The sequence below is a fragment of the Fannyhessea sp. C0108B2 genome (assembly GCF_056583915.1).
This window is the reverse complement of sequence record NZ_JBWPJQ010000004.1, coordinates 1-57671: the sequence shown is the minus strand read 5'-3', so window position 1 is coordinate 57671 and position 57671 is coordinate 1. Positions and strand designations below refer to the sequence as shown.

General features: G+C 42.0%; 48 protein-coding genes, 4 tRNA genes and 1 CRISPR repeat array (1 of these 53 running past the window's edge). Of the genes, 47 read left to right on the top strand and 5 right to left on the bottom strand.

Annotation, left to right across the window (positions count from 1 at the left end):
* Positions 1-354: the 5' portion of a phosphopyruvate hydratase gene (gene eno, locus AC1DBT_RS03050; RefSeq protein ID WP_006303174.1), read on the bottom strand. The gene continues 936 nt to the left of window position 1, outside the view; 354 of the gene's 1290 nt are visible here — the first part of the coding sequence; the start codon lies at positions 352-354; its stop codon lies beyond the left edge, outside the window.
* A gap of 196 nt (positions 355-550) precedes the next feature.
* Entirely contained in the window at positions 551-928 is a 378-nt protein-coding gene (locus tag AC1DBT_RS03045) for a hypothetical protein (RefSeq protein WP_480018523.1), read from the bottom strand.
* Between the two features lie 480 nt (positions 929-1408).
* Here AC1DBT_RS03045 and AC1DBT_RS03040 point away from each other — a divergent pair, with 480 nt between their 5' ends.
* From AC1DBT_RS03040 to AC1DBT_RS02950, 19 genes are all read left to right on the top strand, one after another.
* Positions 1409-3532, top strand: coding sequence for an ABC-F family ATP-binding cassette domain-containing protein (locus AC1DBT_RS03040; RefSeq protein ID WP_480018522.1), 2124 nt, complete (start codon positions 1409-1411; stop codon positions 3530-3532).
* On the top strand, positions 3525-4256 hold the full coding sequence (locus tag AC1DBT_RS03035; RefSeq protein WP_480018521.1) for a hypothetical protein: 732 nt from the start codon (positions 3525-3527) through the stop codon (positions 4254-4256). The genes AC1DBT_RS03040 and AC1DBT_RS03035 overlap by 8 nt, the downstream gene beginning before the upstream one ends.
* Positions 4257-4391: 135 nt before the next feature.
* Positions 4392-5087, top strand: a complete 696-nt coding sequence (locus AC1DBT_RS03030) for a site-2 protease family protein (protein ID WP_480018520.1) — start codon at positions 4392-4394, stop codon at positions 5085-5087.
* 103 nt (positions 5088-5190) lie between these two features.
* Complete coding sequence (locus AC1DBT_RS03025) at positions 5191-5994, top strand: segregation and condensation protein A (protein WP_311439093.1); 804 nt, start codon at positions 5191-5193, stop codon at positions 5992-5994.
* A gap of 16 nt (positions 5995-6010) precedes the next feature.
* Positions 6011-6643 (top strand): SMC-Scp complex subunit ScpB, encoded by a 633-nt coding sequence (gene scpB, locus AC1DBT_RS03020; protein ID WP_311431389.1) that lies wholly within the window; start codon positions 6011-6013, stop codon positions 6641-6643.
* Positions 6644-7501, top strand: coding sequence for a pseudouridine synthase (locus AC1DBT_RS03015; RefSeq protein WP_311431390.1), 858 nt, complete (start codon positions 6644-6646; stop codon positions 7499-7501).
* Positions 7498-9039: a (d)CMP kinase gene (cmk, locus tag AC1DBT_RS03010; RefSeq protein ID WP_480018519.1), complete on the top strand. Its 1542-nt coding sequence runs from the start codon at positions 7498-7500 to the stop codon at positions 9037-9039. Before AC1DBT_RS03015 ends, cmk begins: the two co-directional genes overlap by 4 nt.
* Positions 9040-9076: 37 nt before the next feature.
* Positions 9077-9925 (top strand): 4-hydroxy-3-methylbut-2-enyl diphosphate reductase, encoded by an 849-nt coding sequence (locus AC1DBT_RS03005; RefSeq protein ID WP_480018518.1) that lies wholly within the window; start codon positions 9077-9079, stop codon positions 9923-9925.
* A gap of 112 nt (positions 9926-10037) precedes the next feature.
* On the top strand, positions 10038-11354 hold the full coding sequence (gene der, locus AC1DBT_RS03000; RefSeq protein ID WP_480018517.1) for a ribosome biogenesis GTPase Der: 1317 nt from the start codon (positions 10038-10040) through the stop codon (positions 11352-11354).
* 56 nt (positions 11355-11410) lie between these two features.
* Positions 11411-12094, top strand: a complete 684-nt coding sequence (plsY, locus tag AC1DBT_RS02995) for a glycerol-3-phosphate 1-O-acyltransferase PlsY (protein WP_480018516.1) — start codon at positions 11411-11413, stop codon at positions 12092-12094.
* A 137-nt stretch (positions 12095-12231) separates the two neighbouring features.
* Positions 12232-13254, top strand: a complete 1023-nt coding sequence (locus AC1DBT_RS02990; RefSeq protein WP_276799492.1) for an NAD(P)H-dependent glycerol-3-phosphate dehydrogenase — start codon at positions 12232-12234, stop codon at positions 13252-13254.
* Between the two features lie 12 nt (positions 13255-13266).
* Entirely contained in the window at positions 13267-13953 is a 687-nt protein-coding gene (rpe, locus tag AC1DBT_RS02985) for a ribulose-phosphate 3-epimerase (RefSeq protein WP_480018515.1), read from the top strand.
* 1 nt (position 13954) lies between these two features.
* Positions 13955-15130, top strand: a complete 1176-nt coding sequence (locus AC1DBT_RS02980) for a cysteine desulfurase family protein (RefSeq protein WP_480018514.1) — start codon at positions 13955-13957, stop codon at positions 15128-15130.
* A 26-nt stretch (positions 15131-15156) separates the two neighbouring features.
* Positions 15157-15879, top strand: a complete 723-nt coding sequence (locus AC1DBT_RS02975; protein ID WP_480018513.1) for a zinc ribbon domain-containing protein — start codon at positions 15157-15159, stop codon at positions 15877-15879.
* 23 nt (positions 15880-15902) lie between these two features.
* On the top strand, positions 15903-17192 hold the full coding sequence (gene coaBC / locus AC1DBT_RS02970; protein ID WP_480018512.1) for a bifunctional phosphopantothenoylcysteine decarboxylase/phosphopantothenate--cysteine ligase CoaBC: 1290 nt from the start codon (positions 15903-15905) through the stop codon (positions 17190-17192).
* Between the two features lie 41 nt (positions 17193-17233).
* Positions 17234-19051, top strand: coding sequence for an ABC-F family ATP-binding cassette domain-containing protein (locus tag AC1DBT_RS02965; protein ID WP_480018511.1), 1818 nt, complete (start codon positions 17234-17236; stop codon positions 19049-19051).
* 48 nt (positions 19052-19099) lie between these two features.
* Positions 19100-20944 carry an ABC transporter ATP-binding protein gene (locus AC1DBT_RS02960; RefSeq protein ID WP_480018510.1) on the top strand — a complete coding sequence of 615 codons (1845 nt, stop codon included), beginning with the start codon at positions 19100-19102 and terminating at the stop codon, positions 20942-20944.
* An 80-nt stretch (positions 20945-21024) separates the two neighbouring features.
* Positions 21025-23028 carry an ABC transporter ATP-binding protein gene (locus tag AC1DBT_RS02955; RefSeq protein WP_480018509.1) on the top strand — a complete coding sequence of 668 codons (2004 nt, stop codon included), beginning with the start codon at positions 21025-21027 and terminating at the stop codon, positions 23026-23028.
* 160 nt (positions 23029-23188) lie between these two features.
* Positions 23189-23265 (top strand) — tRNA-Pro (locus AC1DBT_RS02950).
* Positions 23266-23523: 258 nt separating this feature from the next.
* Here AC1DBT_RS02950 and ftsH read toward each other — a convergent pair.
* Positions 23524-25431 carry an ATP-dependent zinc metalloprotease FtsH gene (gene ftsH / locus AC1DBT_RS02945; RefSeq protein ID WP_311431401.1) on the bottom strand — a complete coding sequence of 636 codons (1908 nt, stop codon included), beginning with the start codon at positions 25429-25431 and terminating at the stop codon, positions 23524-23526.
* Between the two features lie 517 nt (positions 25432-25948).
* On the opposite strand from ftsH, the gene AC1DBT_RS02940 reads away from it, so the two are divergent.
* The 8 genes from AC1DBT_RS02940 to secG all read left to right on the top strand — a co-directional run bounded on the left by AC1DBT_RS02940 (position 25949) and on the right by secG (position 36087).
* Positions 25949-27199, top strand: coding sequence for an arginine deiminase (locus AC1DBT_RS02940; protein WP_006303198.1), 1251 nt, complete (start codon positions 25949-25951; stop codon positions 27197-27199).
* Between the two features lie 65 nt (positions 27200-27264).
* Positions 27265-28257, top strand: coding sequence for an ornithine carbamoyltransferase (gene argF / locus AC1DBT_RS02935; protein ID WP_480018508.1), 993 nt, complete (start codon positions 27265-27267; stop codon positions 28255-28257).
* Between the two features lie 568 nt (positions 28258-28825).
* Complete coding sequence (locus tag AC1DBT_RS02930) at positions 28826-30403, top strand: YfcC family protein (protein ID WP_480018507.1); 1578 nt, start codon at positions 28826-28828, stop codon at positions 30401-30403.
* Positions 30404-30765: 362 nt separating this feature from the next.
* On the top strand, positions 30766-31959 hold the full coding sequence (gene rpsA, locus AC1DBT_RS02925) for a 30S ribosomal protein S1 (RefSeq protein ID WP_480018506.1): 1194 nt from the start codon (positions 30766-30768) through the stop codon (positions 31957-31959).
* A 471-nt stretch (positions 31960-32430) separates the two neighbouring features.
* Positions 32431-33456, top strand: a complete 1026-nt coding sequence (gene gap / locus AC1DBT_RS02920; RefSeq protein ID WP_061102645.1) for a type I glyceraldehyde-3-phosphate dehydrogenase — start codon at positions 32431-32433, stop codon at positions 33454-33456.
* 149 nt (positions 33457-33605) lie between these two features.
* A complete protein-coding gene (locus AC1DBT_RS02915; RefSeq protein WP_480018505.1) occupies positions 33606-34796 on the top strand; it encodes a phosphoglycerate kinase in 1191 nt (396 codons plus the stop codon).
* Complete coding sequence (gene tpiA, locus AC1DBT_RS02910) at positions 34789-35553, top strand: triose-phosphate isomerase (protein WP_480018504.1); 765 nt, start codon at positions 34789-34791, stop codon at positions 35551-35553. The genes AC1DBT_RS02915 and tpiA overlap by 8 nt, the downstream gene beginning before the upstream one ends.
* Positions 35554-35838: 285 nt before the next feature.
* Positions 35839-36087, top strand: coding sequence for a preprotein translocase subunit SecG (secG, locus tag AC1DBT_RS02905; RefSeq protein WP_006303213.1), 249 nt, complete (start codon positions 35839-35841; stop codon positions 36085-36087).
* Positions 36088-36248: 161 nt separating this feature from the next.
* Here the strand turns inward: secG and AC1DBT_RS02900 are convergent, their stop codons facing one another.
* Positions 36249-36950, bottom strand: a complete 702-nt coding sequence (locus AC1DBT_RS02900; RefSeq protein ID WP_480018503.1) for a DNA alkylation repair protein — start codon at positions 36948-36950, stop codon at positions 36249-36251.
* A 361-nt stretch (positions 36951-37311) separates the two neighbouring features.
* On the opposite strand from AC1DBT_RS02900, the gene AC1DBT_RS02895 reads away from it, so the two are divergent.
* The 12 genes from AC1DBT_RS02895 (at position 37312) to AC1DBT_RS02840 (ending at position 49704) form a co-directional block, all read left to right on the top strand.
* The gene (locus AC1DBT_RS02895; protein ID WP_480018502.1) at positions 37312-38961 is read left to right on the top strand and encodes a peptide ABC transporter substrate-binding protein; all 1650 of its coding nucleotides are present in this window, start codon (positions 37312-37314) and stop codon (positions 38959-38961) included.
* Between the two features lie 359 nt (positions 38962-39320).
* Positions 39321-40358, top strand: a complete 1038-nt coding sequence (locus AC1DBT_RS02890) for an ABC transporter permease (protein WP_480018501.1) — start codon at positions 39321-39323, stop codon at positions 40356-40358.
* Positions 40359-40369: 11 nt separating this feature from the next.
* On the top strand, positions 40370-41359 hold the full coding sequence (locus AC1DBT_RS02885) for an ABC transporter permease (protein WP_480018500.1): 990 nt from the start codon (positions 40370-40372) through the stop codon (positions 41357-41359).
* A 3-nt stretch (positions 41360-41362) separates the two neighbouring features.
* The gene (locus tag AC1DBT_RS02880) at positions 41363-42493 is read left to right on the top strand and encodes an ABC transporter ATP-binding protein (RefSeq protein ID WP_276769899.1); all 1131 of its coding nucleotides are present in this window, start codon (positions 41363-41365) and stop codon (positions 42491-42493) included.
* A complete protein-coding gene (locus tag AC1DBT_RS02875) occupies positions 42493-43608 on the top strand; it encodes an ABC transporter ATP-binding protein (RefSeq protein WP_480018499.1) in 1116 nt (371 codons plus the stop codon). The genes AC1DBT_RS02880 and AC1DBT_RS02875 overlap by 1 nt, the downstream gene beginning before the upstream one ends.
* Positions 43609-43995: 387 nt before the next feature.
* Positions 43996-44928 carry a cysteine synthase A gene (cysK, locus tag AC1DBT_RS02870; protein WP_480018498.1) on the top strand — a complete coding sequence of 311 codons (933 nt, stop codon included), beginning with the start codon at positions 43996-43998 and terminating at the stop codon, positions 44926-44928.
* 143 nt (positions 44929-45071) lie between these two features.
* Positions 45072-45938: a serine O-acetyltransferase EpsC gene (epsC, locus tag AC1DBT_RS02865; protein WP_480018497.1), complete on the top strand. Its 867-nt coding sequence runs from the start codon at positions 45072-45074 to the stop codon at positions 45936-45938.
* A 338-nt stretch (positions 45939-46276) separates the two neighbouring features.
* Positions 46277-46367: transfer RNA gene (locus AC1DBT_RS02860), tRNA-Leu, on the top strand.
* Positions 46368-46502: 135 nt separating this feature from the next.
* Entirely contained in the window at positions 46503-48506 is a 2004-nt protein-coding gene (locus AC1DBT_RS02855) for a GAF domain-containing SpoIIE family protein phosphatase (protein WP_480018496.1), read from the top strand.
* A gap of 73 nt (positions 48507-48579) precedes the next feature.
* Complete coding sequence (locus AC1DBT_RS02850) at positions 48580-49323, top strand: anti-sigma factor antagonist (protein ID WP_276777284.1); 744 nt, start codon at positions 48580-48582, stop codon at positions 49321-49323.
* Positions 49324-49487: 164 nt separating this feature from the next.
* Positions 49488-49563 (top strand) — tRNA-Gly (locus tag AC1DBT_RS02845).
* Positions 49564-49630: 67 nt separating this feature from the next.
* Positions 49631-49704: transfer RNA gene (locus AC1DBT_RS02840), tRNA-Cys, on the top strand.
* Between the two features lie 84 nt (positions 49705-49788).
* Here the strand turns inward: AC1DBT_RS02840 and AC1DBT_RS02835 are convergent.
* Positions 49789-50550, bottom strand: a complete 762-nt coding sequence (locus AC1DBT_RS02835) for a DeoR/GlpR family DNA-binding transcription regulator (RefSeq protein WP_061102961.1) — start codon at positions 50548-50550, stop codon at positions 49789-49791.
* A gap of 204 nt (positions 50551-50754) precedes the next feature.
* Between AC1DBT_RS02835 and AC1DBT_RS02830 the strand changes: the two genes are divergently transcribed.
* The 8 genes from AC1DBT_RS02830 (at position 50755) to AC1DBT_RS02795 (ending at position 56150) form a co-directional block, all read left to right on the top strand.
* Entirely contained in the window at positions 50755-51234 is a 480-nt protein-coding gene (locus tag AC1DBT_RS02830; RefSeq protein ID WP_480018495.1) for a PTS sugar transporter subunit IIA, read from the top strand.
* A gap of 34 nt (positions 51235-51268) precedes the next feature.
* The gene (locus AC1DBT_RS02825) at positions 51269-51571 is read left to right on the top strand and encodes a PTS sugar transporter subunit IIB (RefSeq protein ID WP_480018494.1); all 303 of its coding nucleotides are present in this window, start codon (positions 51269-51271) and stop codon (positions 51569-51571) included.
* Positions 51572-51595: 24 nt separating this feature from the next.
* Positions 51596-53014 (top strand): PTS transporter subunit IIC, encoded by a 1419-nt coding sequence (locus tag AC1DBT_RS02820; protein WP_048597150.1) that lies wholly within the window; start codon positions 51596-51598, stop codon positions 53012-53014.
* Between the two features lie 30 nt (positions 53015-53044).
* Positions 53045-53707 (top strand): class II aldolase/adducin family protein, encoded by a 663-nt coding sequence (locus AC1DBT_RS02815; RefSeq protein ID WP_480018493.1) that lies wholly within the window; start codon positions 53045-53047, stop codon positions 53705-53707.
* 25 nt (positions 53708-53732) lie between these two features.
* A complete protein-coding gene (locus tag AC1DBT_RS02810; protein ID WP_480018492.1) occupies positions 53733-54254 on the top strand; it encodes a YcxB family protein in 522 nt (173 codons plus the stop codon).
* 514 nt (positions 54255-54768) lie between these two features.
* On the top strand, positions 54769-55023 hold the full coding sequence (locus AC1DBT_RS02805) for a hypothetical protein (protein WP_480018491.1): 255 nt from the start codon (positions 54769-54771) through the stop codon (positions 55021-55023).
* 58 nt (positions 55024-55081) lie between these two features.
* A complete protein-coding gene (locus AC1DBT_RS02800; protein ID WP_276776750.1) occupies positions 55082-55306 on the top strand; it encodes a hypothetical protein in 225 nt (74 codons plus the stop codon).
* 388 nt (positions 55307-55694) lie between these two features.
* On the top strand, positions 55695-56150 hold the full coding sequence (locus AC1DBT_RS02795) for a hypothetical protein (RefSeq protein WP_480018490.1): 456 nt from the start codon (positions 55695-55697) through the stop codon (positions 56148-56150).
* Positions 56151-56475: 325 nt separating this feature from the next.
* Positions 56476-57630: direct repeats of the CRISPR family, unit length 36 nt; unit sequence GTTTGATTCCCAGTCAAAATGACACTGCTCCAAAAC.
* Between the last annotated feature and the right edge of the window lie 41 nt (positions 57631-57671).

Sequence of the window (57671 nt, the reverse complement as noted above, 5' to 3'; positions counted from 1 at the left end):
TACAGCCAAGCTTGCGCCCAAAATAGCATTAGCACCAAAGTTGCCTTTGTTGGGTGTACCGTCTGCTTGAATCATAGCAAGATCGCAGCCACGTTGATCATTTGCGTCACGACCAACCAAGAGCTCTCTAATCTCGTTGTTTACATGACCAACAGCAGTTAAAACACCTTTTCCTTGATAACGATCTTTGTCGTTGTCGCGAAGCTCAACAGCTTCAAACTCACCTGTAGAAGCTCCAGAAGGAACAATAGCGCGACCAAACGAGCCGTCCTCAAGTTCTACCTCAACCTCTACTGTTGGGTTTGCGCGAGAGTCGAGAACCTCACGGCCATACACGCTTTTAATGTTGCTCATGTGCAACTCCTTTCATAAATGCTTATGTATGAAAAATATTTACATAACCTTATACAGTATAAGCTAAGTTTGAAGTCTTGACACGTATTTATAATTTTATGCACAACTCGCATATTTGCCCAGTGTTCTCTAGACATTTTAGAAGGATCTGAGCTTATACGTTTCAAAATGACTTGTATACCTGCTTTTATGCCTACTATTTTCTTCTTTGGAATACAACCATTTTTCGTGCGGATGCATAAACGCCTAGACAAAGAATAAGACCGAGCGCATTGATAATAAATTCGAGGAGTGTTTTGTCTCGTGCCATCATTCCAAATGCGGCACAAATAAAGCATACAAGTACGGCTAGTGATGCGCGATTCATAACCGTTACAGCACGTGATGGTACATTAATAAGACGCGCAGAAACAAAGCCTACATATATCATGGTTAAACTTTCTATGACGCATAAGTACACATGGAATTTCATGGGGTCTGTCGCAATAAGTAAACATGTTGCAATAATTGAGATAATTCCCAACAAGAGCGATGCAAGTGCGGCAAATTTTACTGTTTTAGCAAGCGTATTCAAGGCTTCTCCTATCTGCCCTTAAGCTATAAATTAGCGCGAAATCATAGGTGCATACAAGCTTGTACAAGTACCTGTATGTCACGGGTTTGCCATGGTAAGCATGTTACAGTTTGCTTGTGACATACACAACACGCACGTGACTTGATTTCGAGCGTTACTGGTAAGTATAGCAAAATTGAGCAACGTGGCGTAGCGTCTGTGCGCGTAGTACATTTCATGTAGTATGATATAGTTCATTCGTTTGATGGACTTATTTTGCCCGAAGGACAAACAAGCGCGCAGTCGCACCTTCTTAGAGAGCTTCAGTTGTTTGAGTCGCTTTGGAACCATATTAAACAAGGCGTGCGTTTGTGTGAGGCGGTTGTTTGTGTGAGGCAGTTATATATGTTGTGGACAAAGTTTATGGGTATGCAACATGGTATATTCATGTAGTAGGATAGTAAGTCATTTTATGAGTGGTAACGATAAGGAGTATCTTTTGTGATAGCTCTTGCCGAAAAATTATCTAAATCATTTGGTCCGCAACTGTTATGGTCTGATGTTGTCTTACAACTTAACGCTGGCGAACGCTGGGGGCTTGTTGGTCCTAACGGAGCTGGTAAAACAACCTTTTTAAAGATTCTGATGGGACTTGAAACCCCTGATGAGGGCCGTGTAAGCTTTGCGCGCGATATACGTGTTGGCTACCTTGAGCAAGAAACAAAGCTTTCAAAAGATACAACCGCTTTAGAAGAAGTTGTGCAATCGGCTCACGAAGTTGTGCGTTTACAATCTCTGCTAAGCGATCAAGAACATAAAATTGCGCAGCTCAGTAGCTCTTCCTTAAATACAGCTCAACAAAAAGAATTGGACGAATTGCTTGCAAATTACAGCAAGAATCAAGAAAATTTTGAGCGTTTGGGCGGCTATGAGTTGCAGGCACGCGCTCAGCAGATTTTAGGTGGATTGGGATTTCCGGTAGAGGATTTTCACAAGCTTGCTTGCGAATTTTCGGGTGGATGGCAAATGCGTATTTCGCTTGCCAAGTTGCTGCTCAAGCATCCAGATTTATTACTGTTAGACGAGCCAACTAACCATCTTGACCTTGAAAGTGTTGCATGGCTTGAATCGTTTTTGTCAAGTTATGATGGTGCGGTGCTTATGGTATCTCATGACCGTGCATTTATGGATGCTTGTGTTTCGCACATTGCGTCAATCGAAAATAAGCGCGTTATGACGTACGTGGGAAATTATACGCGCTATCTTAAACAGCGTGAAGATAATCTTATACAGCTGCGCGCAAAACGTGAAGCTCAATTGCGCGATATTGCCCATATGCAGGTGTTTATTGATCGTTTTAGGTATAAACCAACCAAAGCAAAACAGGTTCAAGAACGCGTGCGCCGTCTTGAGCAAATTAAGTCGGAGCTTGTAGTATTGCCACAAGCGTCAAAGAAAGTGCATTTTAATTTTCCTGCGCCACCACGAACAGCAGATACGGTAGTGTCAGTTGAACATGTGTCAAAACAGTTTGAAGATTCAGTTGTTTATAACGATGTGAATGTTGTTTTGTATCGAGGGGATCATGTTGCACTCGTAGGGCCTAATGGTGCAGGTAAATCAACACTTATGAAGTTGATTTGTGGCATCGAAAAACCAACGGCAGGAAACATTGCGCTTGGGAAAAATGTTGAGTTTTCTTATTATGCTCAGCATCAACTTGAAACGCTCAATGAGCGCAATACCGTATTGCAAGAAATGGGTGAAGCCTCAAATACATGGACTACCTCTGAACAACGTAGGCTTTTAGGTGCGTTTTTGTTTCACGGAGAAGATGTTGATAAACGTGTTAGCGTGCTTTCGGGTGGAGAGCGTGCTCGTTTGGCTTTGGCAAAAATGCTGGTCTTTCCCGATCCTCTTTTGTGTTTGGATGAGCCTACCAATCATTTGGATATCGACTCGGTTGAAGTGCTTGAACATGCATTAACTACCTTTAAGGGAACTGTTTTGTTGGTAAGCCATGATGAACATTTGGTACGAAATGTAGCAAATAAAATTATTGAAGTGCGCAATCATCAGGTTCGTGTCTTTGATGGTGATTACGATTATTATTTGTATAAGCGAGAAGAGCTGGACGCGCACGAAGAAAAAGATGCTGCTGGAGCGCACACACAAGCGCGTGTAGACAATACTGGGTTGTTGCATGCACCGCGCGAACAGGGAAGTGTGTCTTTAGATGCAGCTTCACAGGGCAAGAAAGCTGAGGCTGTTGTTTCTCAGAACTCCACGCGCACAGATTCCTCTTTGGATTCACATGCGCATTTGGCAAAACGTAATGTTAAAACCAAAGAGCAGCGCCGTCTTGAGGCCGAAGCGCGCAATAGCGCACATAGACGTGTTGCACGTGAGAGAAAACGCTTGTCAGAAGTTGAGGCTGTTTTGCAGGCGTCTACTTCGCGCAAACATGAGCTTGAAACTCGTATGTCGGATCAAGAAATTTATCAGCATAAAGATGAATTTAATGAATGCATGAACGAATATAATGCGCTTTCGCAAAAAATTGACGCTTTAGAACAAGAATGGCTCGAATTAACTCGTATTGTGGAAGAGGGGACAAATGAGTAATCCCGATAGTATGCATAATCCTTATGGCGTGCCTGATGACGCGCGCGATGCGTACGCCGCACGCGATGCGTATGATGTACGTGGCGCTTATGATGGACGTTCCGCCTATGGTGAAGGTGCCAATCGCTGTGATAAAACAACTGTTATGCCTGCGCCTTTTGCGAACAAGGGATATGCAGCTCCTACGGTACGTCGTCAGCGGATAGCACAATCGCCTCAGCCTTATGATCCAAGCTCCGATTCTGAATATGCGTCATATGCATCACCGCAGGATAGGTATGAGCCGCGCCCCATGCCGCGTACAACACCTGCGCCTTCACCGCGCATCATGCGCGAATCAGCACCTGAAGCTTTGCGCCAACCGCGCGCAAATTATCATGCTTCAGCGGTAGAGCACGCAGTCTCAGGCCTGTTTCACGGCGTTACAGGTTCGCTTGTATCTGTATTTTGCCAGTTCATTGCAGTTTTGTGTCGCGTGTTCGCATGGATGCTTTCGCTCATTATTGTAGGAAGTGCGCTTCCGTTTGCTCCTTTGCGGTTTGCTTTTCTTATGCTTTACCATACGGTTTCACGTATTTTACCGCCAGTTTTGGTGGGGTCGTTTATTATCGAAAGTCCATTTGGTGGCATTTTGCGTGGCGATTACGTGATAGTAACTCTTGTTTTGTTTATGCTTGACTACCTGTTCTGTCGTCTTGCGTTTACTTTACGAAACAGCAGGTAAAGTGCATATATACGCCTTGTGTATTTCTTGTATATAGTTGACCTTATGCCCTCTTACCGTTATGATAAATGAGTACATATGTTCTATATTGGCATATGCATGATGTAGGTAACGTTCGCGTAAAAAGTAGGTGTTATGCTCAAAGATCCCATTTCCAGCGTAGTCTCTGTTGCGATAAGTGTGGCTATTTTAGTTGTGTCGTGTATGCTCCACGAGATTGCTCATGGTTTTGTTGCATATTTGTTGGGCGATGACACTGCCAAGCGCGCGCATCGTTTAACGCTCAATCCACTTGCGCATATCGATCCTTTTGGTTCGGTCATTTTACCGTGTCTTATGAGTTTGGCGCATGGTCCTATTTTTGGTTTTGCTAAACCTGTTCCATATAATCCGCGCCGTCTTAAAGGCGGTAGACTGTCAGAGGTTTTAGTAGCCCTTGCCGGGCCTTTGTCAAACGTATTACAAGTATGTGTGGCTCTTGGAATAGTGCGTGTATTGTTTGCAACAAACGCCTTTAAAAGCATGCTCTTTCAGCAAGATATAACAACAACTATGTTTGTATATAAGATTTTAATGCAGTATATGGTTGTCAATATTTCGCTTGCAGCTTTTAATCTCATACCGTTGCCACCGTTAGATGGATCTTCTTTGCTGGGTCTTTTTCTTTCGGGCGAACTTCGTCGAACATACGAGTATATACAGCACTATTCTTTGCCTATTCTTATGATGGTGTTATATGTACTGCCTTCTATCTTGCATTTTGATATTATAAGTTGGTATGTTACGTCTGTTATTCATTTTGCGATGGAGTTTATGCTTCAGGGTTTATAGTATCTGCTTGCAAAAATTTTGCCTTACAAGATAGTACAAGCCAAAGTATATAAATACAAACAGAGCATGAGCATGCCAGAGAAGAATATAAGGAGGATAGATCATGTCGTTTAGTGTGCAAACGCCTACATACAGCGGACCTTTTGATCTGTTGCTCCGTTTAGTGTATCAACAAAAAGTTGCTATTGACACCATTTCTGTAAGCAATGTTATTGATCAGTATCTAGAAGAAATTAAGCATCTTAAGCAGCTCGATTTAGAGGTTGCAAGCGATTTTGTTCTAGTTGCTTCAACGTTGCTTATGATTAAGGCCTCAAGTGTTGCTCCCTTAGATACCAATGAGCTCAATCAAACGCAAGAACTAGATTCAGAAGAGTTTGATGATTTAACACCGCAGCAGGCACAAGATTTACTTGTTACAAGGCTTTTAGCGTATAAGCAATTTAGAGAAGTTGCTCGTATGTTGCAAGCACGAAGTGAGCAACATGCACGTATGTTTGCAGCTCGTGTGTTGCCTCTGCCAGATCAGCTCAACTACACGCCTAACTTTTTAGAGGGTATTACGCTCAGAACATTAGCTGTTATCTGCGCAGATATCGACAGCCGCCATCAAGACTTTCTTTTGGAGGCATCTCATATTGCAAAAAAACGCAGGCCTATTGCAGTAAGTATTGCCAAGCTCGATCAACTCACGCGCGAAAAATCCTGTGTTCAATTTGCACAAGTTGTAGGTAAAGATCCAACGCCTGTGATTGTTGTCGAAAATTTTCTTGCCATGCTTGAGCTTGTGCATATTGGCTTTGTAGATGTACAACAAGCACAAACATTTGGAAGCATTGTGCTCAAACGAGTTCAAGGCACGCAAACTACAGTATTTGATACAGCGCGTTATGCGGGCGAGAACTAGGATAGGAAAGGCGCATATGGATACCTTGCAATCAAAATTAGAAGCGCTTCTTATTGTTTCTCAAGAGGCTGTAAGTGCACAAACACTCAGTACGTTTTTAGACGTCTCTGCTGATACGGTACAAGATGCACTTGTCCGTTTGCAGCATGAGTATACGAGCGAAAACCGTGGATTCCAATTATGTGAAGTTGTCGGTGGATGGCGTCTGTATACGCATCCTGCATATCAGGATTTAATACAGGCATATATTCAAACATGGGATTATAAGCGTCTTTCTCAGGCTGCATTAGAAACACTTGCGGTTATTGCATATCATCAGCCGGTAAGCCGTGAAGGTATTAGGGCTATCAGAGGAGTTGCAAGCGATGGGCCGCTTGCGTCGCTTAAAGAAAAAGGCTACATTCGCGAAGCAGGCCACGATAAGAAAAATCCCCATGCGGTGCTTTTCGCCACTACCAAAGCATTTCTAGAAGCGTTTGACCTAAGAAGCCTATCTGATTTGCCGCCTCTTGAGCAATTTGCAGCAAACGATGCTTCAAAAGAGTTTATTCGCCAACGTCTTCAAGCCACATCTCAGCAGACAGATCTGTTATCCGAGGATATTGCCCAAGAAGTAGAAGCTCAAAATTCGCAGATTGGTAATGAATAAATGGCACGTGATTCTTCTCATTATAACGAACAAGATATTATAGCTGGGAAGTATCCAAGCGATCACTTTACGATGCGTTTGCAGCGGTTTTTAGCGCGCGCAGGTGTTGCGTCGCGCCGTGGTTCGGAAAAGCTTATATCAGCAGGTAGAGTATGTGTTAATGGTAAACAAGTTAGGGTTCTTGGTACTAAAGTTATGCCTCAATACGATCATGTAACAGTTGATGGCAAAGAGTATGTGCTTGGAAATGACCATGTTTATTTGCTGCTTAATAAACCATCGCATGTCCTTACTACGATGAGTGATCCTTTTGGTTTTCCTTGCGTTGCCTCTTTGGTGCCTTGCGATGATTATCCAGGTCTTTTTCCAGTGGGTAGGTTGGATAGCGATACTACAGGAGTTTTGCTGTTTACTACCAATGGCAATATGGGCAATCGTTTGCTTCATCCGTCACATCATGTGTGGAAGACCTATGTTGCGCTTATCGAAGGCAAACTTACCTCATCTCAAATGCAAAAGCTTTCTCAAGGTATAATGCTTGAAGATGGCATGACGAGTCCTTGTTTTATACGCACTATCACGCAAGATGAGCCATGCACTCACCTTGATAAAAATCATTCACTCTTTGATGATATGCGCCTCAATGGTGCAAGCTCACTGTGTGAACTTAAAATACATGAAGGAAGAAATCATCAGGTAAAACGCATGTTGCAAGAAATTGGGCATCCAGTTATAAAGTTGCATCGCTTTCAGTTTGGCCCTTTGTGCCTTAATGCTCAAATTCCATTAGGATCGTGGCGCATGTGTACACAACAAGAAATACACGATCTCGAAACAGTTTGTGAGGATAATACATGATCATTGCAATAGACGGGCCTTCAGGTTCGGGCAAATCTACCGTTGCAAAGGCTCTTGCTCATAAAGCACATCTTACCTATCTTGATACAGGTGCTATGTATCGAGCAATAACATGGCGTTGTCTCAAACATCAGGTGTCTTTTGATGACACACGTGCTATCATCGCGTGCGCTCAAGCTATGAAGCTTGTTATGAAATCGGATGAACGTGGACTGCGTGTAGAAGTTGATGGGGAAGACGTTAGCCACGAGATTAGAAGTGCACAGGTAGATGAGCACGTGTCCCAAGTTGCTGCAGTACCTGAGGTTCGACTTCTTATGCTCGAAAAACAGCGCGCATTTGGACAAGAAAGCGATGTTGTTGCAGAGGGAAGAGATATTGGTACAGCTGTGTTTCCTCATGCGCAAGTTAAGATTTTTCTTACCTGCGATGCTGCAGCTCGTGCACATAGACGCGCAGTCCAGCGTGCTGGCGGAGATCTGGCCACCGCTACAGAAGCACACGTTTCTCCCGATGAAGAGGCAGCAATTTTAGCCAATCTTCTTAAGCGTGATGATATTGATTCTCACCGTAAGACAACGCCTTTAAAAGCTGCAGAAGATGCACATCATATAGACAGCTCGCATATGAGTGTTGATGAGATTGTTGCTCAGATTATGCAGTATATGAATGAGTCTGTTTCCCATGATGGATCTGCTCTTAATGCTAAGGATCAACGCTGTGATAAAGCTTCTTTTGATACAAAGCCCACAGATGTTTCTTCTTCAAAAGATGCAGATTCATCTGCATGCATGCCGCATGCTACGTGTCAGCGTAATTCGTTTGACAGCTACTACGATGCACCAATGAAAGAGCATCCATGGTATGCGCGTCTGCTTTTTGCGCTTGTTATGGTGCTTTGTTGGATTGGTACCAAAATTTTATGGCCATGGAAATTTTACAACATGCCATCTGAGCTGCTTCGCTCTAAAAAGCCGCACATCATTGTGATGAATCATGTCTCTGCGTTAGAGCCGCTTATGTGCGTGATGTATTTTTACTTCCACGGCATACATGTACGTTCGATGTATAAAAGCGAATTCAATACGCATAAGCTTAATGCTTTTGCATTTGCGGTTGCAGGGGGTATTCCCGTACAGCGTCATACTGCCGATATTACGTGCATCCATCGCTGCGAAAATGCACTTAAACGGGGGGAATGGTTGCTTATTTATCCAGAAGGCACGCGTATACAAGATCTTTCTGTTAAGCCAAAAATTTATGGTGGCTTTGCGCTTTTAGCGGCTCGTGCTCATGTGGATGTGTTGCCTATTTGCGTTTTAGGTGCGTATTCAATAGCACATGCACCTCGTTTGTGGAAAAAAGTTGGACGCATCTACTTTAAAGTAGGAGAAATACTTTCGCTTGACCAGCTAAAACAGCAGGTAGAAAAGCCTATATCTAAAAAACAACTGATGCAGCTGCTAGAAACGTCTGCAATGGATAGGGTATATACCTTGCGCGAAGAACTTATGCAGCGCTATCCGCATAAGCTGTAGTAAAACTGTTGTGTCACTCTAAGATAAAGTAGGTCGTATGCATATTCGTATAGCTACAGAAGCTGGAGCTTGCTACGGTGTGAATCGTGCGTTAGATATGGTAGAAGCTCTTTCTCATAAAATACATGGACGTATTCATACGCTTGGCCCTTTAATTCATAACCCCCAGGTTGTTTCAAAGCTTGCCGCCAAAGGCGTTGAGGTTATTCACAGTGCTGATGAGGTATCGGGCAAAGCAATTTTGCTGCGTACGCATGGCGTTACCCCCGAGGAAGAAAAGAAAGCTTATCAAAGCCACGACATTGTAGTAGACGCAACATGTCCTTTTGTAATTCGTGCACATAGAGCGGCCGAAAAGCTCACCCAAGAGGGTTATCAGGTGCTTGTGTTTGGAGAAAAAGGTCATGCTGAAGTTGAAGGCACCTTAGGTCATGCACCAGGTGCTGTGTGCGTTGAAACGCCCGAAGATATCGAAGCTCTTTCAATCAAACGAAGAGTGGGGATTGTTGTCCAGACAACGCAAAGTCGTCGACGTCTTAAAGAGATTGTAGCGGCTCTTGTAGGTAAAGCTGAGGAAATACGTCTGTTTGATACGATTTGCGAGGCAACGTCGCTGCGTCAGGATGCAGCGACAGATTTGGCAAAGTCGGTTGATTGCATGATTGTGATTGGCGGTAAAATTTCTGCTAATACCACGCGTTTAGCTGAGATATGCAGAACGTATTGTGATCATGTATATCATATCGAGACTGCCGAAGAGCTCGATCCTGCGTGGTTTTCTCCTACTAGTGAAGTGGGTATTACCGCAGGCGCATCTACGCCTCAGTATCAAATTGATGAAGTGTATAACCGGCTCATGTCTTTGTATCCTTCATCAGACAAATAAGCAAGAAGATCACATGTATAAGCAATATGATTTACATGTACGTGCATGAAAGCATATATACTAGGTGTAACAGTTTAGCTTGTACTTGTACGTTTTTTTAGAATGGAATGATATGTCAAAACCACTGGTAGCCATAGTTGGTCGTCCGAATGTAGGAAAATCAACACTTGTTAATCGACTTGCAACTACCAAGTCGGCAATTGTGCACGAGTCGCGCGGTGTTACGCGTGACCGCTCCTATCATGCTTGTGATTGGAACGGGCGTGAGTTTACACTTATCGACACGGGCGGCATAGAATCGCTTAAAAGCAAAGATCGTTTTGCTCTAGGCATTCGTGAACAGGCACTTTTAGGCTGCGACGAAGCAGACGTTATTGTTATGGTTGTTGATGGAAGCATTGGTCTTACCGATGAAGATGAGACCGTTGCGCAAATTGTACGTCGTATGCATAAGCCTGTTTTTTTGGTTGTAAATAAAATTGATAATCCTGATGAGGTTTTAGATTCATGGAACTATCTAAAACTTGGTTTAGGAGAGCCGCGCGCTATTTCGGCTACACATGGTACAGCAACAGGTGATTTGCTTGATGATATTGTTAACGCTTTGCCTGTTCATGAAGAAGCACCCCAGCCAAATGACTCATCAGTGGCAATTGCGGTTATTGGTCGTCCAAATGTTGGTAAATCATCGCTTGTTAATAAACTTTCTCGCTCACAGCGCAGCTTAGTTGCCGATTATGCAGGTACAACGCGTGATGCTATTGATATCACCTTTGATTATAAGGGTCAAACTATTCGCTTGGTTGATACTGCTGGTATGAGAAAAAAGACGCAAGTTCATGAGGATGTTGAATATTACAGCATGGTTCGCGGCTTGCAGGCAATGGATAAAGCCGATGTGTGCCTGCTTGTTATAGATGCACATGAAGGCATGACCGAACAGGATCAAAAACTTGCTGGTATGGCAATTGATCGTGGATGCGCGTTGGTTTTGGTTCTTAACAAAACCGATTTGTTACGTGACGAGCAGGATCGCCAAAAACTCCTGGATTCATTTGCTATCCGTCTTACCTTCGCAACTTGGGCAGAGCAAATAAGCATTTGTGCACTTACGGGTAAATCTGTCAATAAGGCGCTTGATGCAGCACTTCGTGCGTATCGCGCACACGCCAGTTCCATTAAGACGTCTCAGCTCAATAATCTTGTTACTAAAATTCGTGAGGCGGGTCACACGATTGTGCATAAAAACCGTCGTTTTAAGATTCATTATGTAACACAAACAGGGTATCGTCCTCCCGAATTTACCTTTTTCTGCAATGCAAAGGATTTACTCGATGATGCGTACATGCGTTTCTTAGAAAATCGTTTGCGTGAAACGTTTGATTTGCAAGGTACGCCTATTCGGCTTAAGTTTAGGAATAAAGATTAAGTGTTTACTTTTTAAGTCTGTAAGCTGGTAAACCTTAACCCTTTAAGGAGAGCTTTATGCAAGGGTATTGCATTTCGGTAGTAGTGGCGCTTGTGTTTGTGTATGCAGTATGCGGCATACCGTTTGGCGTGGTTCTAACAAAAAGGTTTTGTCACGTTGATGTGAGAGCTGCAGGCAGCGGTAATATAGGCATGACCAATGTAGCGCGCGTAGCTGGAAAACTACCAGCGGCGCTTACACTTTTATGTGATGCAGGAAAAGGCGCTTTAAGTTTAGGCATAGCTATCTATGTACTGAATATGGTTGTCGCTATCCACGTACAAGAACTTATCCAATTTTGTGCAACTTCGCAGATTTTTTCTGATGTTTATAAACTTTGTATGTTTGTTAATAGCGTTGTTTATGCAGCATGCGTGTGTGGTCATATTTTTTCTCCGTACCTGCATTTTAAGGGCGGCAAAGGAATCTCGGTAGGATTTGGAGCGGCATTAGTGCTCAGCTGGCAAACGGCTTTGCTTGCACTTTTGGCGTTTTTTGTTTTTACGATACCTTCAAAACGCGTTTCGTTAGGGTCGTTAGCGGCTGCGATTGCACTTCCGTGCTGGGCATATGTATTTGGTTATACCTCGTTTGAACTCATACCTATTATCGTGGTTGCTTGTTTGGTTATTTGGGCGCATCGTAACAATATTGCACGTCTTATAAAAGGAGAGGAAAAACCCTTAAAGGCAAAATCTTAAAAGTTGTGGAGATACACCGTGTTGCAACGTTTCTTTGTTGTAATAACCTCTATGATATAAGCATACTCTGTGTGCATCACAATAGAATATCGTATAAAAGGTAAGTTGAAGCTAAGAGAATAGAGTAAGGAAAGCCGATGTCGATTTCAAAAGTTGCCGTTATAGGATCAGGCAGTTGGGGTACAGCTGTTTCGGGCTTGCTTGGACTTCATGCGGATCAAGTTATGATTTGGTCCCACGATCAAGAAATAGCCGATTATATCAATGAACATCATCGTAATCCTGTTCAACTTAATACCTATACGATGCTCCCCTGTGTTAGTGCATCAACTGATTATCAAAGCGTTTTGAAGGATGCACAAGCAATAGTTATGGTTGTGCCATCACAATTTATTAGAGCTTGTGCACAAGCTGCCCAGCCCTATGTAGACTCACAAACGCCTGTTCTTATTCTTACAAAAGGTATCGAAAATCATACTAACTATACTATGAGCGAAGTTTTGTCCGAAGTTTGGGGCAATCCTGCCCGTATTGCGGTGTTGAGCGGCCCTAATCACGCCGAGGAAATTTGTAAAGGTAAAATTTCGGCGGCTGTTATTGCCGCGACTCATGCATCGGTTGCTCAATTTTTCCAACGTTTGATAATGAATGAAAATTTTAGAATCTATTTGTCTGACGATGTAGTTGGGGTTGAGCTATGCGCTGCTATTAAAAATGTGGTGGCGATTGCCTGTGGAATTTGTACCGGCTTGGGATACGGAGACAACGCATTAGCAGTTTTAATGACACGCGGTCTTGCAGAAATTAGTCGAATTGTTATTGCAAAAGGTGGTAAATCACTTACCTGTATGGGTCTTGCAGGTATGGGGGATCTTATTGCAACTTGTACGTCGGTGCACTCGCGCAATCGCTCGTTTGGCTGTGCTTTTTCGCAAGGAGAAAGTTTGCAGGAATATGAACAGCGTACGTCAATGGTTGTTGAGGGGGCTCGTGCTGCTTTGAGCACACAAGAGTTATGCAAAAAGCTTTCTATTGAAAGTCCGCTTACCAACTCGGTCTACTCAGTTTTATATGAACATGCCAAGCTCGAAGACGTCATTGCGCTTTTGCTTGAAAGAATTCCGCACGAAGAATTTTATGGTATGTCAACAAACAATTAGAAGGGTTCACTCATGGATACGCATCCCATTTGCATTGCACCGTCAATGTTGTCCGCCAATTTTATGAAGCTTTCAGAAGAACTTTCATCTATTGCAACAGCCGATTATCTGCATTTTGATGTAATGGATGGACACTTTGTTCCAAATTTAAGTTTTGGATGTCCAATCTTGCACGCGGTTAAGACCTCTAGTGATTTACCCGTTGACGTTCATCTGATGGTTGATAATCCCGAGGCAACGCTCGAGTGGTATCTTGATGCAGGCGCCGATTCCTTCACCATTCATATGGAAGCTCAAACTCACTTAAAACGACTTATTGATACTATTCATTCAGCTCATAAGCGTGCTTGTGTTGCACTTAATCCTGCAACAGCAGTCATGAATTTAGACGACGTTATCGAAGATGTAGACATGGTCTTGGTTATGAGCGTAAATCCTGGTTTTGGTGGTCAATCATTTATTGAGTCTACCTGCAAAAAGATTGCAAAGGTCAAAGCGTTATGCGACGAACACGGTGTTAATCCTGTGATTGAAGTAGACGGTGGCATCAATGCTCATAATGCATACGATGTGGCGCGCGCTGGTGCAACAATGCTGGTTGCGGGTTCATCGGTCTTTAACGCGCACGATAGATCTGCTGCTATCGAAGCATTACGTAGCTCTGCTCAGCGCGGAGCTTTGGAAGCAAAGCGTGCATAATATGAAATCTTCATCATACGTATACCTTGATTATGCGGCTTCAGCTCCGCAGCGCCGTATTTCTCTTCAGGCGCAAGAAGCTTATGAGGAGTCTGCCTATGCAGGAGCCAATCCAAATTCGCTGCATACACCAGGACGTTTAGCTTATGCGGCACTTGAGCGTAGTCGTCGCGAGATTGCCTCATGTTTCACAACAGCTCTAGATCCTTATGAGGTGCACTTTACCTCTGGTGGTACCGAATCTAATAATATGGCGCTCTGCGGTATTGCAGCGGCATATCGGCTTAGACAGCCACATCGTACTAAGATTGTTGTTTCTGCAATTGAGCACGATTCGTGTCTTGAACCACTTCCTCGTCTTAAAGAACAAGGATTTGAGGTTGTATACGTACGCCCTTCGTCAACGGGCGAAATTACCTGTGAGCAATTACGAGCTGTCTTAGACGAGCACGTTGCGCTTACCTGCATTATGTATGCTAATAACGAAACGGGTGTTATCCAGCCAATTCGTGAACTTGCGCGCTGCGCTCATGAGGTAGGTTCCTATGTTATGAGCGATGCTGTGCAAGCGTTTGGCCGTATTCCTTGTGATTTAGAACAGATAGATGCATGTTCTATTGCGGCGCATAAAATTGGTGGGCCAGTGGGTATTGGTGCTTTAATTCTTAAACGGAATACGCCTTTTATGCCCCTTACCTTTGGAGGTGGTCAAGAAGGTGGCACCCGTCCTGGTACTCAAGCAGTGTGTTTGTGCGAAGCATTTGCACAAACAGCGTGTGAATGCATAGAACATATAAAACAAAGACGGTCTACAGTTGCTGCACGTGCACATATGCTTGAGCAAATGTTGTGTGCGTCAGATCGCATAACTCCAACAACTCCGCTTTCGTTTGCTGACAAACGCCTTCCAGGAATTGTAAGTGTACTGGCAAAAGACTGTGATGCTCAGGCAATTTTGTTGCAGCTAGATAGTAAAGGCTTTGGCATATCTTCTGGATCTGCATGTGCCTCGGATTCGGCCCGCGCATCTCATGTTTTGCGCGCACAAGGAATCTGCGAGCGTGACGCGCTTGGTGCATTACGCATTTCGTTTGATGAGCGCGTAGACGAAGATACGCTTAAACGTTTTGCAAATACGCTTTTATCAATTGTTACTACATCTCAAGTTGCCCTCTAAGCTGTTCGTATCATGAAAGGAACCCTATGAAAGAGTATCAAGCACTTCTTAAACTTCAAGAGGTTGACATACAGCTTATGCGGTATAACCAACAACTTCATGCCCTTCTTGAAGGCAAACGCATACCTGCTTGCACTACTGCACTTAAAAAGTTAAAACAACAACAAACTCAACTGTTGGCACAACGAAAAGACATTGAAACCGAGCTTCAAGATAATCACGATATGCAAACACATTTGCAAGAAATTACCCAAAACGTAAAGCTTGAGGCACAATCTGCAGGCAGCGATTATCGTCGTATTAGTGATTTGGAACTTCAGCTTTCTAGTCTTGCAAAGAAGTTTGAAAAGTTGCAATTTGACGAAAAAAAGCTTAAAGCAGATTTAGAAAAATTTAAAAAAGCCGAGCACAATGCCCATCTTTTACAGGAAAAATTGCGTGGGGAGTTAACCTCGCTTAAAGACGGACAAGCACAAAACATTGAAGACATCAAGCGTCAAGCTGCTTCGTTATTGCATGCTCGTGACGAGGTAAAATGTGGTCTTACCCATGAGCATATGGCATTATATACCAGCCTCAAAAGCAGATTTAACGGTATTTGTGTTGAAGAACTTAAGGGAAATATGCCATCGGTTTGCTGTGTTAAGCTGCAACCCAGTTTGTATAACAAGATCAAAGCAGATCAAACTATTGCAGAATGTCCGTATTGTCATCGTTTGCTTATCATTGCTTCTCATGACAGATCGTAGAGATAGACCGTAGAGGAATAACTATGAAGACATCGGATAAACCTTTACAGGTACTTTTAGTGGTATGCGGAGGAATTGCCGCATATAAAGCTGTACTTACGCTTCGAGAGTTACAAAAACACGGATGCGATGTTCGCGTTGCAATGACAAAAGCAGCTTGCGAATTTGTGGGCCCACAAACATTTGCGGCAATATCGGGACACGATGTATATACCGAGCTTTTTACTCACAACAGCACGATTGCCCATATCGAGCTTGCTGATTGGGCAGAGGTAAGTGTGGTTGTTCCAGCAACGGCAAATATCATGGCAAAACTAGCAGCAGGAATTGCTGATGATTTGGTAAGTTCAACGCTTTTAGCAGTTCATACTCCTGTTGTAATTGCCCCTGCTATGAATGTGCATATGTGGCAGGCGCGCTCAACTCAGGCTAATGTTAATACCCTTAGATCTTGGGGTTATTACGTTGTTGATCCGGCTTGTGGTCATCTTGCTTGTGGTTATAATGCCACGGGAAAGCTTGTTGATCCTATTGAACTTGCTTGGTATGTTATGTGCATTGCGCGTTGTGCTTCTGCTGACTTAGCTGGCAAAACTGTGGTGATTACGGCAGGCCCTACCAGAGAGGCGCTTGATCCTATACGCTTTATTTCAAATCATGCCACAGGAAAGCTTGGTTATATGCTGGCTCGTGCTGCTTGCGCTCAAAAAGCGCGTGTGGTACTGATTAGTGGTCCTTCTGTTTTGCCTAGACCGTTTGTTGATTCGTTTATTTCTGTAGTAGATGGTAAACAAATGTATGAGGCAACGCTTGAAGCTGCTAAGAGTGCTGATGTCATAATCTGCACGGCTGCAGTAGGGGATTGGCGTGCAGAAACAGTTGCTCCGCAAAAAATCAAAAAGCCTCATGGTGAGTTCATATCTCATGCAGAAAACTCAAGTCCTGTGTCGCTTGATTGTGCTGGCAGTACTCATACGCAAAACCCAAAGTCATATACGCTTCGTCTTGTTGAAAATCCCGATATTTTGCAAACTGTTGCGCGTCTGTATCCTCAAAAAATTGTTATTGGTTTTGCTGCCGAAACCGAGGATGTGGAGCACAATGCTGCTGAAAAATTAAAGTTTAAGCAATGTACGTGCATTATTGCCAATGATGTGTCAAAAGCAGAGTCTACCTTTGGTGCACAAACCGACAAAATTACCATCGTATATCCCGATCGTCTTATACACCACGATACACAAGAGTTGCCCGAAGTTGCACGCGTTATTCTTAACGAAGTAAAGTCTTTATTGCATATACAAACAAGTGCATAACACAAGGCTCGTGGTACAGAAACATTAGTTAAAGGAACGCAATGTCAGTTGTTATAAGTGCAGATAAAATATGCGTTGAACGCTCTGCAAAGGTTTTACTTTCGAACGTGTCGCTTGGAGTGAGCGCAGGCGATACCATAGGCGTGGTTGGTCAAAACGGCGGAGGAAAATCAACGCTTCTTCAGGTGCTTGCGCATATTATGGAGCCCGATAGTGGATGTGTTATAACTCGTAATGCCTCTTCCATTGGTTATCTTGCGCAGCGTGATGCATTTAAGGATACCGATCTTGTTCGCGATGTTGTATTTCAGTCTCTTGAAACTTACGAATGGGCACAAGATCCTCTTAAGCGCTCTCTTATTAATCGTTTGCTGCAAGATGTTTCATTTGATACCACTATTTCCAAACTTTCTGGTGGCCAGCGCCATCGCTGTGATTTGGCGCGTGTACTCCTTGGATCATGGGACGTGTTGCTTTTAGATGAGCCTACCAACCATCTGGATATGACAACCATTGCATGGCTTGCTTCTTATCTCAAAGATCGTAAGCGTCTTCATGGATTAAGCTCGGTTATCGTTACGCATGATCGTTGGTTTTTAGACGAGGTATGCGATCACATGTGGGAAGTCCACGACGGCTGCGTTGACCCATTTGAAGGTGGATATAGCGCCTATATTCAACAACGTGTTGAACGTGAGCGGCTTAGCGAAGTTGCGGAAACTAAACGTCAAAATATGTTACGAAAAGAGCTTAATTGGCTTGCTCATGGTGCTAAGGCTCGCAGTTCAAAGCCTAAATTTAGGGTTGAAGCTGCTTTAGAGATGGTTGCGCTGGATCCGCCACTAAGAAATTCGATTGAGCTTAAGGCTCTAGCTGCAACGCGCTTAGGAAAACAAGTTATAACACTTGAGCATGTTGCGTGTGCATATGGCTCTCATCAGGTAATTAAACCGCTCGATTGGATTATCGGACCTGGTGAGCGCATTGGCATTGTGGGAGAAAACGGAAGCGGTAAATCCTCTCTTTTACGAATCATGACGCTTAAGCAAGTGCCTTCGCAAGGCGTTGTAAAAGTGGGAAAATCCGTTGTATTTGGCATCGTTGACCAGCACTTGTCATGTTTTGCCCATAAGGAAAACCAAACGGTTGAGCACGTGTTAGCTCAATCAAAATCAAGTGTGTATATTGATGGCAAGAGTTATACGCCCATGCAGCTTTTTGAACGGCTAGGCTTTAGAAATCTTGATCAAAAAAGTCGTTTGTGTGATCTTTCGGGCGGACAATTGCGTCGTTTAGCTCTTATGATTACACTTTTGGAACAGCCTAATGTTTTAGTGCTCGACGAGCCCGGAAATGACTTAGATACCGATATGCTTGCTGCGCTTGAGGATGTTCTGGATTCGTGGGCTGCAACACTTCTTTTAGTTACACACGATCGTCATCTTATGGAACGTGTTTGTGACGATATATATGCTTTGCTCAATGGAGAACTTATTCATATGCCTCGTGGCATAGACGAATATATGCAGCGTCTTGTCTCACAGGATAAAGATGCAAGTTCTTCTCATGCACTTGATTCTGGTTCAATGTCAAAAAACAAAGATCGTGCAGCAAAACAACAACGAGTTTGTGATGGTGTGTCGCGCTATGAGCTTAAAAAGCAATGCGATGCCGTCTTACGAAAGCTTACCAAGCAACAAGATGAACCAGATCGAATTCAAAAACTTATGCAAGCATGTGATGGATCAGACTATGAACAACTTGCAAAATTGCAAAAACAGTTAAGTGAAGCGCAAAGGTTAGTTGATGAACTAGAAACTCAGTGGCTTACGCTGTCTGAAAAACTTGAATCACTTTAGAGCATGTCTTTTGATGAGATACATGCTCGACATTTGTTTGGAGTAGGTATGCTTGACATGCTAAAACGCTTTGTAATGCCATATAGATTGCAAGCATTATGTGGTATGGCAGGAAAAGCAGTAGAAGTTATTTTTGAGGTCATAACACCATATTTTGTTATGCGCCTGATTGACGAAGGCATCATGCACCATAGTTTTACGGTTTGTATGTACTACGGTGCATGGTTGGTAGCCGCAGCTGTTATTAGTTATGGCGCAACACTTATTTGTCAATCAGTTGCTGCACAGGTTTCTGTTAATGTTGCTTGTGATGTGCGCCGTGAACTTTTTTCAAAAATTTCAACCCTGCCGCTTTTATCCCTGCATAAATTTTCTACCTCAACGCTGGTGAATCGCTCAATTACTGATGTTAATCAAATACAGCTTATGATTGCACTTGCTATTAGGCAACTTATTCGCTGTCCTTTGTTAGCAATTGCATCAATTGTCTCTGCACTGATTTTGAACTGGCGTTACGGATTGATTTTTTGTATTTGTATTCCACTCGTGGCACTTATTTTTGCGTGGGCAATTCAAAGACTCTCACGTATGTTTGCGCTTTTACAGCGTACACTTGATACCTTAAGCGATCATGTATTGCAAAATTTGGAACTTGTTGAACTTGTAAGAGCGTATCGTACACAAAAGATAGAAATGAAGCGTTTTGAAGATGATCATCAACACTATACGCAGCTTCTTGAATCAACAAGCCGCATTTCTGCGCTTTTGTCTCCAGTAACGTTTGGAATTATGAATATGGGCATTATGATGCTTATGTATGTGGCGTCGCTGCGCGGATATGCACTTTTTTCTATGTTCAACATTTCTCAAGGTACCTTAGTTGCTTTGATAAACTATATGACGCAAACACTTTTGGCAATTGTCTATATTTCAAACCTTATGTTGGTATTTACCAAAGCCTCTTCTGCTTCTGCACGCGTTATGGAAATCTGTACCTGTAAGGATTCAACGTCAGCAGATCATGCCCTTGCTGCCGATGCCTTGGTAGATGCTTCGATATCTACGAATGCTCAATACGCTTTAGATCATGTGAGTTTTACCTATAACCCTTGTAGTTGCACAAGTACCCAAGTTACAGGTAATGCTTCTAAGGACACGGGTTTGTGTGGGGTGTCCCAAGATAGAGCATCAACAGCCGAGGATGGTTTTGCTCTTACCGATATTACCTGCACAATCCCTGTACGTGGCTTTATTGGGGTTGTTGGATCGGTTGGATCGGGAAAGTCAACGCTTTTAGCACTTTTAGCTCAGCTGTATGCTCCTCAAAAAGGTGTGATTCGTTTTGGCGGATATAATCTTTCACAGCTTGACTCTAACGTATGTTCTCAAAACATATGTTATGTACCTCAAACAACGGCGCTGTTACAAACTTCAATTCGTGATTTTATATCTCTTGGCAATGATACGTTAACTGATGCAGATATAAACGATGCGCTTAAGCAGGCGTGCGCGTTTGATTTTGTTCACAGCCTTGACAGAGGAGTTGATACCTTTGTTACTCACGGCTCGGCTCAAATGTCAGGTGGTCAAAAGCAGCGTTTAGCACTTGCACGTGCATTTGCTTCGCGCGCGTCACATATTTTATTAGATGATAGTTTATCGGCGCTTGACGCACTTACCGAGCAAAAGGTTGCGCAAAATCTTCTTAACCGAGCCAAGCAGAGCTGCGTTGTGCTTGTATCTCAGCAGATAAGTCATGTGAAATGCGCAGATATGACGTTAGTTTTGGATAAAGGACGCCTGGTTGGCGTGGGTACGCATACAGAGCTTTTACAGTCATGTAAGGTGTATCAGGAGCTCTATGAAACACAACATGCGTATACGCGAGAATGACGTGTTGCGATAGTAGATGCAGGTTATACAGGTAAAGTACGCAATAAAATGAGCAAACATTAAAAAAGGAATTGGATGCGATGAAAAATCCTTATGTTGCAGCTGGTTCGGCACAAACTATAGTTTCTAATACACAAAATTCGCAGGCATCTGGCTCGAGTGCTGCACATTCTAAGACGGATGCGCTTGTTTTTCATGCTGTTGCGCCCACGCGCTCAGAACTTGTGCATTTTCTTTTGCCGTTTTTTAAGCCTATGACAGCTTCATTTATACAAAGCATCGTATTGTGTATGCTGGCTTCATGTTGTTCTTTTAGCATTCCGCTTTGTATTGGTTTATCGGTTGATGCACTTTTTACGCCGGGCATGCCGTCTCTATCAACGTATTTGCTCCTTCTGCTTGTCTCAATTATGGCAAGCGCTCTGTTTGAATGGACAGGCGTTGTGCGTTTTACACATGCCTGCGTGCAAAGTATTCGTGCTCTCAGAAGTAGATGTTTTGCGCTCATTCAACATATACCGCTTACCTATATTACTAAAGATGTGGTGAGCGATATTCACAATCGTCTTATCATGGATTGTGACCAAATATCCGATGGTCTTATTCTTGCACTCAATCAAAGCGTACGAGGGCTTATCATTATTGTGGGTTCGTTTGTGTGCATGTGCCTTCTGTGTTGGCAGATGGCTCTTATCATTATTGTTTTGCTGCCGTGTTTTATGTTTATCAATTCCTATATTGCCTCTCGTGGACAGTCCTATTTTGAGGCACAACTGCGCGCGCAAGAAAACATGATGCAATTCATTCACGAAAGCGCACGTATGCAAAAATTGTTACGAACCACATGCGCTTTTCGAGTGCGCTCTCAACAGTTTTGTGCGCTTAATCACAAGGTTGAAGTACAAGCAAAGCGCGCTCAGTTTTTGAGTTCGTTAGCAAATCCTACCACGCGCCTAATTCAAAATCTTTTATATGCATTTGTGGTAACATTGGGTGCATTTTGCGTGGTAACACAACAGTTTGGGCACTTAAGCGTTGGTGCGTTGGTGAGTTTATTGGTGTATACGCAACAGCTTACTAAGCCAATTAACGAACTATCAGGATTATCTACACAAATTCAAACGGCCTATACATCAATGATTAGAATTGTTCAGCTTCTTATGTTTGCAAAAACTTATGAGAACAATTCAGATGAAGTCTTTGATGGTAGCTCTGCACCGTGCGAAGTTACAAACACTGCGTCTGTTCGTACTACAGGTGATATGTCCAATGCATGTGACCCTTGCGATTCTTACGATGTACGCCGTACACAGCGCATATGCCATACGCCTACATATGTAAGTGCACCTTGCACACCACTTCTAAAAGTCTCAAACATTTCTTTTTCTTACGATGGAACACATAATGTTATCCACGATCTTTCGTTTGAGGTATATCCCCATCAAACATTGGCTTTAGTAGGTCATACGGGCTGTGGTAAATCAACTTTGCTTCATCTGCTTATGCGCCTGTATCCGCTTGGATCGGGTGAGATCTATTTTAGGGAAGTGCCGTATCGTCAACTGAGTGCACAAGAGGTTCGCAAACATTTTGGCATGGTTTTGCAAGATGTAAGCCTTATAAATGCAAGCGTATACGAAAATATTGCCTATGGAAGCTCAAATGCCACGCCTGAATATATTCGTTCGGTAGCAATTAAAGTGGGAGCGCATGATTTTATCTCACAGTTGCCACAAGGTTATGACACGCATCTTTCTCAAAACGATACGCGACTTTCAAAAGGACAAATTCAGCTCATTTGTATTGCTCGCGCGCTGGTGTTTAATCCCGAGATCTTGCTTTTGGATGAGCCTACAAGCTCGCTTGATACGCGTAGTGAAGCTCAAGTAACGCAGGCTTTACAAAAGCTGATGGAGAGGCGCTCTTGTATTGTGGTAGCGCATCGGCTTTCCACAATTAAGGATGCTGACCATATAATTGTTATGGACAAAGGGTCTATGGTCGAGCAGGGAACGCATACCGAGTTACTTGCAAAACATGGTGAGTATGCGCAACTGTTTGCCTCACAGTTTGATAATGCATAGTTTATCGGGCGATAAATAACTCTCTTGGAAGATGAGCATAATTTTTAGCGTGGGTGCTTTGTTGTGTACTTGTGAAAAATTGTGGAAGCTGTAAAGTTCAAGATGAATAATTCATAAACGTGTTACTATAAGTAGGCGCAAAACGTAGTTTTGTATATTTCGGGTGGTGGCGCAGTTTGGTAGCGCACTTGACTGGGGGTCAAGGGGTCGCTGGTTCGAATCCAGTCCACCCGACCACGTGATTTCTAACGGCCGAAGTTTTCGGTCGTTTTTTTATTAACCTTTATGGATGCTTCAGTGCCAAGTATGCGTTTAACCTGTTTGACCTGCAATAGTTTTAGATCACCGCAAATTTTAGGCATATAGCATATTTCTAACATGCATACCGCGTCTCGTGTTTTACAAATCTTATGCATAATAAATCCCCCACGTGTTCAAAGCACGTGGGGGATTCAAATAGATTCTTAAGTACAAGACGCTTCTTACCACAAAAAACTACTGGGTATCTGTGTTTGTGCTTGGAGCAAAACCATCTTTTCGATTAAGCATCTGCATAAACTCGTCACCCGTAATTGTTTCTTTAAGTTGTAAATATCTTGCAATTTCATGCAACTTAAATTTATATGCTTCAAGAGTTTTTAGCGCCGTTTCATGAGCTTCACGGATAAGATCTTGAATTTCTTTATCAATTTGTTGTGCTGTTCCTTCAGAGCAGGTGAGCTCAGATCCTCCACCTAAGTACTTATTACGAGTTTGACCAAGGGCAACCATGCCAAATTGCGATGACATACCCAGCTGAGTTACCATCGCGCGCGCAATTTTAGTAGCTTTTTCAATGTCGTCTGCCGCACCTGATGACATATGACCAAATATAAGCTCTTCAGCAGCACGACCACCGCATAATACCGCCAAACGCTGTTTGTATTCCTCTTTGGTTGTTAGGTAGCGCTGATCTTCTTCGGCTTGCATAGTAAAACCAAGCGCACCTGAGGTACGAGGAATAATCGTAATTTTTGAAACAGGGGAGCGTCCATTTTGAACTGCCGCAACAATGGCGTGTCCTGTTTCGTGATAAGAAACAACTTTGCGTTCGTGTTCGGAAAGCACGGCTGTTTTTTTCTTTTCGCCTGCAACAACTACGTCTACTGATTCTTCAATATCACTTTGGCTTACACGACTGCGACCCATACGAACAGCGCGCAAAGCCGCCTCATTTATCATGTTAGCGAGATCTGCACCCGAGGTACCTGGCGTTTGTCGAGCAACCTGAGCAAAGTCGATTCCTTGCTCCATCTTAACGTCGCTTGCATGAAGCTTAAGTATTGCTTCGCGTCCTGTTAAATCGGGGAGTTCTACAGGAATTCGGCGGTCAAAACGACCAGGACGCAACAAAGCCAAATCAAGTGTTTCGGGACGATTGGTTGCTGCAAGTACGACAATGCCTTTATGGTTATCAAAACCATCCATCTCGGCAAGGAGTTGGTTAAGCGTTTGCTCGCGCTCATCATTGCTGTTAACGCTCACGCCACGCTTTTTGCCAACGGTATCAAGCTCATCGATAAAGATAATACAAGGAGCTTTCTCTTTTGCCTGTTTAAAGAGGTCGCGAACTTTTGCCGCACCTCTACCTACAAACATTTCAACAAACTCAGAACCCGATATTTGGAAAAACGGCACTTTAGCTTCACCTGCAACAGCGCGCGCTAGAAGCGTCTTTCCTGTACCTGGAGGTCCTACAAGCAAAGCGCCTTTAGGGCAACGTGCGCCAATAGCTGCATATTTTTTAGGATTATCCAAAAAGCTTACAATTTCACGCAGCGAATCTTTTGCCTCATCTTGACCGGCAACATCTTTAAAGGTAACGCCAGTTTCTTGGCCTTTTACTTCTTTGGCATTTGATTTTCCAAATCCGCCACCAAAAGGTCCAAAACCGCCAAAACCTCCTCCAAAGTTCATAGAAGGATTATCTTCGCCCATCTGCTTTTTAATACGACGATTGATAAGCCAGCCGCCACCAAAAATAATGATAAACGGTGACAAATTGATGAGTAACCAAATCCACATGTCCTTGCTGGTGTCAGGTATTTTGGCCGAAAAATCAACACCTTGGGCTTCCATACGTTTAACCAAGCTCGAATCGTTGGGGAATTGCGTTGTTTCGTATGCTTTTTCACCTGCACCATCACTGGTTGTGAAACGCATAGACTTTGTTCCTGTATCAAGTTGGACTTTCTTTACTTCGCCTCGTTCAACTTTTTGCAGAAACTCACTATAGCTTACCTGCTCGACACGGGTATCTCCTAGTGTTGGCATAAGTAGTGAGCGTGCAATAAAAGCAGCTACCAACCCTATAATGAGATACAGAATAAGCTTTTGACGCTTGTTCTTGTTGTTTTGCACCATAAACGTTAACTCCTTTAATAAGGGATCGTTGATGTATATATATGTATTTTAATACTTCCTTTTAGTGTATCCTTACTTGTTGTTTTTTAGTATGTATCACATAGTAAATCCTCTATTTTGAGCGTCTGATGCGTGTTCATACATATTTCATATTGGATATTTGTATCGCATACATGAGCCATAAAATGAATAAAAAACAATTAATATCGAATAAAAAAGCAAACATACTTTGCTTACGTTCGCTTTTAAGTATATCGTGAGATAAAAAACTACCTCATGGTTTATACAGGATATTTTTGAATATGCGCAGGTAAATATATTATTAATGAATAATTGAGCCACTTAGATAAAAACTTATACCGTTAACCGAGACTTCTGGCATAAGATGGTCCATACTTTAATTATTGGATATACTCTCAATAGGTACACATTTTGTGTGCTCATATTGATGTTAGAGTGCTAAGGTCTTTTTCTTTATAGCATGGCTTTAGTCTCAAATCGGATTACAGGAGGCATCATGGCTAACGGGCTATACGTCCACAGCGAGATTGGTACTCTTAAAAAGGTTTTGCTTCATCGCCCAGGCGAAGAGCTTCTTAATCTTCCGCCAGATGATTTAGGACGCCTTTTATTTGACGATGTGCCATTTCTCGATGTTGCTCAAGCAGAACACGATCGTTTTGCCGAAATTTTACGCGAGCAGGGTGTAGAAGTTTTGTATCTTGAGAAACTGGTTGCTGAGGCTCTTGATGCAGCCGGTTCGCGAGAGGAATTTACCAATCAATGGCTTGATGAATCAGGCCTTCATGGGACTCATACGCGTGCTGCCGTTAAAGAATTTATGGATTCAATTAAAGATACGCAAACATTTGTAGAAAAATGTATCGCAGGAATCCGCAAGAACGAGATCGATTTACCTGATCGTTCCAATAATCTTTTGGTAGACATGGTAAATATGAACCAAGGTTCCGATTCCGATTTGTTAATTGACCCCATGCCTAATACATACTTTACTCGTGACCCATTTGCCATTGTTGGCAAAGGCGTTAATCTTAATCGTATGTTCTCGGTTACACGCAATCGCGAAACACTCTTTGGTAAATATATTTTCCGCGACCATCCCGATTATAACGATGCTCCTTTATGGTATCGTCGCGATGCAGCTTATCATACAGAAGGTGGAGACGTACTCAACCTCAATGCGCATACCATTGCCATTGGTATTTCACAGCGTACCCAAGCTTCTGCTATTGACTGCTTAGCACAGCATATGTTCTGGGATAAGTCCGATGAGTGCGAAATCGATACAATTTATGCGTTTAACATTCCGGTATCTCGTGCGTTCATGCATCTTGATACAGTCTTTACGCAAATTGATGTTGATAAGTTCACCATTCATCCTGGTATTTTGGGCACTTTGCAGGTATTTAAGCTGACTGCAGGTTCAGTACCTGGAGAAGTTAAGATCGAAGAAATGAACGACACGCTTGAGCACATCTTAAGCAAAGCTTTGGGTCTTGATCATGTTACGCTGATTCAGTGTGGTAATGGTGATCCTGTTGCCGCCGCTCGTGAACAGTGGAATGATGGTTCCAACACGCTCACCGTTGCGCCTGGTAAGATTTGCGTCTATCAGCGCAATACGGTAACAAATGACGCGCTGTATAAAGCTGGTCTTGAGCTTTTGGTTGTACCATCAGCCGAGCTTTCTCGTGGTCGCGGAGGTCCACGTTGTATGAGCATGCCGTTTGTTCGTGAAGATTTGTAACAGATTATAAACCGGAAGTTAAACACTTCCGGTTTTATATGACTGTCCTTTAGAAAGGAAAACACATGGGTGTTAATTTAAGTGGTAGAAGCTTTCTGAAATTGCTCGATTTCTCAACCGAGGAAATTAAATACCTCATCAACTTAAGTGCCGAATTCAAACGCATGAAAATGGCAGGTGTACCGCATCGTTATCTTGAAGGCAAAAACATTGTTCTTCTATTTGAGAAAACCTCAACTCGTACGCGCTGCTCGTTTGAGGTTGGCGGTATGGACTTAGGTATGGGCGTTACGTACCTTGAGCCAGGATCTTCGCAGATGGGTAAAAAAGAGTCTATCGAAGATACCGCGCGCGTTTTGGGTCGTATGTATGATGGTATTGAGTATCGTGGTTTTGAGCAAGAAAAGGTTGAGTGTTTAGCAAAAAATGCTGGCGTTCCTGTTTGGAATGGACTTACTACTGAGTTCCACCCAACTCAAATGATTGCCGATATGCTTACTATTCAAGAGAACTTTGGTCGCTTAAAAGGTCTTAACTTTACCTTTATGGGCGATGCTGGTAACAATGTGGGCAATTCGCTTATGGTTGCTTGTGCAAAGCTTGGTCTTAACTTTACCGCTTGCGGTCCGCGCGAACAAATGCCACATCCTGAGCTTGTAGAAACTTGCAAAAAGCTGGCTGCTGAACATGGTTCAACCATTGCGCTTACCGAAGACGTTCACGAAGGAACCAAAAATGCCGATGTTATCTACACCGACATTTGGGTATCTATGGGCGAGCCTGATAACATTTGGGCAGAGCGCATTAAACTTTTGGAGCCTTATCGTGTTACCAAAGAAGTTATGGCAAATGCACACGACGATGTAATCTTCATGCACTGCCTGCCTTCTTTCCACGACACAAACACCACCATTGGTAAAGATATTGCCGAGAAATTTGGCGTTACCGAGATGGAAGTTGCCGACGAGGTCTTTGAGTCTAAACAGTCTAAGGTATTTGACGAAGCAGAAAATCGTATGCACACCATTAAGGCTGTTATGTACGCAACGCTTAAATAGAAGGTTTAATTTTTAAGCTGTTTGCTCCTTATAAGATTTTGCGTGAAAGTTAGCACGTATAGTTAGTATTCACCTGCATCTTAGGTTGCACCTAAGATGCAGGTTTTTTATAAACAAACATATACGTAGAATAGTGCGTTGTGTTTATTATTCATGTATACAGTGCTTAATACGTATTTTTTCTAATTTATGAATAAAATAATAACTATATTGCATAAAAATGCTGGCTTATACGTAAGAATCTAAAAGGCATCTTTTATATAGAATCTTATAAATAAAAAATCTGTCGTATTGATATTTAATAAAACACAAGGTAATACAAGAATTTATGTTGCTTGTTTCTGCGCGTGCGTATCTGTAGCATTCCGGACTGGTTTATAAAGCGCTAAATAATGATATTCAATACCGTTAACGCTTTAATGCATAACGTTAACCGAATTACATGATTGACTCTATCAAAATTTCTTCATATGTTCTACAATATTCTTACAAAGAGCCCGATGTGCAGAGTTTGAGCATGTTGATGGCGAAACATGTAATGTATGTTTGTGGTGAAAGGAGTTGCGAAATGAGTTCTACAACTACGCAACCGAAGAAAAAGAGAGAGATGCTTACATCCTTCTCCATTATCTTCATTCTCCTCATCCTTGTAGCGCTGATATCGGTAGCAATAGCTCCCTTTGTTCCTGGTATTACAGCTGTTACGTTGGGTGATTTCTTCATGAGCCCTGTTAAGGGATTTGGAGATGCGCTTGGTGTGTGTTTATTTGTTTTGGTTATTGGTGGCTTTTTAGGCATCGTTAACAAAACAGATGCTCTTAACACTGGTATTTCCGTACTGGTCAAGAACATGAAAGGTAATGAGCTTAAACTCATTCCAATCCTTATGGCATTGTTTGCTCTTGGCGGATCTACCTATGGCATGTGCGAAGAGACGGTTGGATTCTATGCTCTTCTTTCTGCAACTATGATGGCTGCAGGCTATGATTCACTTACAGGTGCTATGATCGTGCTTCTTGGTGCTGGTGTTGGTTGCTTGGGCTCAACTGTTAACCCATTTTGTACTGGTGTTGCTGCATCGGCTTTGGTCGATAAAGGCATTACAGTAGACCAAGGCGTTATTATTGGTCTTGGTGCTGTTTTACTTGTTGTTTCCTATGCTATTGCCGTTTTCTTTACGATGCAGTATGCAAAAAGCGTTAAAGCAGATCCAAGTCGTACGTTAATGAGTCTTGACGAAGTTAAAGCTGCCGATGAAGTATACAGAACTGAAGAAGAGGAAACTAATAAAGATGTTGCACTGACCACAAGACAAAGAATTTCTTTGTGGATTTTTGCTATTACCTTTGTTATCATGATCATCTCTTTCATTCCTTGGACAAAGCTTGGCGTTGACTTCTTTGAATGTGATGCAGCTTCTCACGATGAAGTAACACAAGTGGCTCCTGCAGACCTTACTAAGACTTTTAAAGAAAAAGAGCTTGGTGAACTTAAAATCGAAGGCAATGCAAACTTTAGTGTTAAAAAAGAAGTAGTTGATAATGCTGGTTGGTCTTCCTTGCTAACTGGTGTCCCACTGGGGCAATGGTACTTCCCTGAATCAACTACCTGGTTCCTTCTTATGGCCATTGTTATTGGTGTTGTTGGCGGTTTATCCGAGCACGAAATTGTTGATTCCTTCATGCGCGGATCTGGCGAGATCATAAGCGTTGCTATGATTATTGCAGTTTCTCGTGCTGTTTCTGTTCTTATGAGCTCAACTGGTTTGGCAGACTGGATTCTTAACTCGTCATCCGAGGCGCTTTCTGGTACGTCAGGTGTTGTCTTCTCGGTAGGTGCATATTTCCTGTACTTTGTACTGTCATTCCTTATTCCATCAACGTCTGGTATGGCAACGGTTTCTATGCCAATTATGGGACCTCTTGCTCAAAACCTCGGCTTTAACCCTGCGGTTATGGTTATGATCTTTGCATCTGCTTCTGGTGTTGTAAATCTGTTTACTCCTACCAATGGTGCAATTATGGGTGGTTTGGCACTCTCCCGTATTGAGTACGGAACTTGGCTTAAGTTTGTAGTTCGAGTTGTTATAGCTATTGTTATTAGCAACTTGATTATCTTAAGTGTTGCGTTAATGGTATTACGTTAATGGTTGTGTAGATTCTTAAACCGTTTACAACATCTTGTTTGTATCAAGGTTTGATATGCCCGTCTCGCTTGAGGCGGGCATATTTTTAAGAAATGCTAAACTAGGTAGCTTGAGTTTTTGATATTGAAATGAAATTGCTATTTTTTACAAAAAAATCTTGAAATCACCATACCTAATAAGATATTCTGTTTAATGCATATGTTGTTTCGTGCATACATGCGTGTGCGTAGCAGCTTTGCACTTATATCTGTTGGCCCCCGAGAGCATGTACGTTTGCATTTGTTTGTAAACAAGCTTTACCACGCCTTGTGATTAAAGCACCAACCATGTACCGGGGCCCCGTATTTGAAAGGGGTCCACCTTTGAGTGAGATTCAAAACTCGTCTATTTTCTCATTAGATGATGTTTCCGATGATGAGCTTAATAGCCTTATCGATGGAACCATCACCGATTTTGATGAGGGAGACCTGGTAACAGGTACCGTTGTTAAAATTGAGCACGATGAGGTATTGTTGGACATCGGCTTTAAGTCCGAAGGCGTAATTCCAGCCCGTGAGTTGTCTATTCGTAAAGATGCAAGCCCAGAAGAGCTTGTACATATGGGCGACACCATCGAGGCTTTGGTTCTTCAAAAAGAAGACAAAGAAGGTCGTCTTATTCTTTCTAAGAAACGTGCCGAGTACGAGCGTGCTTGGAATGCTGTTGAAGAGAAGTTTAAAGCTGGCGTTAATGTTGAAGGTGAAGTTATCGAGGTTGTTAAGGGTGGTCTTATCCTTGATATCGGTCTTCGCGGATTCTTGCCTGCTTCTCTTGTAGACCTTCGCCGTGTTAAAGATCTAAGCGCTTACATGGGAACTCGCATTGAGGCTCGTGTTATCGAGATGGATCGCAACCGTAATAACGTTGTTCTTTCTCGTCGTGTTGTATTGGAAGCTGCACGCAAAGCCGAGCGTTCTGAGATTCTTACCAAGCTTAAACCTGGTATGAAACTTAAAGGTACCGTTTCTTCTATTGTTGAATTTGGTGCATTTGTAGACCTTGGCGGTATCGACGGTCTTATCCACATTTCAGAGCTTTCTTGGAACCACGTTAACCACCCAGCAGAGGTTGTAAAAGTTGGTCAAGAAGTAGAAGTTCAGGTTTTGGATATCGACCTTAACCGTGAGCGCATTTCTTTGGGTCTTAAGCAAACTACCGAGGATCCATGGCGTGTTCTTGTTAAGAAGTACCCAATTGGCGCAATCGTTGAAGGTACCGTAACTAAACTTGTTACCTTTGGTGCATTTGTAGACCTTGGTAATGGGGTAGAGGGCTTGGTTCACATTTCAGAGATGGCAAAGGCTCATGTAGATGCTCCTGCTCAAGTATGCAAAGTTGGCGATGTTGTACAAGTTAAGGTTATGGAAATTGACCTTGAGCGTCGTCGTATTTCTTTGTCTATTAAAGCAGCTGCAGAAACCCTTGGTGTAGACGAAGGCGAAGAGGCAAACGATGCTGCACCTGCTGATGAAGCACCTGCAGAAGATGCTGACTCACAAGCTTCCACCGAAGCTTAGACGTTAAGCTCGTTAATACATCGTTGCTCCATAGCAACTTTTGAATGTTTAAAAAGAGGCTGGTTTTACTCAGCCTCTTTTTTTGTACAAACTCTCCATTAATCAACATTTAGCAGTTGAGCGGCCTATTTATTACACAGATAGATATCTAAATAGCAAGAAAATATAAGTGAGTACGTATAAGATTTGTGCTAAATAAAAAACTTTTGATTTTTGTTTCCAAATGATGACAAAACGTTGTAAACTACATGTTGTGAAGACGTTCACATGAACTTTTCAACCGTTTACAAAATTGTATATCAATTCATATTCAACTTGGTTAAAAATTCATTGTTTATGTCTTGAAGGTGCTTTGCCACTTTTTTAGCTACATGTTTAGCTACACTATATATGTTTTATTTAGTCGTGTATTAATGCAAAAGGTTCGTGAAGGAAGATAGGCTTCCTGCAAACCTTGCGAAAGGAGAAAGCATGGCAGTTAAGGTTGCTATCAACGGCTTTGGTCGTATTGGTCGTTTGGCCTTCCGTCAAATGTTCGGTCACGAAGGTTCAGAAATCGTTGCAATTAACGATTTAACCGATCCAAAGATGCTCGCTAACCTCCTCAAGTATGACTCTTCACAAGGCAACTACGCACGCAATCACTCTGTTGTTGCTGGTGAAGACTCTATTACTGTCGATGGTAAGACTATTAAGATTTACAAAGAAGCAGATGCTCACAATCTTCCTTGGGGCGAGCTTAATGTAGACGTTGTACTTGAGTGCACTGGTTTTTACACTTCAAAAGCTAAGGCTCAGGCTCACATTGATGCAGGTGCTAAGAAGGTTGTTATTTCTGCTCCTGCAGGTAAAGATCTTCCTACCATTGTTTACAATGTAAACCACGAAATCCTTACCAAGGACGACAACATCATTTCTGCTGCTTCCTGCACCACTAACTGCCTTGCTCCTATGGCTAAAGCACTTAATGACTATGCTCCAATCCAAAGCGGTATCATGAGCACCATTCACGCATTTACTGGCGACCAAATGGTTTTGGATGGTCCTCACCGTAAAGGCGATCTCCGTCGTGCTCGTGCAGCAGCTATCAACATTGTTCCTAACTCAACTGGTGCTGCTAAGGCAATTGGTTTGGTAATTCCTGAGCTTAACGGTAAACTTATCGGTTCTGCTCAGCGTGTTCCTGTACCAACTGGTTCAACTACACTTCTCTTTGCAGTAGTTAAGAGCGACAAAGAGATCACCGTTGACTCTATCAACGCTGCTATGAAGGCTGCAAGCGATCCTGAGACCTTTGGTTACAATGAAGATCCTATCGTTTCTTCCGACATTATCGGTATGACTTATGGTTCTTTGTTTGATGCAACTCAAACCATGGTTCAAGATCTTGGCAATGGTCTTTATCAGGTAGAGGTTGTTTCTTGGTACGACAACGAGAACTCTTACACTTCACAAATGGTACGTACTATTAAGTACTTCGAGAAATTTGTTGCTTAGTCAGCTTTACTAGTTTGCGAAGCCACAAGGCGCGGTAGCAGCTAAACATAGCCGCGACCGTGCCTTTTTATTGAAATTGTGTATTCCGTGCACATCAGACGCATATTCGTACTTCAACGGTGCGTCTAAAAGTTAAAAGGAGTCTTACTATGGCCTTTACAAAAAAGACCGTTCGCGACATAGACGTTAATGGCAAACGCGTTCTTATGCGTGTTGACTTTAACGTACCGGTAAAAGACGGTGTCGTAGGCGATATTACCCGTATTCAAAAAGCTATTCCTACCATTAAGTACCTTAAAGAACATGGTGCAGGTATTGTACTTATGAGCCACTTAGGTCGTCCTGCGGGCACTGGTTACGAAGAAGCTCTTTCTTTGGCTCCTGTTGCTAAAAAACTTGAGGAATTGAGCGGCTATAAAGTATCTTTTGTAGCTGATACCTATGGCGAAGAGGCCAAAGCTGCTGTTGAAGCGGTAAAACCAGGCGACATTTTATTGCTTGAGAACGTTCGCTTCTTAAAGGCTGAAAAGAAAAATGACCCTGAAGTTGCAAAGAAGCTTGCATCATATGGTGACATTTTTGTACTCGACGCCTTTGGTACCGCCCATCGTGCACAAGGCTCTGTCGTAGGACCTGCTGCATATATCCCTGCTGTTGCAGGCTTTTTGCTCGAAAAAGAAGTTGATACGCTTACTTCTATTTTCTCTGAGCCTAAGCGTCCGTTTGTTGCTATTGTTGGTGGTTCTAAAGTTTCAAGCAAAATTGGCGTTCTTGACCACTTAATTGATTCATGTGACACGCTTATTATCGGCGGTGGCATGGCTTATACATTCTTCCTTGCTCAAGGTTACCAAGTTGGTACGTCGCTTCAAGAGCCCGATTGGGTTGAGCGTGCAGGTGAAATGCTCAAGAAAGCACAAGAAAAAGGCGTTAAGATTTTGCTTCCTGTTGACAACATTGTTACCGATCACTTTGGCGAAGACGCTGTAGGAGAAGCTGTTGCTTCTAATGCTATTCCTAGTGACCGTATGGGCATGGATATTGGTCCTAAGACCGAGAAACTCTATGCAGATGCTGTTTCTGGTGCTGCCACCGTATTTTGGAATGGTCCTATGGGCGTATTCGAAATGGATCAATTTGCACACGGTACCGAAGTTGTTGCAAAAGCTATTGCAGATTCTTCTTGCACCTCAATTATTGGTGGTGGAGACTCTGTTGCAGCTATCAATAAGTTTTGCCTTGCAGATAAGATGAGCTGGATCTCTACTGGTGGTGGAGCATCTATGGAGCTTGTTGAAGGCAAGGCACTTCCAGGAGTGGAGGCGCTTTTAGATGCGTAATGTAATGATCGCAGGCAACTGGAAAATGAATAAAAATGTCAACGAAGCTACAGAACTTGCATCTGGCTTGGTTGATGAATTGCAAGATGGAACTGGTTCGGTTGATGTTGTTGTTTGCCCACCAACTGTTGACCTTAAAAGCGTTGCCGATGTTCTTAAACAAAGCTCGGCTCAAATTGCTCTTGGTGCTCAAAATGTATATTGGGAAGAATCAGGTGCATATACCGGAGAAACTGCTCCTTCTATGCTTACAAGTGTTGGAGCAACCTACTGCATTATTGGACACTCCGAGCGTCGTGGCTATTTTGGAGAAACCGATGAGGATATAAACAAGAAGGCACAGGCTTTGCTTGCTCATCATATTGTTCCAATTTCTTGCTGCGGTGAAAGCCTTGAGGTTCGTGAAGCTGGTAAGCATGTTGAGTTTGTTGTTGAGCAAATTAAAGCAGACACCAAAGGCTTAAAGCTTACTGATCCATCACAATATGTAGTTGCATACGAGCCAATTTGGGCTATTGGCACAGGCAAAACTGCTACTGCTGCCGATGCACAAGAGGTTTGCTCGGCCATTCGTTCTACCCTTAAAGAAATCTTTGGCGAAGAGCTCAGCTCTGGCATTCGCATTCTTTATGGCGGATCTGCAAAACCTGAAAATATCAAGGGCTTCCTTGAAGAACCCGATGTTGATGGTGCATTGGTTGGCGGAGCTTCTCTTAAGGCCGATTCTTTTGCCGCTATGGTTAAAGCTGCAAAATAGCGTGTAAACAAGATGCTTTTATGCACGTTTGTGTAGAAGCGCTGTTTTAATACGTTTTAAGAAGCAGGTATCAGTAGATATCTGCTTCTTTTTTTGAGCATGTTGGATTATCTTTTTAAATTAACCGATTGGTTTTTTTACCTTTGGTGCTCCATCTTTTCTACCAATTTTGTCTAGCTTTAGCTTATACCTCAAGTTTGTGTTATCATACATGTGTTTTGTTGTGTGTTCGCGTAACACATACGCATGATGTGCGTCTGCTGTATGCGATGAAAAGGAGTATTCGTGAGTCCACTTAATTTTGCTCTTCTGGTTGTGCTTGCACTTTCTGGTTTCTTTACTGTTATTCTTATTCTGATGCATTCAGGAAAAGGAACAGGCGTTTCCGACATGATTGCTTCTTCGATGTATAATTCAACTGCTGGTTCGGGCGTTTGGGAGAAAAATCTTGATCGTCTCACCATTATCATGGCACTTATTTTTGGTTTGTGCATTTGTGTAATGGCTTTAACATTTCCTTTGGGTGTCATTTAAGCTTACATTTGGGCTTAGTTAAGTATCTAATTACAAATTGATGAATACGCACGAGCAATCGTGCGTTTTTGTTTATGTCACACCTGCCAGTTCCCTTATAAGGGGCTACTTGTACACTTTTAGTATCTCAAACTCTTACTCTAATTTTTTCTGAAACACTATTACGCATTGTTGCCTGTGATAATCTGTTTTCCTTCTCGGATTTTTTGTATGCTTCGCTTTTTAATACGCGTGTCAAGATGTGTATTATTTTTTAGATAGTTGGTTATAGAATTAGGGTCTTTCTTATAAAGCGTTTGTATATACCACGCTGCGCCCATTTGCACATAGTAGGGTATATCGTGAGATAAGTTTGCAATGATATCTAAGCTAGCCGACTTTTCTTTTTGCGCCAGCTTAGAGCAACCAACAAGTTTTATAAGCAAAACAAGAGCAATGCGCTTACCCCATCGATCATCTTTTTGCAGCCACTCTATTGCTTGTCTTGCATAATGCATAGAGTTTTTCTTAAGCATCTTGGGTGCAGTGCAATCCGTTACCATCCAATTATTGCAAAAGGGGATAAATGCGTCCATTGCGTCTGTCCACGTTTCAAAATGAATCTCATTATTAAGCATAATCATATGTATCATATTCATTTCGAGATACGGATGTGGCAATGCCTGTAAAAATTCGTGGCAAAGTTTTTCGTCTGCATTGTTTGCGTACGTGCGTAAAAGAGGTGTTCGTATTCCCAAAACAGTGTGCGGATCTATATTGGGTACAAGCTTTGCATTAAAATCTGCAAGCCGTGGGGATCGATAGAGTTGTATATCATGTAAAACTTTTGCATGAACACCTGTTGTTGAGCTATCTTTTTGCATGTATTTCTCCATAGTTATATCCGCTCAAATCGATAGTAGTATAAATTTTTGTTTATGTACATGATCAACATAGATTGTTTTAACTTTCATGATACATAAATGTGCTGGTATTTGTGTAAAAGATACCTTAATACACAATTTGTGAGCGAAAAATTATTCAGCTTTATAACCTTATGCAAGCAATAATACGCAATGAATATTGAAAAAATTAGCCTCAAGTATTTCATAATTGTTAACATTTATAGAAAGAGTTTGCATCCGTATGCATAACGGGGCAAAATAATACGCAAGGAAAGTTCGTTATCCCGTTCGTGTATTCAAACGTGCGTATAACGTTTGGACTATGAGTATTGGAGGCATCATGGCGAATGAGAAGCTTATGATGGGGCGTCGTAGCTTCATTGGCGGCAGTATCGCTGCAGCTGCATTAACTGCGCTTGCAGGATGCGGAAAAAAAGGTGGATCTGCTTCAGGTGATAAAAGTGGAGGAAGTAAGGGTGGTACTCTTAAATTCTACATTAACGAGCCTGTTGCAATTGACCCGTATAACACTCAAGAATCAGAAGGTAGCCAAGTTGAGCACAACTTGTTCGATTCTTTAACTACATTTGACTGGAAAACTCACAAGGTTGTTCCTTTAGCTGCAGAGTCTTGGGATATATCTGATGATGGTTTAACCTATACCTTCCATCTTGTTCAAGGTGCAACATTCCACAACGGTGATAAAGTTGATTCACAATCATTTAAACGTGGTTGGGAGCGTATTGCATCTCCTAAGATGAAAACTCCTTCTCAAATCTCATTCCACCTTTCACCAATTGCTGGTTATGAAGAGTTCCACAGCGGAAAAGCTGATTCTATTTCTGGTCTTTCTTGCCCAGATGAGAATACCTTTGAGGTTAAGCTTACTGCTCCTATGTACGACTTCCCCTATGTAGCAGCATGTATTGCTTTGGTACCTGTTCCTCAGGCAGCTGTTGACTCACCTGATGACTTCTTGCTTGCTCCTATTGGTAATGGTCCTTACCAGATGGATGGTAAATGGGAAAGCGGTCAAAAGATCGTTCTTAAGCGTTATGACAACTACTATGGTTCCAAGAAGGCTAATCTTGACTCCATCGTATTCTCAATTCAAAAAGACCCCAACACTGCTTATCGTGAGTTTGAAGCAGGCAACATGGACTTTTGTGCTGTTCCTACTGGACGTCTTAAAGAGAATATCGACAAATATGGTCAATCTGCAGATGGTGACACTGTAACTCCTGATAAACAAGTTCTTACTGGTCCAACGCTGGGTGTTTACTATCTCTTGCTTAACCTTAACGATCCTGTTATGAAGAACGTTAACCTTCGTCGTGCAATTTGTATGGCAATTAACCGTCGTAACATTGTTGACACGTTGTTTGAGGGTCTTCGTACTCCTGCAACAAGCTTTATTCCTGTTGCTTTGGATAACGATCCATTTAGCGCTTGGAAATACTGCAAGTACGACAAAGATGCAGCTAAGAAGATTATTGACGATAACGGACTTAAAGGCACCGAAGTTACCCTTACTTATAACTCTGGTGGTGGACACGAAGATCTTATGTCTGCTGTTCAAGGTGACCTTAAGGCTATTGGCTTGGAAGTTAAGCAAAAGACTCTTGAGTGGGCTGCTTACTTAAGCGCTTGCCAAAAAGGCGATTACCAAATTGGTCGTATGGGTTGGGTTGCCGACTATCCAACGCTTGATAACTTTATTTATCCTTGCTTCTTCTCAACTGCAGAAAACAACATGGGTAAATATAATAACCCTGATGTTGATAAAGCTATTAATGCAGCTCGTCTTGAGAAAGACGAAGAGGCTCGTAAGGCTAAATACCGCGAGATCAATGCTCAGATTGCAGAAGATTGTCCTTTGATTCCTATTTTGTACTACTCACACAATCACGTAGGTTCTTCAAAGGTTCAGCAATTCTTCTACAATCCTCAAAGCATTGGTAACTTTGTCGATGCAGAAGTAAAGGCTTAAGTCCTTACAACGTCATACGTGTGTAGTACCTCAGCAGGTATGTAGTGCGGGAGCTGGCATCAAAATGGTCTGCTCCCGCTTGCTATATCAAGAATTTATTGATCCATAGATGTAAGCTGGGTACCTTGCGTTGGCATTGCATTTTGAGGTGAATTGTGCAAAAAACGAGTATCTTGTGTTTTCTCTTTTAACATTGTGTTAAAAATTCAATGTATCTTTTCTAATAGGCTATACTTTTAAAGTCTATGTAATTAGCTTTATATGCATTTGGGCGTATATATGAGCGGTAGAGGGTTTTCATAGAGCGCTTGCAGCTAATTATATGTTTGTTGTCAAACTAAACAAGGGGATTCGTACTTATGATCAAGTACATAATGAAGCGTCTTCTTCAGTTTATACCTGTATTTTTAGGTGTAACACTTATCCTGTTTGTTATGGAAAACGTGGTTCCTGGAGATCCTGTTAAGCTTATGGCGGGAGAGAAAAAACTCGACGCGGTAACAGAGCTTAATTTAAGAGCTACCTTCCATTTCATCGAGACAGATGATAACGGAGCTCCCATATTCGATGAGCAAGGCCATACCATAGATACTCCTTTATGGAAACGCTATGGCTTGTTTGTAAGCGGTCTGCTTCATGGAGATTTGGGCGTTTCATTCCAGCGTAGCGGTCAACCTGTTACACAAATTCTTCTTGCTAAGTATCCTTATACTATTAGCCTTTCCATTGTTGCTATTTGTCTTGAAGCAATTGTGGGAATTGGCGCTGGTATGATTTCGGCAATTAAGCGATATTCGTTTTGGGATATGTTTGTAACGCTTGCAACTTCGGTACTGGTTGCTATGCCAGCGTTCTGGCTTGGTATGCTCCTTCAGCTCTTCTTTGGTATTGTGCTTAAAGATGTTACCGATGGATTCTTCTATTTGCCAATCTCTGGTGTTGGTGGTCCAGGCTCTAACTTTGACGACTGGATGTATTATATTCTTCCTGCTGTTACCCTTGCTTCTGTTTCTACTGCATACGTTGCAAGAATTATGCGTTCGCAGCTTTTGGAAGTTCTTAACCAAGATTATATTAGAACTGCTCGTGCCAAAGGACTTTCACGTCGAAACGTTATTTGGCATCATGCACTTAAGAATGCGCTTATTCCTGTTGTTACTTATATCGGTCTGGATTTCGGTGGTATGATGGCAGGAGCTATTCTTACCGAAACTGTTTTTAACTGGCCTGGCGTTGGCTTTGAAACCTATCGTGCTATTACGCAGCGTGACTGGCCTACAGTTTTAGGATCGGTAACCGTAATCGTTGTGGTGGTTATGGTCATCAATCTTCTTGTTGATATTTCATATGCCTTCCTGGATCCACGCATTAGATTCAGTTCATCTAAGAGCGAATAAGGGGAGTGTATATGATGAGTTTAAAAAACATGTTTGATAAGTCAAAAAAATTAAAACCTATAGGCATTCAAACTCCTGAGGAACAAAAAGAAAACGCTCCTAAGGAGGGCTCTGATCCTATTGATAAACCAAAAACCAGAACTATGTGGGGCGATGCGTGGGGACGTTTAAGCCGCAACAAGCTTGCTATTGCTTCCATAATTTGGATTATATTTATGATTTTAGTAGCCTTAACTGCTGATCTTTGGGTACCTCAAACACTGGGTAACCCAACCGAGATCGATTCTACTACAATGGCGCAGTGTTCAAGGCTTCCACCATCACTTGAGCATCCTTTTGGTACCGATACGCTCGGTCGTGACGTGTTGTGTCGTGTTATTTATGGCGCACGTATTTCACTTTCTGTTGGTGTGTTAGCTACCCTTATTTCCACCGTTATTGGTTTGGTCATGGGTTCATTCTCTGCCTACTATGGTGGAATATGGGATACGCTTATCATGCGCTTGGCCGATATTTTTCTTGCATTTCCCTACATTTTGTTTGTAATTGCCATGTTAGCGGTCATAGGTCCAGGTATTCAAAACGTATTTCTTGCTATTGGTGTACTTGGCTGGCCTTCGATTGCGCGCGTTTTTAGGTCGGCTATTCTCTCTGTTAAATCAGCCGATTTTGTTGATGCTGCCCGTTCAATGGGTGCATCTGACACTCGTATTATTATGCGTCATATTTTTCCAAACTCTGTTGCCTCAATCGTTGTGTACTCTACGATGAATATCGGTGGTGCAATTCTTACCGAGTCCGCTCTTTCCTATCTTGGTATGGGTGTTATTCCACCTGATCCTTCCTGGGGAATTATGATTCAAGATGGTCAAATTTATCTTGCAACACAACCTTGGCTTATGATTATGCCGGGTCTTGCAATTCTTACAACAGTTTTGTCCTTCACGCTTTTAGGTGACGGTCTGCGCGATGCGCTTGATGTAAAAATGAAGGATGCATAAGCCATGGGGTCGAAGAAAATGTTTGATGTATCAAAGCTGTTTGCTTTTAGAAAAAAGAAAGATGGTGCGTGGGTAGATCTTAAGAATCAACCTGTACCTGAAGGTGCACACCTTTTGGAAGTTGATAACTTAAAGATGTACTTCCATACCAAAGACGGTATCGTAAAGGCTGTTAATGGCGTTTCGTATACTCTTGACCGTGGAGAAACACTTGGTGTTGTAGGTGAATCTGGTTCGGGTAAATCGGTTACGTCTATGACAATAATGGGTCTTATCGATATGCCTCCAGGAAAAATCGAAGGTGGCGATGTTCGTTATCGTGGTCATTCATTGCTTAAAATGAGCGAACAAGAGATGGAACACATCCGTGGTAACGACATTGCCATGATTTTCCAAGATCCAATGACGTCTTTGAATCCTGTTTATACTATTGGTCACCAGCTGAGCGAAGGTTTACGCTTACATAAGGGTTATTCAAAAGAGGACGCTCTTAAACGCTCTATTGAACTCTTAAGCTTAGTAGGCATTCCAAATCCTGAGCAGCGCGTTAAAGAGTATCCGCATGAGTTTTCAGGTGGTATGCGTCAGCGTGTTATGATTGCTATGGCTCTTGCATGTGATCCAGATATTCTTATTGCTGACGAGCCTACAACCGCTTTGGACGTAACCATTCAGGCTCAAATTATTGAGCTTATGCAAAAGATGCAAAAGAAAAACGGTAACGCCATTATCATGATCACGCACGATTTAGGTGTTGTTGCTGACGTTGCCGATAAGATTATGGTTATGTACGCAGGTTCTCCTGTTGAGTTTGGAACAGCTGACGAGATATTCTACAATCCAATGCATCCGTATACCTGGGGTTTAACGCGCTCTATTCCAGATGCGGTTATGACCGAGAAAAAGCCATTGACGCCTATCGAAGGAAATCCTCCTTCGTTGGTTAATGTTCCTAAGGGATGTGCGTTTGCACCTCGTTGTCCGTATGCAACTGATTTATGCAAGCAGAAACGTCCAGAACTGTTTGTTACCGAAACTGGACATTATTCACGTTGTCATTATGCAAATGATCCCGAGTTTATTTTGGCGCATGCGCCCGAAAACTCAAGAACTAGGAAGGGAGGCCAAAAGTAATGAAAGAGCACATGCAAGGTAGTGACGCTCAAGAAAGCCCAACGCCTTTAACCTTAGCTGATATAGAGTCTAACGTAAGCTCAGAGCATAAGTTTACTGGTAAGCCTCTTTTACATGTTGAGCATTTGTCAAAATTATTCCCTGTAGCAAGCGGTGCTTTGTTTGGCAAGATGAAAAAACGCTATGTACACGCGGTAAACGATGTTTCGTTTGACATTTATCCTGGCGAGACCTTTGGACTGGTAGGCGAGAGTGGTTGTGGTAAGTCTACAACGGGTCGTTGTATCATGCGTTTAATTCAGCCTTCTTCTGGTGTTGTTGAATTTGAGGGTAAAGACATCGTTAAGATGAATAAAAAGGAATTAAAGCATATGCGTCGTAATATGCAGTATATATTCCAGGATCCTTATGCATCTTTAAACCCTCGTTTGACTATTGGAGAAATTGTTTCTGAGCCTTTGGTGATTCACAACGTTATGCCCGATCGCGAAGAACGTATAGATTATGTTCGTAAACTTTTGGATGTGGTGGGTCTTAATCCTGAGCATATTAACCGTTACCCACATGAGTTTTCAGGTGGTCAACGCCAGCGTGTTGGTATTGCGCGTGCGTTTGCATTAAAGCCAAAGCTTATTATCTGTGACGAGCCTGTTTCTGCTTTGGACGTTTCCATTCAAGCTCAGGTTCTCAATCTGTTGAGCGATCTGCAAAAAGAGTATAAAACCGCCTATCTGTTCATTGCACACGACTTATCGGTTGTTCAACACATTTCCGATCGTATTGCCGTTATGTATTTAGGTAACATGATGGAATTTTCAGATTGGAAAAGCTTATATGCCGAGCCCAATCATCCCTATACGCAGTCTTTGTTGAGTGCAGTTCCTATTCCTGATCCAGATATTCAGCATAATCGTAAGCGCATTATTTTGGCAGGAGATCCTCCTTCCCCAATTAATCCTCCTTCGGGTTGCCGTTTTCATACGCGCTGTCCTATTGCAAAAGATATCTGTGCCAAAGAGCCTATGCCTCAGCTGAAAGAAGTTGCACCGGGTCATTTTTGTGCATGTCATTTTGCAGAAACGAACCCTATTAAAGAGGACTCCATTAAGTTGTAAGTTTCTAAAGCGCACGTTTTTTATATGAGACGTGCGCTTTTATTGTATTGGTTCATCTGTTTCTTAGGCGCTCTCCTACATTTTAGAATCAACTATGTAAGTTTGACAAACTCAAATCCATTCGTTATAGTCGTTTCCTATTACAATTTAGGCGGGTAAAGGAGCGCGCATGTATCATACCAATATGATGACATGTTGTTGACGTTACGTATACTGTGGCGCATTTCATAATAGAAGTATTGTTTGCTGGTGCTAGTCATAGATAACATCTAGTTTGTGTTAAAAGCTTTTACACTAGAAACCTGCAAATACGTAATCACTTTATTATCTAAAATTACTTTTAAAAATAAAAAAATTAAATACAACCAATACGTAAGGGGAAATATTATGTCTACCATCTATAAGTCCATCCAAGAACTCGTAGGTCGCACTCCACTTCTTGAACTCACACATATCGAAAAAGAATACAATCTAGTGGCAAAAATCCTCGTGAAACTTGAATACTTAAACCCAGCAGGCTCTGTAAAAGACCGCATTGCCAAGCAGATGATTGAAGAAGCAGAAGCCGTAGGCACACTTAAACCAGGATCTGTAATTGTTGAGCCCACTTCTGGAAACACAGGGATTGGTCTTTCAATGATTGCGCAAACAAAGGGATACAAAAGTATTATTGTGATGCCAGAAAGCATGTCTATTGAACGCCGAAAACTCATGAAAGCATACGGTTCTGAGCTTGTGCTTACTCCTGCTGCAGATGGAATGAAGGGTGCAATTGCCAAAGCGAAGGAAATCGTTGAAAGTACTCCAAACGCATGGACTCCAGGGCAATTTACCAATCAAGCAAATGTACATGCGCATTACAACACAACCGGTCCAGAAATTTGGCAGGATACTGACGGAAACGTTGATATGCTCATTGCTGGTGTTGGAACTGGAGGTACAATTACGGGTACCGGCACCTATTTAAAGGAGCAAAATCCGCAGCTTGAAATAATTGCAGTAGAACCAGCTGATTCTCCTGTTCTCTCAGGTGGTAAGCCAGGAGCTCACAAGATTCAAGGAATTGGCGCGGGATTTGTGCCAGAAGTACTTAATCAAAACATTTATGATCGTATTTCTCAGGTAACCAATGAAGATGCAATCGAAACTGGCAAACTTATATGCAAAAAGGAAGGCATTCTTGTGGGTATTTCTTCTGGAGCTGCAGCTTGGACAGCAATTCAAGAAGCCAAAAGAGAAGAAAACATCGGCAAAGCCATTGTTACGATACTGCCAGATTCAGGAGATCGATACTTGTCTACTGCATTATTTGAAGGCTAACTGCATTGAGGAACGCTGCTATAAAGCCGCAAGTTTTGATCAGCTCATACATGCAGACACTATATGCAGACACTACATAATAATTGAAACGAGAAAATAAAAAAGGAAATACTGAAAGCAAAGAAAATACTGGAGATTAATGTATGAATAAGCATCTTGACCTTACCAACCAACTCAACTCAATTCATGATCCTGACATAAGACAAGCTACATTCATACCTAATTACCAAAATGTTATTGCGCTTATAGATGCAACTTGGGTTGCTTTGTTTCCCGAGTTGCATGTGTGCAATGATGATACCGTGCTGCTTAATAGCAACAAACATGAAGCATATAACGCAACAAATAGCTCGCTAAATACTATAACAAACAGCGCACTATATAACATGGAAAGTATTTTGTTGCACGAGCTTACAATCTATACAACTGACAAAGAGAAAATTCATGAAACTTGCAGCCGTTATCTGCAGCAACTTCCAAATATTAAAAAACTTCTTCTTACCGATATCACATCTATGTATGAAGGAGATCCAGCTTGCGCAAGCAAAATAGAAGTCGCACTTGCGTACCCAGGTTTTTACGCTTTGCTTATTCATCGTACAGCTCACACACTCTATGGGCTTAACGTGCCGCTCATACCTAGGCTTATGAGCGAATACGCCCATCAAAAAACAGGAATTGATATTCATCCAGGAGCAAAAATTGGCGCATATTTTTGCATTGATCACGGAACTGGCATTGTTATCGGCGAAACAACCGTAATCGGCGAACACGTTAAGCTTTACCAAGGTGTCACACTTGGTGCAAAAAGCTTTTCGCTGGACGAACGGGGAAATCCTGTAAAAGGTGGAAAACGACACCCGAATATTGGTGATAACGTAGTAATTTACGCGAACGCTACGATTTTAGGTGGACAAACTACAATCGGTAGTGGAAGCGTAATTGCAGCAAATGCATGGATCAACCGCAGTATTCCTGCAAACACAACCTATCACTTTCCTAAAGCCTAATACACGCTTAACATACTAGGGTTGATTATACAAGTAAGTAGAACACTTGAGGTTACACGAGTTAGTAGCACGTTTTTTATCAATTTATCTAAATTGTTTGATTTAGTAATAAAACGTTTTACATTTTCTCAGTGCAATTTTAGGATTTCTGGAAGTTCTCATAACTTTTGGAGCTAACCGATACCTGTGTTTTACTTAGTGTTCGACTTAAGTCTGAAATTAAGACGCCTTAGATGTTTTGCATGATTTGTGGTATTGAGCGTTATTTCAAAAAAAATTTGAATTGACACTTGCATTACATAGTCAGAGCATGGTAGTATACATTTCGCGCAACAAGCGTCGGAGTGGCGGAATTGGCAGACGCGCTAGCTTGAGGTGCTAGTGACTGACTAAAAGGTCGTGCGGGTTCAAGTCCCGCCTCCGACACCATTTTTGAATGATAGGACTCGAAAGAGTCCTTTTTTCTTAAAGAGCGTATTTCTATTGCTTATGTTACAAATAACTTGCTTCATGCGCCTCAAGCCTCAAAGCAAGTTATGCTTTCATACGTCCTATGGAGGCTCTATGCAAGATGTAGATATATCACATACGCAGGATTCCTATAAGGAGCTTCAAGATAAGCTTAAAACCTCTCAGAAGCGCGCTCGTGGGCTGCTTGATATCGTGTTAGATACGCTTGATGCAAAAGATATTGACACACTTTGCTCGCGCGTGCTTAAGCTTCTTACGCAAACCATGGATGCTACGGCAACGCTTTGTTACATTCATACCCATGATGGTTTTTATCTTCGAGGTACTCAGAGCAATACCGATCTTTCAGGTATTCCTCATCATTTTCCCGACAAGGTAGCTTGTAGGCAAGATTGCTTGTGCTTTAACCCACATGAGCTATCAACGCAATGCTTTACGGTTGTATCGCCTGATGAGGCAGCTGTTGAGCCTTTAACACATAAGCATAATGCTTTACCCACAACAAATGCTTATTCACAAGATACTCCACCTGATGTTGTATTTTTACGTGATGACAAAACGGGGGATATAACGCGCTTAAAAGCCTGTAATGTTCCGCCCTTTAGTTCATTTGTAAGCGTTCCTGTTTGGTATGGTGAGCGCGTGATTGCGCTTTTGCTTGTTGGATATAGTATTGTGCATACGTTTGATAAGAGTGATCTTGATTATCTTAATGGGATTGCGCGCTATTTATCGATACAGTTGATTGGCGCGATAACCGCAGCTCAGGCACAGCGTGAAAATCGCCTGATTGCAACTTCAAGCAAGCTTCGCGAGTCTATGCTGCATACGCAGGAATTGGGCTTATCGCACGTTTGGAAATATGCAAATCTTGCAGCCAAAGCAATTGATGCAAAGTTGGTATTTGTCTGTGATGCAAAAAGCTACTGCTCTTTGTATGCTCATAGCGAAAAACACCAGGGTGAACCTACGTTATTTTCTGGTGCTTGTAAGACGTGTAAAACGTCTTTGCCTGCGGCAGAATTTTTTGCGCAAAGTCCTCACTATCCTGCTTTTAGTTTTGATTGCCCGTGTTTCTCGGCTGCGCTTGGTATTCCCAAGCATGTGAGTATAAGCACGTTTTGCGCTCAAGATAGCCTGGGAGCTGTGCTTAAAGATCAAGCTATTGTAGGCACTGGTGCCTTGGTTGATTTTGGGCTTTTGGGTTCAAGTCGTTGTATGTGCATTTTTGTTCGTGACGAAACTAGTACGCGCCTTGATTCTGCCGATCTTAACTTTTTATCCCGTTTAGCTCATGATATTCACGATACTACTACCAACGACCAACGTCATGCGCGCGATCAACATATAGCTCAAGCTTTACAAACTGGTATGACCAATGAGTTGCAGCAGGTAGAAGGTATTACTGCGCAGGGAATTTATTCGTCGGCAACACAGACGGCTACCATCGGAGGAGATTTTTACGATCTGATTAGGCTGCCAAAGTGTCGCGCATGCGTTATTATGGGCGACGTTTCGGGAAAAGGTGTTGAAGCGGCAAGTGTGTCGGCTGCGGTTAAAACGGCTTTGCGCGCCTATGCGTGGCAAGGTCTTATGCCTGCAGTGCAAGTGCGATTGCTTAATAGGTTTCTTTTGAGTTTTTCTCGCGTTGAAACTTTTGCAACATTGTTTATAGGCATTATCGATTTGCAAAAAGGCGTTATTACCTATTGTTCGGCTGGTCATCCTCCTGCAATGCTTATACGAGCTTCTACGGGTACTATTGAGCAACTTAATGTTCAGTCGGGTGCTGTGGGTGCTTTTAGCGAAATGAGCTATACAGATGGCACTACAGAGCTTTTTGAGGGCGATATTCTTGTTCTCTATACTGACGGTACAACTGAGGCACGCGCACAAGACGGGAGTTTTTTTGGTGAGGACGGCTTAATGGACGCATTGCTGCGTGAGCGAAGCCAGGGTATTCAAGGACTGCCGCAGCGCTTGCTTGATCGTCTTGATGCATTTACATCTCAGCATCTTCAAGATGATGTGGCAATTGTTGGCTTAAGATTTGATGATGTACATGTAAAAGTGTGTCGCGATTGTTTGCTAGACTAAATGGCGTTTGCAATAAAATTTGTATGCGTGGCTGTCTTTGTATATTGTCAGCATTTAAGGGAATAAAAACCATATGAATGCAATTCCAAACATAGTAGTTATTCCGCTTAAAGGCGATTTAGATGTGACCACGGTAGCATCTGCATCGGCGCTGATAGATTCATTTTTGTATTGCGAATATCCGCGTATGATTTTGAATCTTGCTGACGTATCCTTTATTGATTCGTCGGGTATGGGGCTGTTGTGGAGCACGATGAGGCGTATACGCGCACATCAAGGAATTATTTCTATGATCAATGTGCAGCCTCAGGTGTTAGCAATTTTGCGTCGTGCGCGCATGCTTGATTTTATTCCCTTAAGAAATAGCGATGCCTTTTGTCAAAAGGACATGTTTCAACCGCATACTTTGCCTTTGTGGCAGCGTGTAATTCAAATAGATCCCAAGCATTTATGCACAACGCGCGGACGCGTTCAAGAAGAATTGAGCCAGCTTGCGTTTAGTTCGGACGAACTTTTTGACCTTATGCTTGCAATAGGGGAGGCTATGGGTAATGCTGTTGACCATACAGATGGTTCTTGTTCGCTGGTGAGAATTAGCGCATATTCAGACCGCGCGATTGTGGATATAACCGATTGTGGTGAAGGCTATGAGATTACATGTGTAGAAGATCTTCCCAAAGTTGATGAGGGAGCTATGCGTGGTCGCGGCATTCATTTGATGAGCCTTTTGGTGGATGGTTTATCTATAGGTAAACGTTTGGGGCACAGCGGTACACGTGTTCATATTGTGAAGTTCATATCAGCGGCGCGCGCTTAAATTAAATGGCATCACTTGATGAATTTAGATATATGCGCAGATAAATAGGGTATATGTACGATTTTATGGGCGGAGCACGCTTGTGTTGGTCAAAAAAATTACGATCAATTTGAAAATGAGTCTTGCATTCTTGTTCGCTCTTGCGTATATTATCTATTGCGTTCGCGGGCTTAGCGCAGTTGGTAGCGCGCAACCTTGCCAAGGTTGAGGTCGCGGGTTCGAACCCCGTAGCCCGCTCCATTGATTTTAATGACCGATTTTATCGGTCTTTTTTATATCTGATGTATGTGGGATGCATGCATCAATCGGCGAGATGGCCAAGTGGTAAGGCAGAGGCCTGCAAAGCCTTTATCCCCGGTTCGAATCCGGGTCTCGCCTCCATTGAATAACCGCAGGTAGAGCGTCCAAACGGCGCTCTTTTTTGTACGATTTTAGAGCAAAGTGCGTGCAGTATTTTGCAACAATTTATTCGTCTACCAACAAACAATTTACCTTTTTAAGTTCATCGTGCCATTCTTGTCGCAGAGGTGTATCAGTTATAACTTGATCTATTTCATCAAATCCTGCAAGACGATTATACGATGTATGATCGAATTTAGAATGATCTGCAACGTAATAAGCCTTAGTGGCATGTTTTAAAGCTTTTTTTCTTATGAGTGTCCAACGTTCTGACGAATCTGTTATCCCGTCTGGTAGTGAAACAAACCTGCTTGAAAAAAAGACTTTATCAACAAAATAGTTTTCCATAGTTTGAACGGCAATATTCCCATAGAATGACATTTCTGAGGTTGAATATATACCACCGATACTAACAAGCTTGATGTTAGAACAATTAGACAACAAATTAATGATCGGTAAATTATTTGTAAGCACAGTTAAATGCATATCCTGTATTTCTTTTGCAATGTAAAAACAAGTTGTTGAGTTATCTAAAAACAAAGTGTCTCCAGACACAACCAAAGCTTTAGAATGCTGAGCGATTCTTTCTTTGGCCTCAACACAGACGTCCATACGAATATTAACGTCAATAAGGTTTTCTACGCCGTTTGAGATATAGGCACCACCATATGATCTTTTAATAGAAGCGTCTTCGGCAGATAATGCTTTTAAATCTGTACGTATCGTTTCTGTTGTAACATTAAACACCTTAGACAGCCCGTTAACTGTCACACTCTTTTTTTCGTATAGCAGCTCTCTAATTTTTTCTTTTCTCAACGAGCTAATCATATTGTGTGCCTTTCTTATAAGGTGAACTCATATGTCAAAATTAGCATATTTCTATACCAAATGATAATGAATCTTTGTATCTATTGGTATTAGATTGATTACTCGCGTCTAAATTTATACCACTCACCGTAAAACAAAGAGAAACAAAGAAAAACAAAATATAATATGAATAAGAGATGTTCGTGTAAAAGAAGCGGGGTTACTATGGAAGTTAATAGAAGTAGCACTCTTTTTTTAGAGCGCGAAATGATTTTTCCTAAGCTAGAGTTTGATTCAAGAACTGAAGTATTGCAGTATATGGCACATCAGTTCACTAAGCTTGATTTAGCTAAGGAATCGTATGCAGCAGCGCTTATTGAGCGTGAGGCACATTTTCCTACAGGTATTTCTGCATGTGCCTTTGATATCGCTATTCCACACTGCGCAAGCGAGAATGTAAATCGGACTTCCATGGCTGTTGCTACATTAACACATTCTGTTGACTGGCATGCGATGGATGACCCAAACAAGATTTTACAACCAACTGTTGTGTTTATGCTTGCGATAAAAGATCCCGATAAACAAATTGAGACACTTCAAAAAATCATGGCGATTATTCAGAATTCTCAGCTTTTACAAGATATAAGTGTAGCTGTAACACGTGACGAAATTTTTAGTAAGTTAGACCCTATTTTGAACGTTTAATTATTGGAATTTATCACCAAGGATAGGAGAAGAAATGGTTGATAAAGTAAGAGTTTTATCCGTTTGTGGATCGGGCGTTGTAACTTCGCATATGGTTGCAAACAAAATTGTCGACTTGTTATCCGAGCGCGGTTATGACGTTGATACAGATGAGTGCAATCCTTCTGAGCTTGAGGGCTATCTTATGAGAGGTCAATACAATTTTATTGCGTATTCAAGTCCAATTGGTCCGCACGGTGATGTTCCAGCATTTTCTGCCATGGGTCTTATTACTGGTATGGGTGACGATGAGTTTGTAGAGGAAGCCATTGCATGTTTAGAAGAGCAGGATAAATAAACAGTTTCTGTAGAGGAGGCGTCAATGGACGTATTTTTAAATGCGCTTAATTTGTTTTTTAAGACATTTCAGGCTGCAGTTTTTGTTCCAGTTATTATTTTTGTTATCGCAATAGTTATGGGTGTTAACAAAAAGAAAGCATTTGTTTCTGCATTATCTGCTGGTGTGGGACTTGAAGGATTTTCCCTTGTTATCGGAACGTATAGTCCTATTCTGGCACCTGTTGTAGACAATATGATACATAGCATGGGCATCAATTTACCTGTTGTCGACTTAGGATGGCAAACTACATCTATAGTTGCTTACTCGTATCAAGTTGGCATGATCTATATATCCGTGGCAATTATTATGCAAGTTGTCTTGTATTTAATTAAATACACAACAGTTTTCCAAGCTGGTGACTTGTGGAATAACTATTCCTATTTTGTTTGGGGTGCTTGCCTATTTGTTTTAACGGGAGATTTTTGGCTCTCTATGGCTTGCATGATTGTTGCTCAGCTTATTACGCTTTTGTGTACCGAGATTATCGCGAAGCGCTGGTCTACATATTACGGATATCCTAATTGTACAATTGCTTCATTACATACCGCTACGGTTGGTATTCTTGCAGTACCCATTAATATTTTGCTTGATAAGCTTGGTTTATATAAGATAAAAGCAGATCCTCAAACTCTGAGAAAAAAACTTGGTTTTATTGGTGAACCAATGACGCTTGGTTTGTTCTTAGGTCTGCTCATAGGTTTAATTGGTGATTTTAATAAACTTTCGGAGCTTAAAACTTGGGGAGAAATTACCACGTGTGCTATTGCAACTGCAGCTGTTATGTCTGTTTTCCCTAAGGTATCAGGTATTTTTGCCGGGTCTTTCTCTGCTATAACAGACGCTTCTAAGAAAAAGATGAAAGCTGCTGGTGTTGCAAACAGAGAGTGGTATTTAGCTGTTAATGATGCTACAGGATACGGTGAGGCAGCTACTTTAATTACCGGTATTCTTCTTATGCCTGCTACGCTTATTATCTCATTTATCTTACCTGGAAACTTAACACTACCTATGCTTGATTTGGTTGGTATTCCCTATATTATTCAGCCTTTTGTAGCCTGTTCAAACGGTAATATCTTAAAGTCATTTATTGGTGGCTTAGTCTTTATGATTATAGATCTCTATTGCTGTTCCATCACGGGTTCTGCTTTTACTCAAGTTGCTGTTGCCACAGGTATTGATTTGGGTAGCTATGGAATGATTACGTCTTTGGTTATATTGGGTCAGCCTATTGGTGCGCTTGTATTTATGGCTTTCCTTTCCAGGAATTTTGTATTAATTGGTGCTGTTGTATTAATTTACATTGTTGCCTATATCTTTGTGCACAAACATATGGATGCAATACATCGTTTCATCGAGAATTCTGCATTAAATCATGTGGCTACTTGTAATGAGAATTTATAAATTTATGTAAGAAAAGGAAGTTTTGGTATTATGTCTCAATTTAGTAATGAATTAAAAGCCTGCATTCGTGAAGCTGGAGTGCAATTACTCAAAAGCCATTTAACGGTGTCAACTTGGGGTAATATCAGTATTTGTGATAGAGAAGCAGGTTTAATCTATATTAGCCCTTCGGGAATGGATTATTGCTCTCTAACTATAAATGATATTGTTGTTATGGACATGAAGGACAATGTTGTTGAAGGGATAAGACGCCCATCTATAGAACATGAGCTTCATCGCGAAATGTATCTTGCGCGGCCCGAAATTAACGCAATTATTCATACGCATCCTATTTATTCGACAGTCTTCTCTACCATGGGTGAAGGTATTCCTGTAAATATTCACGATGAGGCTGCTCAAGCTTTAGGTGATAATGTTGTTTGTGCTGAGTATCAGTTACCAGGAACGCCAGATTTGGCACATGCTGCTGTTAAGGCAATTGGCAAGAAGAGTAGCGCATGTCTTTTAAGAAATCATGGTGCTGTTTGTGTTGGTAAAGATCTTCCTACTGCATTTAAGGTGGCAACAGTTCTTGAAATGGTGTCTGAAATTTATTATCGTATACGTGCAACTGGAGGAACATATGTGCCTTTATCGGACGAAAATATACGTTTAACACAAAATGAAGTTCTAAAAAGGTATGGCCAGTATTAATAAGTCAATTTAGGTAAGGATATATATGGAAGCGATGACTTTGCAATCTGTGACAAGTCCAAAAGATTTTAGATTTGCTGTCTATTTTGATTGTTTTGCACAGCATCGCTTCCAATCTTTATTTGTTGGAGTGGCAGCCGTTGCGTCTTACGTTTTGCTTTCTCTTCATTTTTTGGGTTTTCTTGCTTTATCCAATATCATTTTGCTTTGTTGCGCAGCCGTAGGGGCTTCTATTCCTCTTATGATTTTTTCTTGTGAGCAGCAATGCTTTAATTATGCACATTCTGAGCGTCCACAAATTACCAGAATTGTTAAATTTGATGATAGATGCATTCGGCTCAGTTGTGCCGATCATCGTGGTTACGAAAAAATAGAGTGGCGTCTTGTGTTATCAGCGTTTGAATTAAAGAAGTACTTTATCATTTATATTGATAAAGGCAAGTTTGTACTATTTAATAAAACAGGTTTGAACGATAACGATCGAGCTCTACTACAAGGGTTTTTACGAAATAATTTAGGTAAATCGTTTCGCAATAGATGCAGCTAACATGTGTTTCGAGACTCTGTAATTGCTTTATATGTATATAAAACTAATACTCAACCTGTCGGTAATTCCGACAGGTTGAGGTGTGAGGCAAATTATTACTTTTTCTAGAATCAAAATGAAATAAAATATATATCCATGTACTAAAATCTAACGATGTGTTTTGTCATACAAAAGAAGCTCCAAAGCTTAAGTCAAGAAAAACAAAGAAAGCAGAGGAGCTTAAATAATGAAGATGCTGGGGAGTTCGCTCCTCAGCGTCTTATCTACAGTATAAAGGGGTGATTGCCATGGAGCAATACATTTACATGATTATCACAAGTGCTATAGGGTATATTATTGCTCATTATATTGTTAAGGCGCTTGATAATATAAGAAAGAAGAAATAATAACGCTAACTAAAGCATAAAACGCGCAAAAGCTAACCGTAAAATGCACAATATAAAACAGATCGTTTCTTTACCGATGATATAGACATTTACCTCTCCTAAAAATAATTCTGGACGATAGGGGAATCATGATTTCTTTTGACCAAGCCAAGAAAAATGCACAAGATAGTGTGAGCAATTTTCAAGAATTTGATTTGTGCGTAGAACACGATAATGCTTTCGTTTTTTACAGTGGTAGCGATTGTAAAGACGAAGAGCCTGTTATCGGTGGTTATACCTCGCCTCTTATTGTTTGGAAGAAGGATGGGTCTATCGATTTTAGTTTTGCAGCTGCGATGTTTGATGATACGCTAGGCACCGAATTAAAAGAGACGAAGCTTTAACCTTTAATCCTTTGGGACCATTTAGCCGATAATCCGTTTTAAGATTTAGGAGATAATCATGGTTGATTACGAACAAGCTTTATCTATTGCAAAAGACCTTTTAGGGAAAGTTGATAAATGTTGTGAATATAAAGACTATTATGTGTTTTCCTATCATACTCCCGTAGTTGAGGAGTCAGGCGCGAATGTTGTTGCAATAGAGAAAAAGACAGGTACAGGTTATTGTTTTATTGCAGTAATTACAAAACTTGGGAAAATGCTTCGCGAAAGCAAGGTACGCTAAGAGTAGTCGTTCCTAGAGGTTGAAAAATTGCAAGACGAATTAGCCGACGTGAAAAAAGAGCGAGATGAATACAAAGAGCTTTACACGCGCAACAAGGATGAAGGGATTTAAGTCGTGCAATTTTGATGCGACGGGGACATCATTCTCTAATGATGAGATATACAAAGCAATCAACAGCCAAGCGATGAAGAAGCGCATAAATAGGGTTTCATTTATCGACCGCAATGGAGATTACCATGTAATAAAAATAAGGGGCGCAACCGCTCCAGGACAGAATCCCGAGGTGTTTGCGCCCCACTAAAGCTAGTGTACCACAATTTAATTTGGTAATCAAAGAGCCTGCATAGGCTCTTTTTTTATACATCCGCACGGATAGAAAGGACGCATCATGGCTAAAGATGATGTACTGCAAGTACAGGACGTTGAAGTAGAAGACGCGCACGCAGAAGCTGCAGAAACCGACTGGAAAGCGCAAGCGCGCAAATGGGAAAAGCGCGCCAAAGAAAACAGCGCAGCAGCAGACGAGCTCGCTAAGCTCAAGGTGTCGCAAATGACAGAGCTCGAACGTGCTCAAGCGCGCGCAAGCAAAGCAGAAAAGGCGCTCAAAACACTTCAAGAGAAAGCGGAGCATGAAAAGCTTAAAGAGCAAATCGCCCAAGAGCTTAAGGTACCCGCAAACCTTATTTCAGGCAGTGACGAAGAAGGCATGAGAGCCTGGGCAAAGAGCCTTGCAGAGTTCGCAAAGCCGCACGTAGGAGCGACAGTTCCCAAGAACTCGCAGTTTGCACACGCAGACACTAAGCAAGACGACCGCGTAAAGCTTGCAAAACAAGTATTCAATTAATTATGACCTAGGAGGTACACGCATATGCCAAACAGTGATACCACCGTTAGCACAAGCATCTCAACAGAAGGGAGCCAACAAATGGCAGACGTACTCGATTCTAAACACATTCAACTTCCACGCTCAATCGCAGATGATATCGTGAGCAAAACGCGCGATTCTAGCGTGATTCAAACTCTTTCCGCAGCGCGTCCGGTGATTTTCCAGGACACCACTAATGTGCTTTTCAATAAAGAGCCTGAGGCGGAGTTTGTGGACGAAGGACAGGCTCACAAGTCCATGGACGTAGAGTTTAAGGCCGTTCAAGGCGTTGTGCGCAAGGCACATGTAATTACCAGTCAAAATGACACTGCTCCAAAACTGCGGTGCTGATTATCTCGAAAAGATTAAAGTTTGATTCCCAGTCAAAATGACACTGCTCCAAAACAAGTAACCGTTTGCAGTTGCACCCACTCTGGTTTGATTCCCAGTCAAAATGACACTGCTCCAAAACCTATGTTATATATAACAGGCTTATTTGCGGTTTGATTCCCAGTCAAAATGACACTGCTCCAAAACTTTTCAGCTCCGTCAACATTTTCATATTTGGTTTGATTCCCAGTCAAAATGACACTGCTCCAAAACAACGTACAAAGCAGCTAACAATAACGGAAGGTTTGATTCCCAGTCAAAATGACACTGCTCCAAAACTATTCAATGTAGCAAAGCGCACCCGCGTCTGTTTGATTCCCAGTCAAAATGACACTGCTCCAAAACAGAAATGAAGTCCTGCACGTTGAGCTTAAAGTTTGATTCCCAGTCAAAATGACACTGCTCCAAAACCCTATTGTCTTTGGTTGTACGCGCTGCGTAGTTTGATTCCCAGTCAAAATGACACTGCTCCAAAACCAAGCGAGGACTTGCCACGCAAAACTCAATGTTTGATTCCCAGTCAAAATGACACTGCTCCAAAACTGTATGGGATACCTTGAGCTTAAAGAGCGAGTTTGATTCCCAGTCAAAATGACACTGCTCCAAAACTCTACTACCTAGATAAACAATATCAGTTGAGTTTGATTACCAGTCAAAATGACACTGCTCCAAAACCTCTTGCTCAAGGCTATAGGCTCTTGTGGAAGTTTGATTACCAGTCAAAATGACACTGCTTCAAAACCGCTAATAGGCTCTTGCCCTAGCTTCTTCTGTTTGATTACCAGTCAAAATGACACTGCTCCAAAACAGACAAGGCGTGAGGCGGTCGCGTATGAGGTTTGATTACCAGTCAAAATGACACTGCTCCAAAACAGAACTAACACTTATTACACGTGGTTTAAGTTTGATTACCAGTCAAAATGACACTGCTCCAAAACGACGAAGCGCAAGAAGTCACGGCAGAGCAGTTTGATTACCAGTCAAAATGACACTGCTCCAAAACCTCCCTTCGTTTTGGCGTATTGTTTTTTCAGTTTGATTACCAGTCAAAATGACACTGCTCCAAAACAGACAAGGCGTGAGGCGGTCGCGTATGAGGTTTGATTACCA

Excerpts from the sequence above, each read along its gene's own strand:
- AC1DBT_RS03035 (WP_480018521.1), top strand. The coding sequence starts at position 3,525 with ATGAGTAATCCCGATAGTATGCATAATCCTTATGGCGTGCCTGATGAC.
- AC1DBT_RS03030 (WP_480018520.1), top strand. The coding sequence starts at position 4,392 with ATGCTCAAAGATCCCATTTCCAGCGTAGTCTCTGTTGCGATAAGTGTG.
- AC1DBT_RS03025 (WP_311439093.1), top strand. The coding sequence starts at position 5,191 with ATGTCGTTTAGTGTGCAAACGCCTACATACAGCGGACCTTTTGATCTG.
- scpB (WP_311431389.1), top strand. The coding sequence starts at position 6,011 with ATGGATACCTTGCAATCAAAATTAGAAGCGCTTCTTATTGTTTCTCAA.
- AC1DBT_RS03015 (WP_311431390.1), top strand. The coding sequence starts at position 6,644 with ATGGCACGTGATTCTTCTCATTATAACGAACAAGATATTATAGCTGGG.
- cmk (WP_480018519.1), top strand. The coding sequence starts at position 7,498 with ATGATCATTGCAATAGACGGGCCTTCAGGTTCGGGCAAATCTACCGTT.
- AC1DBT_RS03005 (WP_480018518.1), top strand. The coding sequence starts at position 9,077 with ATGCATATTCGTATAGCTACAGAAGCTGGAGCTTGCTACGGTGTGAAT.
- der (WP_480018517.1), top strand. The coding sequence starts at position 10,038 with ATGTCAAAACCACTGGTAGCCATAGTTGGTCGTCCGAATGTAGGAAAA.
- plsY (WP_480018516.1), top strand. The coding sequence starts at position 11,411 with ATGCAAGGGTATTGCATTTCGGTAGTAGTGGCGCTTGTGTTTGTGTAT.
- AC1DBT_RS02990 (WP_276799492.1), top strand. The coding sequence starts at position 12,232 with ATGTCGATTTCAAAAGTTGCCGTTATAGGATCAGGCAGTTGGGGTACA.
- rpe (WP_480018515.1), top strand. The coding sequence starts at position 13,267 with ATGGATACGCATCCCATTTGCATTGCACCGTCAATGTTGTCCGCCAAT.
- AC1DBT_RS02980 (WP_480018514.1), top strand. The coding sequence starts at position 13,955 with ATGAAATCTTCATCATACGTATACCTTGATTATGCGGCTTCAGCTCCG.
- AC1DBT_RS02975 (WP_480018513.1), top strand. The coding sequence starts at position 15,157 with ATGAAAGAGTATCAAGCACTTCTTAAACTTCAAGAGGTTGACATACAG.
- coaBC (WP_480018512.1), top strand. The coding sequence starts at position 15,903 with ATGAAGACATCGGATAAACCTTTACAGGTACTTTTAGTGGTATGCGGA.
- AC1DBT_RS02965 (WP_480018511.1), top strand. The coding sequence starts at position 17,234 with ATGTCAGTTGTTATAAGTGCAGATAAAATATGCGTTGAACGCTCTGCA.
- AC1DBT_RS02960 (WP_480018510.1), top strand. The coding sequence starts at position 19,100 with ATGCTTGACATGCTAAAACGCTTTGTAATGCCATATAGATTGCAAGCA.
- AC1DBT_RS02955 (WP_480018509.1), top strand. The coding sequence starts at position 21,025 with ATGAAAAATCCTTATGTTGCAGCTGGTTCGGCACAAACTATAGTTTCT.
- ftsH (WP_311431401.1), bottom strand. The coding sequence starts at position 25,431 with ATGGTGCAAAACAACAAGAACAAGCGTCAAAAGCTTATTCTGTATCTC.
- AC1DBT_RS02940 (WP_006303198.1), top strand. The coding sequence starts at position 25,949 with ATGGCTAACGGGCTATACGTCCACAGCGAGATTGGTACTCTTAAAAAG.
- argF (WP_480018508.1), top strand. The coding sequence starts at position 27,265 with ATGGGTGTTAATTTAAGTGGTAGAAGCTTTCTGAAATTGCTCGATTTC.
- AC1DBT_RS02930 (WP_480018507.1), top strand. The coding sequence starts at position 28,826 with ATGAGTTCTACAACTACGCAACCGAAGAAAAAGAGAGAGATGCTTACA.
- gap (WP_061102645.1), top strand. The coding sequence starts at position 32,431 with ATGGCAGTTAAGGTTGCTATCAACGGCTTTGGTCGTATTGGTCGTTTG.
- AC1DBT_RS02915 (WP_480018505.1), top strand. The coding sequence starts at position 33,606 with ATGGCCTTTACAAAAAAGACCGTTCGCGACATAGACGTTAATGGCAAA.
- tpiA (WP_480018504.1), top strand. The coding sequence starts at position 34,789 with ATGCGTAATGTAATGATCGCAGGCAACTGGAAAATGAATAAAAATGTC.
- AC1DBT_RS02900 (WP_480018503.1), bottom strand. The coding sequence starts at position 36,950 with ATGCAAAAAGATAGCTCAACAACAGGTGTTCATGCAAAAGTTTTACAT.
- AC1DBT_RS02895 (WP_480018502.1), top strand. The coding sequence starts at position 37,312 with ATGGCGAATGAGAAGCTTATGATGGGGCGTCGTAGCTTCATTGGCGGC.
- AC1DBT_RS02890 (WP_480018501.1), top strand. The coding sequence starts at position 39,321 with ATGATCAAGTACATAATGAAGCGTCTTCTTCAGTTTATACCTGTATTT.
- AC1DBT_RS02885 (WP_480018500.1), top strand. The coding sequence starts at position 40,370 with ATGATGAGTTTAAAAAACATGTTTGATAAGTCAAAAAAATTAAAACCT.
- AC1DBT_RS02880 (WP_276769899.1), top strand. The coding sequence starts at position 41,363 with ATGGGGTCGAAGAAAATGTTTGATGTATCAAAGCTGTTTGCTTTTAGA.
- AC1DBT_RS02875 (WP_480018499.1), top strand. The coding sequence starts at position 42,493 with ATGAAAGAGCACATGCAAGGTAGTGACGCTCAAGAAAGCCCAACGCCT.
- cysK (WP_480018498.1), top strand. The coding sequence starts at position 43,996 with ATGTCTACCATCTATAAGTCCATCCAAGAACTCGTAGGTCGCACTCCA.
- epsC (WP_480018497.1), top strand. The coding sequence starts at position 45,072 with ATGAATAAGCATCTTGACCTTACCAACCAACTCAACTCAATTCATGAT.
- AC1DBT_RS02855 (WP_480018496.1), top strand. The coding sequence starts at position 46,503 with ATGCAAGATGTAGATATATCACATACGCAGGATTCCTATAAGGAGCTT.
- AC1DBT_RS02850 (WP_276777284.1), top strand. The coding sequence starts at position 48,580 with ATGAATGCAATTCCAAACATAGTAGTTATTCCGCTTAAAGGCGATTTA.
- AC1DBT_RS02835 (WP_061102961.1), bottom strand. The coding sequence starts at position 50,550 with ATGATTAGCTCGTTGAGAAAAGAAAAAATTAGAGAGCTGCTATACGAA.
- AC1DBT_RS02830 (WP_480018495.1), top strand. The coding sequence starts at position 50,755 with ATGGAAGTTAATAGAAGTAGCACTCTTTTTTTAGAGCGCGAAATGATT.
- AC1DBT_RS02825 (WP_480018494.1), top strand. The coding sequence starts at position 51,269 with ATGGTTGATAAAGTAAGAGTTTTATCCGTTTGTGGATCGGGCGTTGTA.
- AC1DBT_RS02820 (WP_048597150.1), top strand. The coding sequence starts at position 51,596 with ATGGACGTATTTTTAAATGCGCTTAATTTGTTTTTTAAGACATTTCAG.
- AC1DBT_RS02815 (WP_480018493.1), top strand. The coding sequence starts at position 53,045 with ATGTCTCAATTTAGTAATGAATTAAAAGCCTGCATTCGTGAAGCTGGA.
- AC1DBT_RS02810 (WP_480018492.1), top strand. The coding sequence starts at position 53,733 with ATGGAAGCGATGACTTTGCAATCTGTGACAAGTCCAAAAGATTTTAGA.
- AC1DBT_RS02805 (WP_480018491.1), top strand. The coding sequence starts at position 54,769 with ATGATTTCTTTTGACCAAGCCAAGAAAAATGCACAAGATAGTGTGAGC.
- AC1DBT_RS02800 (WP_276776750.1), top strand. The coding sequence starts at position 55,082 with ATGGTTGATTACGAACAAGCTTTATCTATTGCAAAAGACCTTTTAGGG.
- AC1DBT_RS02795 (WP_480018490.1), top strand. The coding sequence starts at position 55,695 with ATGGCTAAAGATGATGTACTGCAAGTACAGGACGTTGAAGTAGAAGAC.